This window comes from Marinactinospora rubrisoli (assembly GCF_042664915.1).
Lineage (GTDB): Bacteria > Actinomycetota > Actinomycetes > Streptosporangiales > Streptosporangiaceae > Marinitenerispora > Marinitenerispora rubrisoli.
Genome location: NZ_JBHTBH010000012.1, coordinates 1 through 56,431, shown reverse-complemented (window position 1 = coordinate 56,431; position 56,431 = coordinate 1). Strand labels below are relative to the sequence as shown.

The 56,431-nt window shown below is 73.1% G+C and carries 50 protein-coding genes, 2 tRNA genes, 1 pseudogene, 2 CRISPR repeat arrays and 1 riboswitch (1 of these 56 cut by a window edge); of the genes and pseudogenes, 35 read left to right on the top strand and 18 right to left on the bottom strand.

What is annotated here, in order from left to right:
• Positions 1–184, top strand: the 3' portion of a protein-coding gene (locus ACFQRF_RS22285) for a PucR family transcriptional regulator (protein ID WP_379873232.1). 1,022 nt of this gene lie to the left of the window's left edge; the window shows 184 of its 1,206 coding nt (coding positions 1,023–1,206); its start codon lies beyond the left edge, outside the window; it ends in the stop codon at positions 182–184.
• Positions 185–530: 346 nt separating this feature from the next.
• Complete coding sequence (locus tag ACFQRF_RS22280) at positions 531–1,346, top strand: hypothetical protein (protein WP_379873107.1); 816 nt, start codon at positions 531–533, stop codon at positions 1,344–1,346.
• Between the two features lie 606 nt (positions 1,347–1,952).
• Here the strand turns inward: ACFQRF_RS22280 and ACFQRF_RS22275 are convergent.
• On the bottom strand, positions 1,953–2,660 hold the full coding sequence (locus ACFQRF_RS22275) for a GntR family transcriptional regulator (protein WP_379873106.1): 708 nt from the start codon (positions 2,658–2,660) through the stop codon (positions 1,953–1,955).
• A gap of 330 nt (positions 2,661–2,990) precedes the next feature.
• On the opposite strand from ACFQRF_RS22275, the gene ACFQRF_RS22270 reads away from it, so the two are divergent.
• From ACFQRF_RS22270 to ACFQRF_RS22255, 4 genes are all read left to right on the top strand, one after another.
• Positions 2,991–4,226, top strand: a complete 1,236-nt coding sequence (locus tag ACFQRF_RS22270) for an NRAMP family divalent metal transporter (protein ID WP_379873105.1) — start codon at positions 2,991–2,993, stop codon at positions 4,224–4,226.
• Between the two features lie 55 nt (positions 4,227–4,281).
• Entirely contained in the window at positions 4,282–5,043 is a 762-nt protein-coding gene (locus tag ACFQRF_RS22265; protein ID WP_379873104.1) for a LamB/YcsF family protein, read from the top strand.
• Between the two features lie 76 nt (positions 5,044–5,119).
• Positions 5,120–5,728 (top strand): 5-oxoprolinase subunit B family protein, encoded by a 609-nt coding sequence (locus tag ACFQRF_RS22260; protein WP_379873103.1) that lies wholly within the window; start codon positions 5,120–5,122, stop codon positions 5,726–5,728.
• A 53-nt stretch (positions 5,729–5,781) separates the two neighbouring features.
• Complete coding sequence (locus tag ACFQRF_RS22255; RefSeq protein ID WP_379873231.1) at positions 5,782–6,651, top strand: 5-oxoprolinase subunit C family protein; 870 nt, start codon at positions 5,782–5,784, stop codon at positions 6,649–6,651.
• 1,636 nt (positions 6,652–8,287) lie between these two features.
• Here the strand turns inward: ACFQRF_RS22255 and ACFQRF_RS22250 are convergent.
• The 3 genes from ACFQRF_RS22250 to ACFQRF_RS22240 form a co-directional block, all read right to left on the bottom strand.
• A complete protein-coding gene (locus ACFQRF_RS22250; RefSeq protein WP_379873102.1) occupies positions 8,288–8,566 on the bottom strand; it encodes a hypothetical protein in 279 nt (92 codons plus the stop codon).
• Positions 8,567–8,682: 116 nt separating this feature from the next.
• The gene (locus tag ACFQRF_RS22245; RefSeq protein ID WP_379873101.1) at positions 8,683–9,378 is read right to left on the bottom strand and encodes an AroM family protein; all 696 of its coding nucleotides are present in this window, start codon (positions 9,376–9,378) and stop codon (positions 8,683–8,685) included.
• A 59-nt stretch (positions 9,379–9,437) separates the two neighbouring features.
• Positions 9,438–10,262, bottom strand: a complete 825-nt coding sequence (locus tag ACFQRF_RS22240; RefSeq protein WP_379873100.1) for an IclR family transcriptional regulator — start codon at positions 10,260–10,262, stop codon at positions 9,438–9,440.
• Between the two features lie 129 nt (positions 10,263–10,391).
• Here ACFQRF_RS22240 and pepE point away from each other — a divergent pair, with 129 nt between their 5' ends.
• The 4 genes from pepE to ACFQRF_RS22220 all read left to right on the top strand — a co-directional run bounded on the left by pepE (position 10,392) and on the right by ACFQRF_RS22220 (position 16,827).
• Positions 10,392–11,138 carry a dipeptidase PepE gene (pepE, locus tag ACFQRF_RS22235; RefSeq protein ID WP_379873099.1) on the top strand — a complete coding sequence of 249 codons (747 nt, stop codon included), beginning with the start codon at positions 10,392–10,394 and terminating at the stop codon, positions 11,136–11,138.
• 61 nt (positions 11,139–11,199) lie between these two features.
• Positions 11,200–12,531 (top strand): M20 family metallopeptidase, encoded by a 1,332-nt coding sequence (locus tag ACFQRF_RS22230; protein WP_379873098.1) that lies wholly within the window; start codon positions 11,200–11,202, stop codon positions 12,529–12,531.
• Positions 12,531–13,475, top strand: a complete 945-nt coding sequence (locus tag ACFQRF_RS22225; protein WP_379873097.1) for a DUF1177 domain-containing protein — start codon at positions 12,531–12,533, stop codon at positions 13,473–13,475. The genes ACFQRF_RS22230 and ACFQRF_RS22225 overlap by 1 nt, the downstream gene beginning before the upstream one ends.
• A gap of 591 nt (positions 13,476–14,066) precedes the next feature.
• Positions 14,067–14,466: a CRISPR direct-repeat array (repeat unit 29 nt; unit sequence GTGCTCCCCGCACGCGCGGGGATGGTCCC).
• A gap of 338 nt (positions 14,467–14,804) precedes the next feature.
• Positions 14,805–15,505: direct repeats of the CRISPR family, unit length 29 nt; unit sequence GTGCTCCCCGCACGCGCGGGGATGGTCCC.
• Between the two features lie 512 nt (positions 15,506–16,017).
• Entirely contained in the window at positions 16,018–16,827 is an 810-nt protein-coding gene (locus tag ACFQRF_RS22220) for a putative hydro-lyase (RefSeq protein WP_379873096.1), read from the top strand.
• Between the two features lie 31 nt (positions 16,828–16,858).
• Here ACFQRF_RS22220 and ACFQRF_RS22215 read toward each other — a convergent pair whose 3' ends face one another.
• A complete protein-coding gene (locus ACFQRF_RS22215; RefSeq protein ID WP_379873095.1) occupies positions 16,859–18,559 on the bottom strand; it encodes an alkaline phosphatase D family protein in 1,701 nt (566 codons plus the stop codon).
• 263 nt (positions 18,560–18,822) lie between these two features.
• Here ACFQRF_RS22215 and ACFQRF_RS22210 point away from each other — a divergent pair, with 263 nt between their 5' ends.
• From ACFQRF_RS22210 to ACFQRF_RS22170, 9 genes are all read left to right on the top strand, one after another.
• Positions 18,823–19,311 (top strand): DUF3060 domain-containing protein, encoded by a 489-nt coding sequence (locus tag ACFQRF_RS22210; protein ID WP_379873094.1) that lies wholly within the window; start codon positions 18,823–18,825, stop codon positions 19,309–19,311.
• An 86-nt stretch (positions 19,312–19,397) separates the two neighbouring features.
• Entirely contained in the window at positions 19,398–19,811 is a 414-nt protein-coding gene (locus ACFQRF_RS22205) for a secondary thiamine-phosphate synthase enzyme YjbQ (protein ID WP_379873093.1), read from the top strand.
• A gap of 169 nt (positions 19,812–19,980) precedes the next feature.
• Positions 19,981–20,412 carry a DUF3052 domain-containing protein gene (locus ACFQRF_RS22200; protein WP_379873092.1) on the top strand — a complete coding sequence of 144 codons (432 nt, stop codon included), beginning with the start codon at positions 19,981–19,983 and terminating at the stop codon, positions 20,410–20,412.
• Between the two features lie 124 nt (positions 20,413–20,536).
• A complete protein-coding gene (locus ACFQRF_RS22195; RefSeq protein WP_379873091.1) occupies positions 20,537–20,998 on the top strand; it encodes a peroxiredoxin in 462 nt (153 codons plus the stop codon).
• A 17-nt stretch (positions 20,999–21,015) separates the two neighbouring features.
• Positions 21,016–21,366: a hypothetical protein gene (locus ACFQRF_RS22190; protein WP_379873090.1), complete on the top strand. Its 351-nt coding sequence runs from the start codon at positions 21,016–21,018 to the stop codon at positions 21,364–21,366.
• A gap of 65 nt (positions 21,367–21,431) precedes the next feature.
• Positions 21,432–21,505, top strand: a tRNA-Val gene (locus ACFQRF_RS22185).
• A gap of 239 nt (positions 21,506–21,744) precedes the next feature.
• Positions 21,745–21,814 (top strand) — tRNA-OTHER (locus tag ACFQRF_RS22180).
• A gap of 104 nt (positions 21,815–21,918) precedes the next feature.
• Positions 21,919–23,484, top strand: a complete 1,566-nt coding sequence (locus tag ACFQRF_RS22175) for a TROVE domain-containing protein (RefSeq protein ID WP_379873089.1) — start codon at positions 21,919–21,921, stop codon at positions 23,482–23,484.
• A 168-nt stretch (positions 23,485–23,652) separates the two neighbouring features.
• A complete protein-coding gene (locus ACFQRF_RS22170) occupies positions 23,653–24,318 on the top strand; it encodes an AIM24 family protein (protein WP_379873088.1) in 666 nt (221 codons plus the stop codon).
• A gap of 235 nt (positions 24,319–24,553) precedes the next feature.
• Here the strand turns inward: ACFQRF_RS22170 and ACFQRF_RS22165 are convergent, their stop codons facing one another.
• Positions 24,554–25,144: a TetR/AcrR family transcriptional regulator gene (locus ACFQRF_RS22165; protein ID WP_379873087.1), complete on the bottom strand. Its 591-nt coding sequence runs from the start codon at positions 25,142–25,144 to the stop codon at positions 24,554–24,556.
• Between the two features lie 226 nt (positions 25,145–25,370).
• Between ACFQRF_RS22165 and ACFQRF_RS22160 the strand changes: the two genes are divergently transcribed.
• Positions 25,371–26,315, top strand: coding sequence for an alpha/beta hydrolase family protein (locus ACFQRF_RS22160; RefSeq protein ID WP_379873086.1), 945 nt, complete (start codon positions 25,371–25,373; stop codon positions 26,313–26,315).
• A gap of 76 nt (positions 26,316–26,391) precedes the next feature.
• Here the strand turns inward: ACFQRF_RS22160 and ACFQRF_RS22155 are convergent, their stop codons facing one another.
• The 3 genes from ACFQRF_RS22155 to ACFQRF_RS22145 all read right to left on the bottom strand — a co-directional run bounded on the left by ACFQRF_RS22155 (position 26,392) and on the right by ACFQRF_RS22145 (position 28,196).
• Positions 26,392–26,523 carry a hypothetical protein gene (locus ACFQRF_RS22155; protein WP_379873085.1) on the bottom strand — a complete coding sequence of 44 codons (132 nt, stop codon included), beginning with the start codon at positions 26,521–26,523 and terminating at the stop codon, positions 26,392–26,394.
• A 201-nt stretch (positions 26,524–26,724) separates the two neighbouring features.
• Positions 26,725–27,441, bottom strand: a complete 717-nt coding sequence (locus ACFQRF_RS22150) for a response regulator (RefSeq protein ID WP_379873084.1) — start codon at positions 27,439–27,441, stop codon at positions 26,725–26,727.
• Positions 27,442–27,596: 155 nt separating this feature from the next.
• Entirely contained in the window at positions 27,597–28,196 is a 600-nt protein-coding gene (locus ACFQRF_RS22145; RefSeq protein ID WP_379873083.1) for a methyltransferase family protein, read from the bottom strand.
• Between the two features lie 94 nt (positions 28,197–28,290).
• On the opposite strand from ACFQRF_RS22145, the gene ACFQRF_RS22140 reads away from it, so the two are divergent.
• Together ACFQRF_RS22140 and ACFQRF_RS22135 are read left to right on the top strand one after the other, a co-directional pair.
• Entirely contained in the window at positions 28,291–28,650 is a 360-nt protein-coding gene (locus tag ACFQRF_RS22140; protein ID WP_379873082.1) for an ArsR/SmtB family transcription factor, read from the top strand.
• Between the two features lie 3 nt (positions 28,651–28,653).
• Entirely contained in the window at positions 28,654–30,825 is a 2,172-nt protein-coding gene (locus tag ACFQRF_RS22135) for a heavy metal translocating P-type ATPase (RefSeq protein ID WP_379873081.1), read from the top strand.
• Between the two features lie 137 nt (positions 30,826–30,962).
• On the opposite strand, the gene ACFQRF_RS22130 is transcribed toward ACFQRF_RS22135, so the two are convergent.
• Entirely contained in the window at positions 30,963–31,727 is a 765-nt protein-coding gene (locus ACFQRF_RS22130) for a Clp protease N-terminal domain-containing protein (RefSeq protein ID WP_379873080.1), read from the bottom strand.
• Between the two features lie 305 nt (positions 31,728–32,032).
• Between ACFQRF_RS22130 and ACFQRF_RS22125 the strand changes: the two genes are divergently transcribed.
• Positions 32,033–33,271: a right-handed parallel beta-helix repeat-containing protein gene (locus ACFQRF_RS22125; protein ID WP_379873079.1), complete on the top strand. Its 1,239-nt coding sequence runs from the start codon at positions 32,033–32,035 to the stop codon at positions 33,269–33,271.
• Between the two features lie 114 nt (positions 33,272–33,385).
• Positions 33,386–34,048 (top strand): hypothetical protein, encoded by a 663-nt coding sequence (locus ACFQRF_RS22120; RefSeq protein WP_379873078.1) that lies wholly within the window; start codon positions 33,386–33,388, stop codon positions 34,046–34,048.
• A gap of 49 nt (positions 34,049–34,097) precedes the next feature.
• On the opposite strand, the gene ACFQRF_RS22115 is transcribed toward ACFQRF_RS22120, so the two are convergent.
• Positions 34,098–35,696, bottom strand: coding sequence for an OmpA family protein (locus tag ACFQRF_RS22115; RefSeq protein ID WP_379873077.1), 1,599 nt, complete (start codon positions 35,694–35,696; stop codon positions 34,098–34,100).
• Positions 35,697–35,992: 296 nt separating this feature from the next.
• On the opposite strand from ACFQRF_RS22115, the gene ACFQRF_RS22110 reads away from it, so the two are divergent.
• Positions 35,993–36,805 (top strand): L,D-transpeptidase family protein, encoded by an 813-nt coding sequence (locus ACFQRF_RS22110; protein ID WP_379873076.1) that lies wholly within the window; start codon positions 35,993–35,995, stop codon positions 36,803–36,805.
• 174 nt (positions 36,806–36,979) lie between these two features.
• On the opposite strand, the gene ACFQRF_RS22105 is transcribed toward ACFQRF_RS22110, so the two are convergent.
• A complete protein-coding gene (locus ACFQRF_RS22105) occupies positions 36,980–37,966 on the bottom strand; it encodes an endonuclease/exonuclease/phosphatase family protein (RefSeq protein WP_379873075.1) in 987 nt (328 codons plus the stop codon).
• 231 nt (positions 37,967–38,197) lie between these two features.
• A riboswitch (SAM riboswitch) is annotated at positions 38,198–38,320 on the top strand.
• Between the two features lie 115 nt (positions 38,321–38,435).
• On the opposite strand from ACFQRF_RS22105, the gene ACFQRF_RS22100 reads away from it, so the two are divergent.
• The 8 genes and pseudogenes from ACFQRF_RS22100 to ACFQRF_RS22065 all read left to right on the top strand — a co-directional run.
• Positions 38,436–39,536: an ABC transporter substrate-binding protein gene (locus ACFQRF_RS22100; protein ID WP_379873074.1), complete on the top strand. Its 1,101-nt coding sequence runs from the start codon at positions 38,436–38,438 to the stop codon at positions 39,534–39,536.
• Complete coding sequence (locus ACFQRF_RS22095; protein ID WP_379873073.1) at positions 39,533–40,672, top strand: ABC transporter ATP-binding protein; 1,140 nt, start codon at positions 39,533–39,535, stop codon at positions 40,670–40,672. The genes ACFQRF_RS22100 and ACFQRF_RS22095 overlap by 4 nt, the downstream gene beginning before the upstream one ends.
• Positions 40,669–41,547 (top strand): ABC transporter permease, encoded by an 879-nt coding sequence (locus ACFQRF_RS22090; protein ID WP_379873072.1) that lies wholly within the window; start codon positions 40,669–40,671, stop codon positions 41,545–41,547. The genes ACFQRF_RS22095 and ACFQRF_RS22090 overlap by 4 nt, the downstream gene beginning before the upstream one ends.
• A complete protein-coding gene (locus ACFQRF_RS22085; protein ID WP_379873071.1) occupies positions 41,540–42,412 on the top strand; it encodes an ABC transporter permease in 873 nt (290 codons plus the stop codon). The genes ACFQRF_RS22090 and ACFQRF_RS22085 overlap by 8 nt, the downstream gene beginning before the upstream one ends.
• A complete protein-coding gene (locus ACFQRF_RS22080) occupies positions 42,409–44,520 on the top strand; it encodes a hydantoinase/oxoprolinase family protein (protein ID WP_379873070.1) in 2,112 nt (703 codons plus the stop codon). Before ACFQRF_RS22085 ends, ACFQRF_RS22080 begins: the two co-directional genes overlap by 4 nt.
• Positions 44,517–46,535, top strand: coding sequence for a hydantoinase B/oxoprolinase family protein (locus ACFQRF_RS22075; RefSeq protein ID WP_379873069.1), 2,019 nt, complete (start codon positions 44,517–44,519; stop codon positions 46,533–46,535). The genes ACFQRF_RS22080 and ACFQRF_RS22075 overlap by 4 nt, the downstream gene beginning before the upstream one ends.
• A gap of 136 nt (positions 46,536–46,671) precedes the next feature.
• Complete coding sequence (locus tag ACFQRF_RS22070) at positions 46,672–47,997, top strand: amidohydrolase (protein ID WP_379873068.1); 1,326 nt, start codon at positions 46,672–46,674, stop codon at positions 47,995–47,997.
• A gap of 142 nt (positions 47,998–48,139) precedes the next feature.
• A pseudogene (locus ACFQRF_RS22065) lies at positions 48,140–48,274 on the top strand (DUF397 domain-containing protein); the annotation flags it as partial.
• Between the two features lie 54 nt (positions 48,275–48,328).
• On the opposite strand, the gene ACFQRF_RS22060 reads toward ACFQRF_RS22065, so the two are convergent.
• Positions 48,329–49,189 (bottom strand): alpha/beta fold hydrolase, encoded by an 861-nt coding sequence (locus ACFQRF_RS22060; RefSeq protein WP_379873067.1) that lies wholly within the window; start codon positions 49,187–49,189, stop codon positions 48,329–48,331.
• Positions 49,190–49,435: 246 nt separating this feature from the next.
• On the opposite strand from ACFQRF_RS22060, the gene ACFQRF_RS22055 reads away from it, so the two are divergent.
• Together ACFQRF_RS22055 and ACFQRF_RS22050 are read left to right on the top strand one after the other, a co-directional pair.
• Positions 49,436–49,714, top strand: a complete 279-nt coding sequence (locus tag ACFQRF_RS22055; protein WP_379873066.1) for a hypothetical protein — start codon at positions 49,436–49,438, stop codon at positions 49,712–49,714.
• A gap of 17 nt (positions 49,715–49,731) precedes the next feature.
• Positions 49,732–50,235, top strand: a complete 504-nt coding sequence (locus ACFQRF_RS22050) for a hypothetical protein (RefSeq protein ID WP_379873065.1) — start codon at positions 49,732–49,734, stop codon at positions 50,233–50,235.
• A 4-nt stretch (positions 50,236–50,239) separates the two neighbouring features.
• Here ACFQRF_RS22050 and ACFQRF_RS22045 read toward each other — a convergent pair whose 3' ends face one another.
• From ACFQRF_RS22045 to ACFQRF_RS22025, 5 genes are all read right to left on the bottom strand, one after another.
• The gene (locus tag ACFQRF_RS22045) at positions 50,240–51,541 is read right to left on the bottom strand and encodes a ferric reductase-like transmembrane domain-containing protein (RefSeq protein ID WP_379873064.1); all 1,302 of its coding nucleotides are present in this window, start codon (positions 51,539–51,541) and stop codon (positions 50,240–50,242) included.
• A gap of 783 nt (positions 51,542–52,324) precedes the next feature.
• Entirely contained in the window at positions 52,325–53,347 is a 1,023-nt protein-coding gene (locus ACFQRF_RS22040) for an FAD:protein FMN transferase (protein ID WP_379873063.1), read from the bottom strand.
• Between the two features lie 256 nt (positions 53,348–53,603).
• Positions 53,604–54,311, bottom strand: coding sequence for a DUF2271 domain-containing protein (locus ACFQRF_RS22035; protein WP_379873062.1), 708 nt, complete (start codon positions 54,309–54,311; stop codon positions 53,604–53,606).
• 88 nt (positions 54,312–54,399) lie between these two features.
• Positions 54,400–55,356, bottom strand: coding sequence for a cyclase family protein (locus tag ACFQRF_RS22030; RefSeq protein ID WP_379873061.1), 957 nt, complete (start codon positions 55,354–55,356; stop codon positions 54,400–54,402).
• Positions 55,357–55,644: 288 nt separating this feature from the next.
• The coding region (locus ACFQRF_RS22025; protein WP_379873060.1) for a biotin/lipoyl-containing protein at positions 55,645–56,431 on the bottom strand (787 nt) is incomplete at its 5' end.

The window sequence follows — 56,431 nt, the reverse complement described above, 5'->3', positions numbered from 1 at the left end:
CGCTTCGTCGTTGGAGGCGACCGCCCGGATGCTCTTCGTGCATCCGAACACGGTGCGTTACCGTCTCGGCCGCGTCGCCGACCTCACGGGGTTCGCGCCGTCGGACGGCCGGGGCTCGTTCGTGCTCCGGGTCGCCATGGCGCTGGGCCGGCTGGCCGAGCGCGACGCCGCCGCCCGGAACTGACCCTCCGGCCGCCGGAACCCGGCGGCGATGCGGACCGTTGGACGGAGCAGGGAAGCGGGCGTGACGTGCGCGATCGGCGGTGCGCCCGCGACGCGGACGGCCGATCGCGATCGCCGGCCGATCGCGGTGAACTTCCGGTGCGGGATGGGCGTCCAGTGGAGGGAGAGCGGCGCGCGTCGCGGTGTGAAAACCGGATAACGTGGACTGTGACCGGTTCGTCACGAAGCGTTGCTGAATCGGACTGTTCGGTGACGGTGCGTCGCGAGTGTCAATTGGTCATTTCGGGGGAAGTCCCCCGTGCAACTGCACATAGCTCGGGGTTGGGGGTGCCATGACTGTGGCCGGCGTGAGGAAGCTGTACACGACAGTGGTGGAGGCCATACGGCGACCCACCTGGCTCGGTCAGCTCAGACGCCAGGTCCTGTTCTTCGTTCCGCTACCGGTTCCGCTGTTCGCTCTACTCGCACTCGTCCACCAGATGCAGTGGTCCGCTCCCGGCTGGACCATCCTCGTGTCGGGCTCGGTCGCGGTGGCGGCGCTCGTGCTCGCCTTCGTGGTGCAGCCCACGCCACTGCCGGAGGGGCTGTCGGCGGAGGCGTCGGTGCGGCGCTCGCTGTACCGGTTCCGCCAGATCACCGCCGTGCGCATCGGGCTGGCGCTCACGCCGATCGCGGTCGGCACGGGTGCCTCGCTCGCCGGCGGCGGCCTCTTCCCCTTCATCGCCGCCCTGCTGCTCGCGTGGCCGCAGTTGCTGCTCGCACTGCCCGGCTTCTACACGGTCTCACGGGCCCGTAAGGCCATGGAGGCGTGGGGCACCAAGGCCTACCTGTGGGCGGCGCTGGCCCAGCCCGCCGCCGTGGAGTGGCCGCTGGTGACCGCGCTGGCCCGCCGGGTCCGCGCCGCCCGGGCCCGGTCCGCCGGCCACGCCGACGCGGACGGCGGCACCACCCCCGACTCCGACACCGACGGCACCCCCGACGACCACGCCGGCCTCCCCGAGCGCTGGGCGGTACCGGCCAGCCAGCCCCCGCAGCGACCCGAGGTCTTCATCCCGGGAATGACGGTGGCCCCCGCCGCGCGGGCGGTCCAGCGTGGCCGGACCTCCGGCCGCCGCCGTACCCGGCGCGAGGCGGCCCCGTCCCGCCCCAAGGCGAAGAACTGAGCACCCCCGAGAGCACACCGAATCCCCCAACGCGGCGGGCCGCCACCGGATCACTCCGGTAGCGGCCCGTTCCGCGTGTGCGGCCCGCGCCCCGGGGGCCCCGTTCCGCTCGGCCGCTGGTGCGGTGCCGCCCGGTCGGGGTCGTCGGTTGCGGGCGCTGGGTGGGTCGTCGCGTGGTGTTTTCTGGTCGCGCTCGCCGTGTGGCTTGCTTTCGCCGTCGACGAGGATGGGTCTTGGGCGGTCGGGGTCGTCGGTTGCGGGCGCTGGGTGGGTCGTCGCGTGGTGTTTTCTGGTCGCGCTCGCCGTCTCGCTTGCCTTCGCCGAGGACGAGGAGGGGCCTTCGGCGGTCGGGGTCGTCGGTTGCGGGCGCTGGGTGGGTCGTCGCGTGGTGTTTTCTGGTCGCGCTCGCCGTCTGGCTTGCCTTCGCCGAGGACGAGGAGGGGCCTTCGGCGGTCGGGGTCGTCGGTTGCGGGCGCTGGGTGGGTCGTCGCGTGGTGTTTTCTGGTCGCGCTCGCCGTCTCGCTTCCCTCCGACGACGACGAGGAGGGGCCTTCGGCGGTCGGCGTCGTCGGCTCCGGGCGCTCGACGGCTCGCGCTCCGGCGGAGTCAATCCGTCGCGGTCTCCAGCGCGATAAAGGCGTCCACCAGTTGCCGCTCGGCGGTGTCCAGATAGTCGGACAGCCGCTGGGTGGCTAGCTCCACCTCGCCCGCGCACAGCAGCCGGTGGATCTCGCGGTTGAGCACCAGGTAGGGCTCGTGGTACTCGCGCGGCGCCGCCATCACGTGGAACATCAGCCGCATCTCGGCCAGCAGCTGGCGCATGGTCTCGACCACCCGTCGGCTGCCGGTGAGCCCGGCGATCGCCTCGTGGAAGAGCATGTTCGCGGTGCCGAGCGCCTGCCAGTCCGCCGCCCGCGCGGCCTCCTCCCCGTCACGGACCGCGGCGCCGACGGCGTCGACCGCGCCCGGCGGTGCCGTGACGGCCCCGCGTATCGCGGACAACTCCAGGACGCGGCGGATCCGGTACAGATCGATCACGTCGTCCACGGTCGGCTTGGCCACCGACACCCCGTGGTGCGGTCGGCGTACCAGCAGGCGCTCGTGGATGAGCAGCAGGAACGCCTCGCGCAGGGTGTTGCGCGCGACTCCCAGATCGGTGAAGATCTCCCGCTCCGACAGGCGGGCACCGGGTTTGAGGGATCCGTCGATGATCCGGCGGCGCAGGGTCTCGGCGACCAGTTCCGCGGTACTCGGGGGCCGCTCCAGCCCTGACTTCGCCCCGGTCGGCCATTCGACCCCGCCCGCCACGGTCACGCCCGCACTCTCCGTTCGCCGATCCTCGTGTGTTGCCTGGTCACGCTCGCCGCCTCGCTTTCCTGCGCCGCCGGCACGGGGTGCTGCGCCCGGGGTGTCGACGGCCGCGGGCACTGGGCGGTCGCGCTTCGCCTCCCCATTCTGGTGGATTCCCGGCTCGGGCCTGCCGGAGCGGCCACCCCACGCGGACCGGCGCCGGGCCGGGAACACGGTAACGAGGTTGTAACCTGCGAAGCCTTGTCGTATTGCAGGATTGTTCAACAATAGGACGGACGCTCCGACAATGTCGTCCGTCACCCACATCGGCCCCAGTCCCCAAGCGAGGCCCGCATGAGCGAGTCCCCAGCCTCCGTCAGCTCCACCGCCGCCACGGTCCGCCGGCGTCGCGGCACGCTGCTCGGCGCCATGTTCCTGATGGCCACCAGCGCCATCGGTCCCGGCTTCATCACCCAGACCACCAACTTCACCGCGCAGCTCGGTGCGGCCTTCGCCTTCGCGATCCTCGTGTCGATCGTGGTCGACATCGCCGTCCAGCTGAATCTGTGGCGGGTGATCGGGGTGGCCGGTGTGCACGCCCAGGACTTGGCCAACCAGGTGCTGCCCGGTGCCGGCTACCTGCTCGCCGCCCTGATCGTCTTCGGCGGCCTCATCTTCAACATCGGCAACATCGCCGGCACCGCGCTCGGCCTCGACGCGCTGTTCGGGCTGGACGTCAAGATCGGCGGTGCCGTCTCCGCGCTGATCGCCATCGGCATCCTCGCCAGCCGCCGGGCCGGCGTCGCCATGGACCGCATCATCGTGGTGCTCGGGGTGCTGATGATCGTCCTGACACTGTACGTCGCGGTGGTCTCCGGCCCACCCGTCGGCGAGGCGCTGCGCCAGTCGGTGCTTCCGGACGAGATCGGCTGGGTCGCGATCGTCACCATCATCGGCGGCACCGTCGGCGGCTACATCAGCTACTCGGGCGCGCACCGCCTGATCGACACCGGTGTCAAAGGCCCCGAGAACGTGGGCGCCATCAGCCGGGCGTCGGTGACCGGAGTCATCGTCACCGCCGTCATGCGGGTGCTGCTCTTCCTCGCCGTTCTGGGCGTGGTCGCGGGCGGGGTGGACCTGCTCGCGGCCGAGAACCCGCCCGCGGCGGCGTTCGCAGCGGCGGCCGGCGAGGTCGGACTGAGGCTGTTCGGCGTGATCATCTGGGCCGCCGCGATCAGCTCGGTCATCGGCGCCTCCTACACCTCGGTGTCCTTCGTCGCCGGATTCTCCCCGTGGCTCGGCCGCAACCGCGGCTGGCTGGTGGCCGGCTTCATCGCGCTGTCCACCGTGATCTACCTGCTGCTCGGCCAGGCCCCCACCACCCTGCTCGTCCTGGCCGGCGCCTTGAACGGGCTCATCCTCCCCGTGGGCATGGGCATCATGCTCTGGGTCGCGGCGCGCCGCTCGCACGACCTGCTGCACGGTTACCGCTACCCGGTGTGGCTGCTGGCGATCGGCGTGCTCGCCTGGCTGCTGACGATCTACATCGCGTGGCAGTCGCTGTCCGGTATCGCCGCGCTGTGGCAGTGACCGAACGGGCAGACAACAGGTGGAAGTCCAGCGGAGCGGAGAGATAGGAGAAACCGTGCGTATCGACCTCAACTCCGATCTGGGGGAGAGCTTCGGGCGGTGGACGCTGGGCGACGACGCGGCGCTGCTGGCCATCGTCACCAGCGCCAACGTCGCCTGCGGCTTCCACGCCGGCGACCCCAGCGTGCTCCGGCGGACCTGCGCCGAGGCGGCGCGGCAGGGCGTCGTCATCGGGGCGCAGGTCGGCTACCGCGACCTCGCCGGGTTCGGCCGCCGGTTCATCGACGTGCCACCGGCCGAGCTGACCGATGAGGTGATCTACCAGATCGGCGCTCTGGAGGCGTTCGCCCGCGTCGCCGGCGAGCGGGTGCGGTACGTCAAGCCGCACGGCGCCCTGTACAACACGATCGTGCACCACGAGGAGCAGGCGGCCGCGGTGGTCGAGGCGGTGCGGCTCTACGACCCGGAACTGCCCGTGCTCGGCCTGCCGGGCTCGGTATGGCTGCGCCGGGCCGCCGACGCCGGGCTGCGGACGATCCGCGAGGCGTTCGCCGACCGCGCCTACACCCCCCAGGGCACGCTGGTGTCCCGCCGCGAACGCGGCGCCCTGCTCCACGACCCGGACCAGGTGGCGGAGCGCTGTGTGCGCATCGCCCGTGGGGAGCCGATCGAGGCGATCGACGGCTCGCCCCTGACCATCGAGGCCGACTCGATCTGCGTGCACGGCGACAGCCCCGGAGCGGTGCACATGGCCCAGGCGGTGGCCGCACGGCTCGCCGCCGCCGGGGTGGACCTGGTCCCGTTCGCCGGCGCATGACCCGGGGACTTCGCCCGATCCGCGGTCTCCGGCCCCGGCCGGAGACCACCACGCCGCCCAGGAGGGAAGACCAGCGTTGCGCATCCTGAGCTGCGCCGACCACGGCGTCCTCGTCGAGGTGGCCGACCTCGACGAGGTGCTGGCGCTGGACGCGGCACTGCGCGCCGACCCGCCGCCGGGCGTTACCGAGGTCGTGCCGGCCGCCCGCACCGTTCTGGTGCGGGTCCGGCCGGGCTCAGGCGACGTCGGCGCGGTCGCGGCGGCCATCCGCGCGCTGCGGCCCGGCCGGAGCCGGCGAACGGCGGCGGGGGAGCTGGAGGTCCCGGTGACCTACGACGGCGCCGACCTGTCCGAGGTCGCCCGGCTGACCGGGCTGACCGAGCGCGAGGTGGTCCAGGCGCACACCGCCGCGTCCTGGACCGTGGCGTTCTGCGGCTTCGCCCCCGGATTCGGCTACCTGGTGGGCGACGACCCGCGGTTGCACGTCCCACGGCGGCCGCAGTCCCGCACCCGGGTGCCGGCCGGTGCGGTGGCGCTGGCCGGTGAGTTCACCGGGGTGTACCCGCGCCAGTCGCCCGGCGGCTGGCAGCTCATCGGGCGCACCGACGTGGCGGTCTGGGACCTGGAACGGGACCCGCCCGGCCTGCTGCGCCCTGGAGTGCGTGTGAGGTTCGTGGCGGTATGACCGTGACCACGCGCACACGACGACACGACCACGACGGAACGGAGGCGGCGCCGATGCCGGCGCTGGAGGTGCGGGCGACCGGGATGCTCACCACCGTGCAGGACACCGGCCGCACGGGCTTCGCCGCGCTCGGGGTGGGCGCCTCGGGGGCGGCCGACCAGCGGTCGCACGCCCTGGCCAACCGGCTGGTCGCCAACCCGCCGGACGCCGCCACCCTGGAGGTCACCTTCGGGGGGTTGCGCGTGCGCGCCCGTGGGACGGTGACGGTGGCGGTCACCGGCGCCGTCGGCCCGGTCACCGTGGCCGGGCGGGGTGCCGCCATGAACGCGCCGCTGGTGGTGCCGGACGGCGCCGAGCTCAGCCTGGGCACACCGGCCCGCGGGCTGCGCAGCTACGTCGCGGTGCGGGGCGGCATCGCCGTGGAACCGGTGCTCGGGTCGCGCAGCACCGACATCCTCGCCGACCTCGGCCCGCCGGTTCCGGCCCCAGGCACCGTGCTGCCCGTCGGCCCGCCACCGGCCGCCTTCCCCAACGTCGACGTCGCCGCCGTGCCCCCGCCCGCCGCGGACCGCCTGACCCTGCGCGCCGTCCCCGGCCCCCGCGACGACTGGTTCCGTCCGCACGCGCTGGACACGCTGTTCGCCGCCGAGTACGAAGTGACCAGCCGCAGCGACCGAGTCGGCATGCGCCTGGCCGGCCCGCCCCTGCGCCGTACCCGGTCCGGGGAACTGCCGAGCGAGGGCATGGTCCCCGGCTCGCTGCAGATTCCACCCGACGGCGAGCCGGTGCTCTTCCTCGCCGACCACCCGGTGACGGGCGGCTATCCGGTCATCGCGGTCGTGCACGGCAGCGATCTGCCGCTCGCCGCCCAGGCCACGCCGGGCATGCGGCTGCGGTTCGTCCGGGCGGGGGCGCGGGGCTGAATGGCCGAGGGGGGCGCTGAACCGGCCGCGGGCCTGGCGAAGGGCACCGGCGGCCAGGGGGGAAGAGGCACCTGGGCGCCCTTGCCAGCACATTGCACGGCCGTCAGGTCCGAGGGGCCATCCCCGCGCGTGCGGGGAGCACGGTGATCCCCGCCATGCGCACGAGCAGCCGCTGGGACCATCCCCGCGTGTGCGGGGAGCACGACGGCAAGCTCAAGCACACTGGGCATCCCACGGGACCATCCCCGCGTGTGCGGGGAGCACTCTTGCTGACCTGCGACGTTATCAGCGTGGAGTCTCGTTTTCGGCCACTTTCCCAATGAACGGTGACTCAGCCAGCCCAGGAGAACCAAGCCTCACCTTCAGCGACGTTGACGCGGACGGAGCGCAATGCCGACTCGCCCTTCCAGGCCCGGGCGACGCGGACCAGCCGACGCCCGCACCTGAGACTTGATGCTTCGACGCCCCGGACACAACCGCTCCACGCGCTGCCGACCGGGGAAGCAGCCGACTTAACGTGCGCGGTACGGCTGTCAGAAGTCGTGACGCCGTCCCCCGGATGCGGAACACAACCGCAGAGTCCAGTCACGCGACCGCCCCGTGCCCACCATCCCGCGCACGCGGGGCGCACAGGCTGGTTAAAGGGGCGGCGGAGTCGCGCGCAGGGTCATCCCCACGCGTGCGGGGAGCACGACATCAGCCGGATGGGGTCTGCCCTGGTCGCGGGGCCATCCCCGCGCGTGCGGGGAGCACATCGATGCGGAGACTCGCCGGTCTCGCGGGCTGGGGCCATCCCCGCGCGTGCGGGGAGCACCGCGAAGGCACCGCCGCCGAGCTGGCGCGCTGGGGGCCATCCCCGCGCGTGCGGGGAGCACTCTTACTGACCTGCGACGTTATCAGCGCGGAGTCTCGTTTTCGACCACTTTCCCAATGAAGGGTGACTCAGCCGGCCCCGGAGGACCCAGCCTTGCCCTCAGCGACGTTGACGTGGACGGTACGTCCCGCGCCCGGCCGGGGACGTGCGCGCACCGCCCGGCGCGTGATGCCGCGCCCGGACCGGCCGCGGATGTCCCCGGATGGCCGTGCGGGCGGACCGGGGCGGTTACCAGGACGTCGGCGATCCGGCCCCGACCGCAGCGCCGCGCCGCACGGCCCGGGGGCCGTGCGGCGCGCACCTGTCAGCCGTTCCGCGCGCTCGATGCGGTGGTCCGGCCGAACGGCCGGATCACTCACGGCCACCGGAGAGAGCACACGACCCCCATCACCGATCCAAGGCGTGTTCGGAGAGTTCAGCGCCATTCCCCGATGACGGCCGCCACCACGGCGGCCACGGACCCTGCGGCGAGCCCGTCGGAGCCGGTGGTCACCGCCCGGTGGTGTTCGAGGCGGCCGGTCCCGCGCTCCACCGCATGTCGATCGTCCTACTCGACCGGGCGGACGACAGGCGGCGACCCCGTCGGCGTTGTTCGCGTTGATGGTCGGCCCCGCTGCGGAGTTCGGGCATCGCCGCCGAGGGATGCGCCGGGAGTGGATCGGCGGCCGTTCGGTGGCCGGGGACCGGGGCAAGGGCTCCAGCGGGGCGTCGGTGCGGTCACCGCACCCGGGCAGGGGGCGGCACCTCCGGCGTGCGGGGCCTTCAGCGGGTCTTGAACATGCCCCAGGAGCGGCGCAGGCGGCCGTCGCGCCGGGCGATCCGGTCGCGGTCACCGGGCTCGTCGAGCATGATCCGGATGCGGCGCTGGTGCGCGGAGCGGGGACGGTACCGGATGCCGGCCGGATCCGGAGGTCTTTCGGGCGCTGGCGTGGGAAGCCCGGCACCGCCGAGGTCATCGGCGTCCATCACGGCGACGCGATCACGGCCGCCCTGCCGGACGGGCGGAAGCAGGACCGCCCGTACCCCACCGCCTGCGAACACGTCCCGGATCCGTTCCGCCCGGGAACCGAATCGCGCGCGGTCATCGGCCGTTCGAGCGCCGGTGAACCCTCGACCCGTCAAGGGCGGATCTCCCTCCTTTACGAGGACGGCGGCGGCTAAGACGCGGAGGGCATCAACTGGGCGAGCAGGTGGCCCATCGCCAGCCGGGGCACGAGCACCGGCAGCCCCAGTGCGTCGGCGAGCAGGCGGCGATGGGCGAGGTCATAGCCTACGCAGTCGAGCAGGCCGATCGCGTCTTCGCCCGGGGGCAGCCGCCCGCGGAGTTCGGCTGCCGCTGCGGTGAAGTCAGCCACCGTGCCGTAGGGCGAGGCGGCCGTCACCTCGACCCGGGCGGCGACGGCCTGCCAGTAGCGCGTCAGCTCCGCGCACTGACTGGCGAGCGGGCAGACGACGAGCAGCGTGCGGCCCGCGGCCACCGCCTGCACGGTGCCGAACAGCAGTTGCCCGGCGGTCAGCGTGGGCAGCGGGGCGGCCAGATCCGGGAAGCCGCCGGTGCACAGCAGCAGCGCCCGTTCGGCACCCGCGTCGCGCACCCGCTCCAGCGCGGCGCGCAGGTGCGGGAGGAGCCGGCGGTGCGAGAGCGCGACCTCCGTGCCGTCGCGCAGCCGGGAGGCGAGTTCCTCGTCGCCGGGGTCGCCGGACGGCGCGAGGGCGGCGATCTCGGCGCCGGTCAGCGGGTCCAGAGCCCCGGCCTCGATCACGTCGGTGCTCGGGGGCAGCAGCGCCGTCAGGTCGGGGACGATGTCGTCGCGTGGCGACTGGCCGATGGTCACGACTCCCAGCTTGGCCATGGTGGGGTCCTCGCTCTCGGATCGGGTAGGGGTGGGCGGCCCGAGCGGCCGGCTGGGCGCTAGCGTCGCCGGGCGGTGCCGCCGAGGATGTCGTCGATGACCGAAGCGGCGTGCCGCAGCAGCGGAAGCCGGGTGGTGGTGTCGTCGGAGTGCCCGGAGCGCCAGCCCAGGCTGAGGCTGCCGTACAGCTCCCGCCGCACGTGCACCGGGACGGCGAGGGCGGCGGTGTCGCCGTCGTACTCGCCCTCCGAGAGGGCGTACCCGCGGTTGCGGATGGCGGCGAACTCTTCGGTCAGGCGGACGGGGTCCACCTGCGTGTGGTCGGTGAAGCGGGCGAGGGGGCGGTCGGTGAACAGGCGGCTGCACTCGTGCGGCGGGAGGAAGGCGAAGTAGCCCTTGCTGGTGGCGCCGGCGTGCGCGGGGTACAGCTCGCCGACCAGCGGATAGTACCGCTGCGGTCCGGCGGGGCCGTCGGCGGCCGCGACGCACCGCACGTGGAAGCCGTCGGGGACGCATAGCAGCGAGCTGTCCCCGGTGCGCCGGGTCAGCTCGTCGAGCACCGGCTGGACGAGCAGCTCCAGCGTGCGGGACTGCTGCCAGACCCGGGCGAGCTGGATCGCCGCCGGGCCGATGCGGTATCGCCGGGTCTGCGGGTCGGCGACCAGGAAGCCGCGGTAGGCCAGTGTGGCGAGGATGCGCTGCGCGACCGACTTGTCCCACCCGAACTCGCGCGCGACCTCGGTCACGCCCCAGTCGGTACGGCCGCGGTCGAAGGCGAGCAGCACCTGGAGAGTGCGGTCGGCGGTCTGCAGGAGGCCGGGGGGCTCACGTTCGTCCCGCTGCGGCCAGCCCTCACCGCCGTCCGATATATGTCTCTTGTCCATTATCTCGGCTTCTGGGTGCTATGTAGCTTCACGAGGGAAGTTGTTGCGATATTAGAGAAACGGTTGCGATGTCCGCAATGCTAATGCAACCCTGCTTCAAACGCCGCAGCTCAGGCAGGAGGAGACCCGATGGCTGACCACGGCCGACGCGTACTTTTGTTGAGTAACTCGACCCAGGCCGGCCACGACTACCTCGAACACGCCGCCGCGCCCATCCAGGAGCACTTCCCGGCCGGCGGGCGGATCGCGTTCGTCCCCTACGCCCTGCACGACTGGGACCGGTACACGGCCAAGGCCGCCGCTGGCCTCGGCGCGCTCGGTTACAAGGTCACCGGCGTGCACACCGGCGACCCGGCCACCGTCGTCGCCGAAGCCGACGGGGTCTTCGTCGGCGGCGGCAACACCTTCCGCCTGGCCACCGGCGTGCACCGGACCGGCCTCGCCGACGTCCTGCGCGAGCGCGTCGCCGACGGCCTGCCCTACATGGGGGCGAGCGCCGGCACCGTGCTCGCCGGGCCCAGCATCCGCACCACCAACGACATGCCGATCGTGCAGCCGCCCACCTTCACCGCCCTCGGCCTGATCGGTTTCCACATCAACCCGCACTTCCTGAGCGGCGCCGTCGTCCCCGACTTCATGGGGGAGACCCGCGAGCAGCGTCTCGCCGAGTACCTGGAGGAGAACGAGACTCCCGTGGTCGGTCTGCCCGAGGGATCGTGGATCACCGCCCACGGCACCACCGTGACCGCCGGCGGCGCCCACGACGCGGTGCTGTTCGCCCGCGGCGCCGAGCCCGGGCCGCTGCCCGTCGGCTCCGACCTCTCCGCCCTGGAGACCGCCCCCCACGTCGGCGTGGCCGGGGACGCCGGGTGCTGAGGTACGGACTCCGCCGGACGCCGCCATCCTCCCGGGCTACCCCCATGAGCAAGGAGCATGCGTGACCGCCTCCCGCCAGGGCTGGGAACGCGACCTGCTCGCGGCCATCGACGACCGCGCCGCGGAACTGCTCGACCTGGCCGGCGCCCTCATCCGGATCCCGAGTGAGAACCCACCCGGCGACGATCCCGCCGTCAGCGATTTCATCGCCGGCTACCTCGACGACCGTGGGCTGCGCGCCGTCCGCCACGACGGAGGCGACGGGCGGACCAACGTCCTCGCCACCTACCCCGGGACCGGCCGTGGCCGCAGCGGACGGCACCTGGCGCTGGCGGGGCACGCCGACGTCGTCCCGGTCGGCGATCGCGCCCGCTGGGACTTCGACCCGTTCGCCGGAGACGTCGTCGACGGCTGGCTGCGCGGGCGCGGCGCCAGCGACATGAAGGCCGGCCTGGCCGGCGTCCTGTTCGTCACCGCCCTGCTCGCCGAGATGCGAGTGCCGCTCGGCGGTCCGCTCACCTTCGTGTCGGTCGCCGACGAGGAGACCGGCGGGACGCGCGGCGTGCCCCGCATCGCGGCGGACGGGCTGCTGGACGGCGTCACCGGCGCGGTCATCGCCGAGCCGTCCGGCCCCGGCCACCCCACCATCGGCCAGAAGGGCAGCTGCCAGTTCGAGCTGCGCATCACCGGGCGGCCCGGCCACGGCAGCCTGTCCCCGCTCTCGGGCGTCTCGGCCAACGTCAAGGCGGCCCGGGCCATCATGGCGCTGCAGGCGCTCTTCGACATCACCCCCGACATTCCCGCGGAGCTGGCCGAGATCATCGCCGTCTCCAAGGAGTACGTGCGCATCCATGAGCCCGAGGACTTCGGCGCCGCGTTCGACCACGTGACCATCAACATCGGCACCGTGCACGGCGGGACCGCCATCAACGTCGTCGCCGACACCTGCGTCATCACCGTCGACTGCCGGGTGCCGTTCGGGGTGCGCCGCGACGACGTCCTCGCCGAGGCCCGCCGGCTGCTCGCCGAGGCCGGGGTCGAGGCCGAACTCACCGAGCGGGGCGCGCGGTCGGAGGCCAACTGGACACCGCCGACCGATCCGGTGGTCGCCACCCTCGTCGGCGCGGTCCGCGAACTGGTCGACCCCGAGGGCCACGGCGTCCTGCAATGGGCGACCAGCGACGCCCGCTGGTTCCGCCAGGCCGGCATTCCGGTGCTGCAGTACGGGCCCGCCGACCTGCCCACCATCCACGGCTTCAACGAGCGGGCGTGGGCCGGGCAGGTCGTGGACGCCGCCAAGGTCTACGCTCTCACCGCTCTGCGCTACCTGGACACCGTCACCGGCGCCGGAGCCACCTCCGACGCCGCCCCCCATGGGAAGGGAACGAACTAGTGCTCCGGCATGTACTGGACATGATCGACCTGCTCGACGACCCCGCCGCCACCGGCGCCGCCGTGGCCGAGCGCCTGGCCGCCATCGGCGCGGCCGACGTCGAGATCGAGGTCACCACCGTGCAGGGGGAGGGCGGCAGCACCGACTTCGTGCGCGTGGTCGTGCCCGGGACCCGCGGCCGGCTCGCCGGCGGCGACGCGCCCACGCTCGGCATCGTCGGGCGGCTCGGCGGCGTCGGCGCCCGTCCCGAGCGGATCGGCTTCGTCTCCGACGGCGACGGCGCGGTCGCGGCGCTCAGCGCCGCCGAGAAGCTCGCCGTCATGGCCCGCCGCGGCGACCGGCTGGCCGGCGACGTCATCGTCGGCACGCACGTCTGCCCCGACGCCCCCACCGAGCCGCACGACCCGGTGCCGTTCATGGGGTCCTCGGTCGACATGGACCAGATGAACGCCTACGAGGTGTCCGCCGAGATGGACGCCGTGCTCTCCATCGACACCACCAAGGGCAACCGCATCATCAACCACCGCGGCCTGGCGCTGTCGCCCACCGTCAAGGAGGGCTACATCCTGCGGGTCAGCCCCGACCTCGTCGAACTGCTGGAGACGGTCACCGGCCGGCCGGTGGTCACCTACCCGGTCACCACGCAGGACATCACGCCGTACGGCAACGACGTGTACCACATCAACTCCATCCTGCAGCCGGCCACGGCGACGGCCGCGCCCGTCGTCGGACTGGCCATCACCGCCGCCAGCGCCGTACCCGGGTGCGGCACCGGAGCCAGCCACGAGACCGACATCGCCGAGGCCGCCCGCTACGCGATCGAGGTCGGCAAGGCGTTCACCGCCGGCCAGGCGCGGTTCCACGACGCCGCGGAGTTCGACCGGCTGGTGCGGCTGTACGGGTCGATGACCAGATTCCAGACCCTCGGCACGGACGCCGGGTAAGGCCGACGGCGCCGCCGAGGTTCATCCGGCCCCACGGTTCACCTCCGCCCATCGCGCGGCGCGATCGACCGCGTGGACGGGCGCCGCCGCTGGCCGCACCAAGGCGCGACGCGCGCCCCGGTCCAGGCGGCCGGAGAAGCAGGTCCCGCCGTCGCCCGGCGGGGGCAGCCGGACCGGACGCCCCGGCCCGGCGGCCACCGATGCCGCAGACGAAACGGCTTGGCAGCCCGGCCGTGCGCCTGGGCTCCGTACGGGAATTCGTACGGGAACAGGCGGCGCCCAGCCGCGCCGCCATCGGTGGGCCGCTCCTCCGGACCCGGGGACGGCGCCGTGCGCCGTGGACGAGAAGCCCGACGAAGCGGGTGCACCAGGCCGGCCCCCACTCCGGCCGACGCGGCGTGCGCCCGCCCGGTTCGAGTACGGGCGGCGTCGATTGCACGTCGCCGGGGTTCGGGGGCGCGTGCGGGCGTTCCGTCGCGCGCACGTCGATGTCGTGGAGGGTGGGGCTTCGTCCCCTGGCCGGTGGGGCCGCAGTATCGGAAAGTGGTCGAAAACGAGACTCCGCGCTGATAACGTCGCAGGTCAGTAAGAGTGCTCCCCGCACGCGCGGGGATGATCCCAGGACGACATTGTCCCGCTACGCCAGGGGGCAGTGCTCCCCGCACGCGCGGGGATGATCCCTCCGAGAGGGGGAGGCACCCGCCTGACCTGCGGTGCTCCCCGCACGCGCGGGGATGGTCCCAGCTCGCGGGGGGAAACCGTCGGGTCGGTGCCGTGCTCCCCGCACGCGCGGGGATGGTCCCCGCACCGATGCCGCCTGGATCCAGGAGGCGGAGTGCTCCCCGCACGCGCGGGGATGGTCCCGGCGGACTCACGCGTGAGCTGCGGATCGGATCTACGCGTGCTCCCCGCACGCGCGGGGATGGTCCCTCCAGGGCGGCGTCGTGCTCCAGGGGCAAGATGTGCTCCCCGCATGCGCGGGGATGGTAGGCACGGGGCGGTCGCGTGACTGGACTCTGCGGTTGCGTTCCGCACTAGGGGGACGGCGTCACGACTTCTGACAGCCGTACCGCGCACGGTAAGTCGGCCGCTTCCCCGGTCGGCAGCGCGTGGAGCGGCTGTGTCCAGGGCGTCGAAGCATCGAGGTCTCGGGGGCGGGTGTCGGTTGGCCCGCGTGGCCGGAGCCTGAGGGGCGAGTCGGCATTGTGCTCCGTCCACGTTTACGTCGCTGAGGGCGAGGCTTGGTCCTCCTGGGCCGGCTGAGTCACCGTTCATTGGGAAAGTGGTCGAAAACGCGACTCCACGCTGATAACGTCGCAGGTCAGCAAGACTGCTCCCCGCACGCGCGGGGATGGTCCCGACCTGTACAACCACCACACGTTGACGGTCGGCTGCTCCCCGCACGCGCGGGGATGGTCCCGCGCCGCCGTCCAAGACGTCGCGCCCGCTTCGCTGCTCCCCGCACGCGCGGGGATGGTCCCGCACCGCACTACGCGCCGCCGTCACCACAGCGCTGCTCCCCGCACGCGCGGGGATGGTCCCGAGCGACACCCGCAAAAGCGGGTGGTGAGAGACTGCTCCCCGCACGCGCGGGGATGGTCCCATCCGCGGCCCCGGCGGCGCGAGCCTCTACGACTGCTCCCCGCACGCGCCGGGATGGTCCCGCCCTATGACCCCGGCCGGCGCCCCCGCGTCGCTGCTCCCCGCACGCGCGGGGATGGTCCCCGGATCTGCAAGTTCGGCCGCCCTGGAGTGCGCTGCTCCCCGCACGCGCGGGGATGGTCCCGAGCGACACCCGCAAAAGCGGGTGGTGAGAGACTGCTCCCCGCACGCGCCGGGATGGTCCCGCCCTATGACCCCGGCCGGCGCCCCCGCGTCGCTGCTCCCCGCACGCGCGGGGATGGTCCCCGGATCTGCAAGTTCGGCCGCCCTGGAGTGCGGTGCTCCCCGCACGCGCGGGGATGGTCCCTATTGCTCAACGGAATGCAGGGCAAAATTCGAGTGCTCCCGGCACGCGCGGGGATGATTCGGCCTCGGCATGGAGCCGCGAATGCCTAGACCTGCGGTCCGTGCGGCTTGGGATGTCCGCGAGCGCGGTTCGCTCCAACCAGAGCGAGCTCCGTCCCGCATGCAGGGGAACGTTCCCCGTTCTTCGAGGTAGCAGCGAACCCCACGGACTGGGGACCGCACGCGCGATGAGGGCCCTGCATGGTGCGAAAAGGTGTGAGCGCTCGCTCCGGCCAAGGTCGGCCGACGCCGCAGCGCCCCCCATCCACCACGACCTTCCCACGATCGAGGACGTGTGGGCCGTCGAGCGCCTTTACACCACCTCCCGACGGCCCGCCAAAACCGATCCCGGCGCGGACAGCCCACCCTCTTCACCACCTACGACCCGACCGGCCCACCTCCCGCTGTGCCACCCCGATGGCCCTGCCCCCGAGCACGGCGGCTCGCTCGTCCTGGCCGGGTGACCGGCCCTCGGCACCGCCCCGATAGCCTGAAACCGACCCCACGTACCCGCCCCACCAGGTGAGGAGCCTCCATGCCCGCGCCGACCGCCGCCACCGCCCCTGCCGACCCGGCCGGGCTGGGCCCCCGTGCGGCCCGGGAGCTGTTCCGGGCCGGGCTGCGGGTTCCCACCGCCGGGTACGCGGCCGGTTACGCCCAGGCCAACCTCATCGCGGTTCCGCGTGACCTCGCGTTCGACTTCCTGCTGTTCGCGCAGCGCAACCCCAAGCCGTGCCCGGTGCTGGCCGTCACCGAGCCCGGCGAGACCCGCGCCGACATCTTCGACGGGGACCTGCGCACCGACCTGCCCGCCTACCGCGTCTACGAGCACGGTCGGCTCGCCGCCGAGACCACTGACGTCCGCGACGTCTGGCGGGACGACCTCGTCGCCTTCCTCATCGGGTGCAGTTTCACCTTTGAGGCGCCGCTGCTCGCCGCCGGTGTGCCCGTCCGGCACGTCGAGCTCGGCCGCAACGTTCCCATGTACCGCACCGACCGGGCCTGCCGCCCGGCAGGGCGCATCTCAGGGCCGCTCGTCGTCTCCATGCGGCCCATCCCCGCCGACCGGGTCGCCGACGCCGTCCGGATCACCTCCCGCTATCCGGCCGTGCACGGCGCGCCCGTGCACGTGGGCGACCCGTCGGCGCTCGGCATCGCCGACCTCGACCGGCCCGACTTCGGCGACCCGGTCCCCGTCCGGCCCGGCGAGATTCCGGGCTTCTGGGCCTGCGGGGTCACCCCGCAGGCCGCCGTCATGGCCTCGGCGCCCGAGTTCGCCATCGGGCACGCCCCCGGGCACATGGCCATTACCGACGCCCCCGACGGCTCCTACCAGGTGCCCTGACGCCCGCCCACCCGGCGGCACGCCCGGGAGGTCACTCGGCGATCCGGTGCCGGGCCAGCTCCCGCACCTCGTGATCGTCGCCGGGGGCGTGCTCCCAGGTCACCTCCGCGGTCCGGCCGTCCAGCACCAGCGTGGCGAGTGAGTTGTCGAACCACAGGCCGTCGTCCACCCGCCACGACAGTGCGGGGCCGCGCACCCCCGCCGTGCGGGCCGCGACCCGGCATGCCAGGCTCATCAGGCGCTTCGAGGCCAGGCCCATCGCCGCGCGCAGCCGGGGCGCCAGCGGGTTGCGGATCGGCGAGCACACCAGCTGCGCGATCCGCGTCGGCGACGCCGTGGAGGCGGCGGCACCCCGGCCGCGGGCCCGCGCCAGGTAGGAGAAGTGCACGTCGCCGCCGAGCAACAGCACACTGGCCGGGGGTGTCCCGCGTCGGCCGACCGCCACCTCCAGCACCGCCGCCGTCACGTCGCGGAACGACCGCTGGAAGGCGGGCCAGTGCTCCAGGTCCAGCGCCTGGCGCAGCCGCTCGGCCGGACCACGCGCCCACCCGCCCCAGGCCCCGGCGCACACCGCCTCGTTCCACGCCTCCAGATGGTGCACGCCGCCGGGCAGCAGGAACGGGATCGTGCACGCCAGCACCAGATGGTCGACGTCGCCGGTGAGCTGCTCGTCCAGCCATGCGGCGCCGGGCCCGCCCAGCATCGAGCGGCGCGACTCGTCGTCCACCTCACGGCCGCAGCGGGTGTCCACCATCACGACGCGGGTGCGGCCGAGATCGTGGCGGTGGCTCCACCGGTAGCTCGCCGGATCGGTGTGCGCCCGCCAGGCGAAGTCGTCCAGTGCCCGCCCGCCGGAATCCGGGGAAGCAGGGGCGTCCGCCGCCTCGGACTCCGCCGCCGCGATCGCCCGGTGGACCGGGTCCGCCGCCCGTTCGGCGGGGGAGAGGTTGCCCACGTGCTGGTACACCCAGTAGGCGCCCAGCCCGGAGGTGACGCGCGGCCGCCACCACGGCCGGACGGCCATCTCACGCCGCCACGCACCCGAGGAGTTCCAGTCGTCCCGGATGTCGTGGTCGTCGAACAGCATCAGCGTGGGCACCGTGGACAGCAGCCAGCGGATGTCGGGGTCGCTCCACGCCTGCCGGTAGAGCTCGGCGTACTCGTCGAAGAACACGACCTCGTCGGCCGGCGGCGCCTCGGAGCCCTCGGTGGGACGGCGCCGCTCGCGCAGGAAATCCATCATCGGCGGCTGGAGTTCGTCCGCGTACACCTGGTCGCCGGTGAGCAGCAGTACGGTCGGCTCGTCCGGGGCGGCGTCGTCGGTCCGCCGCGCGGCGAGCCGCAGCGCGTAAGCCCGCAGCATGTCCACTCCGAAGCGCCGCACCTCGGCCGGCCCGTGGCCGGCCGGCGTGCGGCACGAGCCGAACACGATACGCGGTGCCGCGGCCGGATCCAATGTGCGCAGCAGGCTCGGCGGCCGTCCGTCGGCCGGTTCCGGCCATACCTGCTCGCCGTCCAGCGACACGGTGTAGGGCGCCACCGTGCCCGGCGCGAGTTCCGTGATGTCGCAGACCGCGTAGTGGTGGCCGTGCACCGTGAAGGTCGCGGCCTCCGCGGTACGGTCCGCGGCCGTCACCGTGACGCGGCACGGCGCGTCGGTCTCCACCCAGATCGTCGCCGTCGTCTCCCCTGCGTGCCGCAGCACCGGGCCGAGCCGCAGTCGGGCGCCCACCGTCACATCCCCCCTGTGTCGAGCGGACCGCCGGGCGCGGCCCGCTGCCGAGTATGGCGGCACGCGCCCCGCCGTCGGGAGGCGGTGTGGCGGATCCCGCGTGACCGACTCGGCCCGGGCGGCCGCGCCGCTCCGCGTCGCGAGGGGATTGTCACCGTCGGGCGGGCCGCGCGGGGAACGCCGTACCCCTCGGGTGGCTCTAAGGTGCGAGTCAACGACGGGACGCCGGTCACCGGCCGGCGCGAACGGGAAGGAGGTGCCCGATGCGGCACCGCATCGTGGCGCTGGCGGGCGGTCTGGCCATCGTGGGCGTGTTCGGGACCGGCTGTGGGCTGTCGGTGTCGGAGGAAGGCGTGTCCGTCTCCGGGGAGGATGGCGGTGTCTCGGTGTCCGACGAGGGCGTGTCCGTCTCCGACGGCGAGGGCGGCAGCGTTTCCGTCGGCGGAGAGGGCGGCGACGTCTCGGTGTCCGACGGTGACGCGCTGCGGATCGCCGGGGACGGGGCCGAGCGCACGGAGGACTGCGGCGGCCGCAACGTCACCGTCCTCGCGAGCGACGCGATGATCACCCTCAACGGTGCGTGCGGCGCCATCAACGTGGCCGGCAGCAACAACCAGATCGACGTCGGCACCGCCGAGTCGTTCACCGTCGCCGGGTCCGGCAACACCATCCGCTACGCCTCCGGCGATCCCGCGCGGCTCCAGGTCGGCGAGGAGAACACCATCGAGCAGGGCGGCGACGCCACCGAGTGAGCGCTGCGGACCGTCCCGGCCGCGGCGCCGCCGACGCCGGCAGCGCGGATGTTGCCCCCGGCGCCCGGCTGGGTAACGGTTGCCGCATGCGGACAAGACTCATCGACCTGCACACCGGCCGCTCGGAGACCGTCACCGACATCACCCGGGAGTGTGCGGACTTCGCCGCCGAGACCGGCGGGGACGGCCTGCTGCACGTGTTCGTGCCGCACGCGACCGCGGGCGTGGCGATCATGGAGCTGGGCTCCGGCTCCGACGACGACCTCCTCGCCGCGCTGCGCGACCTGCTGCCCGCCGACGACCGCTGGCGGCACCGGCACGGTTCCCCCGGTCACGGACGCTCGCACGTGATGCCGGCCATGATCCCGCCCTACGCCACCATTCCGGTGGTTTCCGGGAAGCTGGAGGTGGGGACGTGGCAATCTATCGCCATTGTGGACGTCAACATCGACAATCCACAGCGTCAGGTACGGCTGTCGTTCTTGACGAGCCCCGCCTGAGGGGCAGGATGGTAGAAGCAGGAGCGCACGCGGGTGCGACGCGTTGACGGATGACACCGCAGCGTGTGAACTTAGCCAGCAACAGCGGGATCGACCCGGTGGTTTTCGGGGCCGCGAACGGCCGAGCCCGGAAGGAGCGGGCGACATCAATGTGTGGAGGAGGACTTTCGTGAGCGCGACCGCGGGCCAGGCACAGAGCGAACGTGGCCTGGCCGAACGACTCGGGTTCAAACCGGGTCAGGTGGTGCAGGAGTTCGGGTTCGACGACGACGTGGACGAGCAGCTGCGAGCGTCGATCGCCGAGTGCACCGGCAGCGAGCTGGTCGATGAGGACTACGGCGACGTCGTGGACGCCGCACTGCTCTGGTGGCGGGACGACGAGGAGGACGATCTCACCGACGTGCTCGTCGACGTGCTGTCCACCATCGAGAGTGGCGGTGTCATCCTGGTACTGACTCCGAAGGCGGGGCGCGAGGGCCACGTGTCGCCGAGCGACGTCGCCGAGGCGGCGACGACCGCGGGGCTGTCGCAGACCAGCGCCGTCAGCGCGGGATCCGACTGGTCGGGTACCCGTCTCGTCGCCCCGAAGACGCACCGCTGATTCGATCCTGGCGTGCCCCTGCGGCACCATCGAAGGCAGTTGCCCCAGGTTGACCACCGAGCGTGCCGCCCGCCGACGGCGAGCGGCACGCTCGGACGCTCCAGGACGGGAAACGAGGACCCACATGCCGATCGGGGTTGGCGAGAAGGCGCCGGACTTCGAACTCTCCGACCAGCACGGACAGCCCGTCCGGCTGTCGGACTTCGCCGGCCGGAAGAACGTCGTCCTGGTCTTCTACCCGCTGGCCTTCTCGGGCCTGTGCGGCGAGGAGCTGGGGGCGCTCCGCGACAACATCGACGCCTTCCAGAACGATGACACGCAGCTGCTCACCGTCTCCGTCGACTCGATGTTCGCCCACCGGGTGTGGGCGGACCGCGACGGACTCGAATTCCCGCTGCTCGCCGACTTCTGGCCGCACGGCGGAGTCGCCCGCGACTACGGCGTCTTCGACGAGACACGCGGCCTGGCACTCCGCGGCACGTTCGTCATCGACAGGGAGAGCACCGTGCGCTGGAACGTCGTGCACCCCATCTCGGAGGTCCGCGACCTGGAGGAGTACCGCAAGGCCCTCGCCGAACTGAGCTGAGCCAACCGGAGGAGACCATGCCCTGCCACATCTGCGGGGCGCGGCAGGGTGATCCCACCCGCACCATCCACCCGTGGAAGCGCGGGGTGCGCCACGAGCGCCAGATCCACATCTGCCCGGACTGCCAACTCACCCAGGACTGGAAGGCCGACCTCGACCGCTGCGGCCACTGCAGATCCACGTTCCTGCTCTGCCGCCTGGGCGAGATCGAGTGCCAAAGCTGCGGCGACGTCCGCCCGCAGTCCGCCTCACCCGCGTCAGGCACGACGACCGAGCCCGACGCCGCCCTGACCAACGAGGTGGAACAGGCGCTCTCCCGCGCCCTGAGCGGCTTGTCCCGCCTGCCCACACCACGCGCACACAGCTAGCCGGAAACCGGTACTATCGTCGTCGTCGCCACCCGCACCGCGGAGTGGCGGTTCGGCGTTGCCGCGGGCGTGTAGCTCAGTTGGTCAGAGCCCCCGCCTTACAAGCGGGTGGTCGGAGGTTCGAGTCCTCTCGCGCCCACACATTCGGACGGACCCGGCGCCCCCTGACGTGAAACCACAGGTCAGGGGGCGCAAGTGTTGTCACCCTCCCACAGTGCGAGGATGCGAGCGGGACGACGCGAAAATCCCCGAGACATTTTCGGGGCTCGCCGATAATGTTCTCCACGTACCTCCCGGTGCGCAGGCTGCGGCTACTTCTCTTTCATGACAAGCAACGCCGTCGCCATTTTGATCTCGGGAGGAGTCAGTGTGGGGGTGGCCGGTGCGCAGGCAGCGGTTACTTCGCCTGAGGAGCGGGAGGTTGCGGGTTCGAGTCCCGTCACCGGCCTGAGCGGTCGGTGAAGCTCAAGTGGTAGAGCGCCGATGTTCCGCCGCCGATTCGATCTCGGCCACCCTTTGGCTCCTTCTGAATTCTCGGAAGGGGCCTTTTACGTGTCCAAATTCAACACCCCTCGCCTCCGGACGACCGGCCGCGGTCCCCTCACCTCCGAGTCGGCGCCGTCCGGCCGGACCTATGAGGGTGGCCCCGGCTACGCGCGCGACGCCAAGAGCGAGCTGTTCCTCCTGGCCGTGTCCAACATGGTCAGCGAGTCGAGTTTCTACGAGTCCGCCGACGCTCGCGACGAGCGGTTCCGCGCACTCGTCCACCAGGTCGCCGTCACCGACCCGGAATGGCTGCTCGGCATGATCGGGTGGCTGCGCGGCGAGGGGAACCTGCGCAGCGCCTCCGTCGTCGCCGCCCTGGAAGGCGCGAAGGCCCGCGTGGACGCCGGGGCACACGGGCACTCCCGGCAAATGGTCGACTCCGCGCTCCAGCGCGCCGACGAGCCCGGCGAGGCACTGGCCTACTGGACGTCCCGCTACGGCCGCGCGATCCCCAAGCCGGTGAAGCGGGGCGTCGCCGACGCCGTTCAGCGGCTGTACAACGAGCGGTCGCTGCTGAAGTACGACACCGGCTCCCGAGGGTTCCGCTTCTCTGATGTGCTGAACCTCGTCCACCCCTCCCCGGCCGCTGACCGGCCGTCGCAGGGCGACCTGTTCTCCCACGCGCACGACCGGCGGCACGGCCGGGATACCGAGATTCCGGCGAGTCTGGGCATGCTGCGTGCGCGCGCTGAGCTGATGGCGCTGCCCGTGGCCGACCGGCGCCGCGTTCTGGACGGGCACCCCGAACGTCTGGCCGCCGCCGGGATGACGTGGGAGGCGCTGGCAGGGTGGCTTCAGGGGCCGATGGACGCGCGGGCGTGGGAGGCCGTGATCCCGAACATGGGGTACATGGCGCTGCTGCGCAACCTCAGGAACTTCGATGAGGCCGGGGTGAGTGACACGGTGGCCGCTCGGGTCGCCGCGAAGCTCGCCGACGCGGACGAGGTCGCCAAGAGCCGTCAGCTCCCGATGCGGTTCCTCTCCGCGTACCGGGCCGCGCCGTCGCTGCGGTGGGGTCACGCTCTGGAGACCGCGCTCGGCCACTGCCTCGCGAATGTGCCGGCCCTGCCGGGACGCACGCTGATCCTCGTGGACCAGTCGGGGTCGATGTGTTCGAGGCTGTCCGCGCGATCCGACCTGACGTGCTCGGCCGCCGCCCAGGTGTTCGGGGCCGCCCTGGCGCTGCGCGCCGAGTCCGCGGACCTGGTGCAGTTCGACAACACTTCCACGGCCGTGCCGGTCCGCCGGGGCGACGCGCTCCTCCGCGTCACCGAGCGGTTCTGGGGACCGCGCGGCGGGACGTCCACGGCGGACGCCGTGCGTCGGCAGTACCGGCGGCACGACCGCGTGGTGATCGTGACCGACGAGCAGGCGCACTACGGCCAGGACCCGACGCGCGAGGTGCCGGACTCGGTACCGGTCTACACGTGGAACCTGGCCGGGTACCGGTACGGCCACGGACCCAGCGGTGAACGGAATCGGCACCTGTTCGGCGGACTGTCCGACGCGGCGTTCCGCATGGTCCCGCTCATCGAGGCGGGCCAGACCGCCCAGTGGCCCTGGGAATCCTGACCTGGCAGACGAGGCCCCGGCCTTCGCGGTCGGGGAACCCGCCTCCGGCGCCGAGATCACGCCGCACGCACCTCTCAAGGCGCTTGCCGTTGGCAGAAGTGTCCTACATTGGCCGGCGTCGGCCTCTGGCCAGTGCTCCGGTGTCCAAGATGCCGGGAGAATGGCGGCATGCGTAGCGAACTGTTCGATCAGGTACGAGAGTCCGACCAGCCGGGGATGAGCCTGCAGAACCCCCAGATGCTCCGGGTGAACTTCGAAGGGGAGTTCTTCGCCAGACAGGGCGCCATGGTCGCCTATCAGGGGGAGGTGGACTTCGCCTACCAGGGGGCCGGGGGGATCGGCAAGCTCTTCAAGAAGGCGTTCACCGGCGAGGGCCTGCCGTTGATGAAGGTTTCCGGGCGCGGTGACGTCTTCCTGGCGCGCGATGCCTGGGATGTGCACATCGTCGATCTCGACGGCGACTCCATCACGGTCAGTGGCGAGAACGTGCTCGCCTTCGAGTCCGGGGTGAACTGGGACATCAAACGCGTCGAAGGCGCGGGGATCGCGGCCGGCGGACTGTTCAACACGGTGTTCACCGGGCATGGGCGGATCGCGATCGCGTGCCACGGCATGCCCGTGCTGCTCAACGTCGACCGGCCCACCTACGTCGACACCGACTCCGCGGTCGCCTGGTCGTCGTCCCTGCACACGGGCGTGCGGCGTACGGTCAAGGCCGGGGCGCTCATCGGGCGCGGCAGCGGTGAGGCCGTGCAATTGGTGTTCGAGGGCCAGGGGTTCGTCCTGGTGCAGGCGTCCGAAGGCCCCCCGGTCGCGGCGCAGTCGGCCGGCTGACCTCACACGGAACGGGTTCACCGCGTCGACGCTCGGGATCACCGGGCATTCCCACCTGACGCCCGCGACCGTGCCCCTCGTGCGGGGGGCGCTGACCGCGCTAGTGCGGCAGCACGCCGACGAGCGGCTGGTCGGAGTTTCCTGCCTGCCCGAGGCGCCGACCAGCTCTTCGCCGAGGTGTTCCTGCGAGGGCCTGCCGCCCCTGCCGGCGAAGGGCCAGAGGACGCGGCCCCCCTCACTCCGCTCGGCGGAGCCCTGCGATGAGGAGTCCGACCAGTCGGCGTGCGTCGTAGTGGTGGTTGTTGCCGGCGCCTGCGCAGATGCCTCCGACGCCGCGCATGAGTTCGTAGGCGGCCAGGTCGGTGCGGATTTCGCCGGAGTCGGTCGCCGCGTCGAGTAGTCGGGTGCACGCGGGGACGAGGCGTTCCAGGAAGTAGGAGTGCAGGGGGTCGTAGCAGGGGTCGTCGGACTGGAGGACGGTGGCGAGGCCCTGTTTGGTGATCACGAAGTCGACGAAGAGGTCGATCCACTGCCCGAGTGCCGCGTAGGGCGTCGCGCTGTTCTTCAGCAGGGTGGGGCCGGCTTCGGCGAGGGAGTCCACCTGGTGGCGGTAGACGGCGATGATGAGGTCCGCCCGTGTGGGGAAGTGGCGGTAGATCGTGGCGGTCCCCACGCCGGCCTTGGCCGCGATGTCGCGGATCGGGGCTTCCACGCCTGACGTGACGAAGATGGCGGCGGCCGCGTCGAGCAGGTTCTCCTGGTTGCGGCGTGCGTCCGCCCGTTTGGGGCGGGTCGCTCGGTCCGTGTTCCGGGCGCTTCCGGCCACTGTGCGGTCTCCCTTCCCTGACGCGGTTGATAAACGGGACAGTGTCCCGTATCGTCAAGCGGGACGCTGTCCCGTTTCTGCATCATGTCAGATCAGGGGCCCGAGATCCAATTCCGCAGGGGCGGTACCGCGCGGGGCGGCGGCGCAATGGCCGGGTGGCGTGGCGGGCTGTGTCGCGTCGGGGCCGGCCATGTCCATCACGAGACAGCTGAACGGAAGACCTCTCATGACCGCAACAGACCCGGTGACCGTGGACCTGGCCATCGGTACGCCCACCCCCGTCGTCTCGGTGCAACCGGTGGTGCTCTCAGTCCCGGGACGTGGCGACGACCTGCGGGTGCGGGTGTCCGCGCCCGAGACGGGGCGTGATCTCCCCGTGATCCTCTTCTCGCACGGCTTCGGCTCGTCGTTGCACGGCTACGGCCCCTTGACCGACTTCTGGGCGGCGCACGGGTTCGTCGTCGTGCAACCCACCCACCTCGACTCCAGAACACTCGGCATTCCCGCCACCGACCCCCGCACGCCACGGATCTGGCGGTTCCGGGTCGAGGACATGAAGCGCGTCCTCGATAGCCTCGACCTGGTGGAAGCCGCCGTGCCCGGTCTCAAGGGACGCCTCGATCGGAGCCGAATCGCCGCGGCCGGGCACTCCTTCGGTGGGCAGACGGCGGGAAATCTGCTGGGCCTGCGCGTCCGGGATCCAAAGACCGGGACGGAGGAGGACCTTTCCGACTCCCGGGTCAAGGCCGGCGTGCTGATCGCAACGGCGGGACGCGGCGGCGCCGACCTGACCCCGTTCGCCGCCGAGAACTTTCCGTTCATGAACCCGAGCTTCGCGAACATGACCACACCGGCCCTCGTGATCATGGGGGACCGGGACGAATTGCCGCTGACCGTCCGGGGAGCGGACTGGACGGCCGACCCGTACTACCTGAGCCCCGGCGAGAAGAGCCTGCTCACCCTCTACGGGGCCGAACACTCGCTCGGTGGTATCGCGGGGTACGAGGTCAAGGAAACGACCGACGAGAACCCCGAACGCGTCGCTCTCGTCCAGCGGGTGACCTGGGCCTACCTTCGCAGCGCGCTCGGCATCGAGGACTCCGGTTGGCGGGCGATGCGGCAGGCCCTGGCGCAGGGCGCCCACCCGCTGGGGCGGATCGAGTCCAAGTGACGGAGGCGTCGCCGCCCCGGGCGGTGTGTTCCGGGCACGTCCGGGACACGCCGCCCGTGTCCGTGCGGAGCGGCGGCTAGCACACGTTCCGGGAGATCCCGGGCTCGCCGCACTGCCCGAACGTGTCCGCCGTCGCGATGCCGGTGCCGGGACCGAGTAGTCCCAGCGCCACGGCCGCGATCACGGCGATCTTCACGGTTGCGCGCATCGTGGGCACCCTCCCTCGGTACGGGGTGGCACGGACCACGGGCCCTGTGTCTCGTCCCGCCACCGCCGCTAACCGCGTCCGGACGGCACAAACGGCCGACCGGTGATTCCGGGGACCGAGCGCTTCGCTCGCTCGGCCATGCTCCCCGGCCGGCAGGCCGGCGACCACCGCCGCGGCACCGGTCCCGCCGGGGAGCGCCCGTCACTCCACCTGGATCACGTTCTGGCGGATGGCGTAGATCGCCGCCTCCATGCGCGAGTGCAGCTGGAGCTTCTCCAGGATGTTGCGCACGTGGTTCTTCACGGTGTTGTCGGAGATCACCAGCTGCTTGGCGATCTCCCGGTTGCTCAGGCCGCGGGCGACCAGCCGGAGCACCTCCATTTCGCGCTCGGTCAGCCGCGGCCCCGCGGCCTGCTCGGCGCGGCCGGTGCCCTTGCGCGCCAGGGTGGTGAACTCGGTGATGAGCTTGGTGGCCATGGACGGGTTGATGAAGGACTGCCCGCCGGAGATGGCGCGGACCGCGTCGGGCAGTTCGTCGACGGAGATGGTCTTCAGCAGGTAGCCGGTGGCGCCGGCCTTGAGAGCGTCGAAGAGGTCCTCCTCTTCGTCGCTGATGGTGAGCATGACGATCTTGGCGCTGGGCACGGCGTCCTTGATGCCGGTGCAGGCGTCGATCCCGCTGGTGCGCGGCATCCGCACGTCCATCAGCACCACGTCGGGCCGCAGATCACCGGCCTGGCGGATGGCCTGCTCCCCGTCGCCCGCCTCGCCCACGACGTCGATGTCGGCCTCCTCCGCCAGCACGGACACCAGCCCGCGCCGGAAGAACGCGTGATCGTCCACGACGAGAACCCGGATCGGTTCCTCGGTGACGTCGGCCGGTGGGGTGGGTGCCGGGACGGAGGATGAGCCGCTCACGTTTCCTCCCTGGGGGCGGCAGGCGCGTGTGTTCTCACACTCTCGCACGCTGTGCCGGATGCTCGGACGCGCCCGAGCGCAACGTGTCCGAGATGTCTGATTCTTTCGCTCGGTGGTGGGGAACCGCACCAGCCGTCCGGATTGGCGGGTGCCGGTCACCGGGTGCGGATCCGGCCGATCCGGGGGAGGAAGCGCCCGGTCGCCGCCGCGTACTCCCGGTACCGTCGGCCGTGGGCGCGCAGCAGGTACGGCTCCTCGATGCGGCGGACCTGGAGCTGGATCGCGGTGATCAGCACGGCGAGGCCCGCGATCGCGATCCCGTTGGGAACGAGGAGGGTGAGGCCGGTGTAGCCCGCCGCCAGGATGGTGAAGATCGGGTTGCGCACCAGCCGGAACGGGCCGCCGGTGACCAGCGCGGTCCGCTCGGCGGCGTCGACGCCCACCCGCCAGGACCCGCGCATGGCCCGCTGTGCGGCGGGCAGGGCGATGAGCGTGCCGAGGAGGAGGGCCGCGCCCAGCACGCCCGCGGCTGGCGGGGTGGCGAGGCCCGGCAGGCCGAGCAGGGCCGCCACCGGAGCGGCCAGCCCGGCCAGCATCGCCGTGCCGAACAGCAGCCGGGCCCACCACTGGACGGTCCCCCGCGCCGCCGCGAGGCGCAACCCGTTGTCGCCGGTGCGGCGGTACTGCCGCCAGGACTGCCAGCCGAAGGCGACGGCGAGCAGCGCGAGGTAGCCGGTCAATGCGATCCATGCCATGGGGTGCCTCCACCGTGAGTACAGTAAGGAATGTATTCACCATGCAGTGAACCATGCGTGGCGACAACACATCAACACCTGTTAGTTTGTTGCTATGGCTTCCGGAGACGAATGTGAACTGCTGTGCCTGGACCTGCCGCGCGCGGAAGAGGTCCGAAGCCGTCTGGCCTCGGACGATGCCGCGCGCGCTGCCGCCGAACGGGCCAAGGCGCTAGCCGACCCCACCCGGTTGCGGATCGCCTCCGCGCTCGCGGCCGGTACGGAACTGTGCGTCTGCGACCTCGCATGGGTGTGCGGGGCCTCGCAGAACCTGGTCTCCCACCACGTCCGTCAGCTCCGTACGGCGGGGCTCGCGGCGTCGCGGCGGGACGGCAAGCTCGTGATGTACCGGCTGACCGAAGCGGGCCGGGCGCTGCTGGCGGTCCTCGCCCCGGCGATGAGCAGAGCGGAGTAGGCGATGCCGGACGCTTGCCGCGGCGGAGGCGAACCCGGCTCCGCGACGGAGCGGCCGGCTCGGGCCCAGGCCGCCGCCCCCTCCCACGACCGTGCCCCCGCTGAAACCGCCCCCGCGACCGGCGGCTGCGGAGATCCCACCTGCGCGGCACCGGAACCGGACGGGGATCGGGCGCCCGTGCCGCTCTGGCGGTCGCCGGGCGTGCGCTGGGCCGGGCTCGCCGGTCTGCTCTGGCTGACCGGCGCGGTCATGGCGGGGCTGCCCGGCGATCACCCCGCCGCACTGCTGCCGCACGCCGCCGCGATCGTCGCGGGCGGCCGGACGTTCGTCCCCGCGACCCTGCGCGCCCTGGCGCGTGGCCGGCTCGGGGTGGGCACCCTCATGACGATCGCCATGACCGGCGCGGTGCTGCTCGGCGAGGTGGGAGAGGCCGCGATGCTGGCCTTCCTGTTCTCCCTCGCCGAGGCGCTGGAGGACCACGCCGTGGCGCACACCCGTCACGGGCTGCGCGCCCTGCTGTCACTGGTCCCGCCCCGCGCGACCGTGCTGCGGCCCGATGGGAGCACGGCCGAGGTCGCGCCCGCGCGACTGGCGGCGGGGGACGTGCTGCTGGTCCGCGCGGGGGAGCGGCTCGCCACCGATGGCGTCGTGCGGGCCGGGCACTCCACCCTCGACACCTCCGCCGTCACCGGTGAGTCGCTGCCGGTGGACGTCGCACCCGGCAGCGAGGTGTTCGCCGGGTCGGTGAACGGCGGCGGCGTGCTGGAGGTCGACGTCACCGCCGGGGTCGCCGACAACTCGCTGGCCCGCGTCGTGCGCCTGGTGGAGCAGGCTCAGGAGCGCAAGGGGGCCGGTCAGCGGCTGGCGGCCCGTGTCGCCCGCCCGCTGGTGCCGGGCGTCCTCGTGGTGGCCGCCGGGATCGCCGGGATCGGCGCCGTGCTCGGCGAACCGGTGGTCTGGCTGGAGCGCGCCCTGGTCGTCCTGGTCGCGGCCTCTCCGTGCGCGTTCGCCATCTCGGTACCGGTCACCGTGGTCGCGGCCATCGGCGCGGCGACCCGTTCCGGTGTGCTGATCAAAGGCGGCGCCGCGCTGGAGGCCCTGGGCACCGTGCGCACCGTCGCGCTCGACAAGACCGGGACGCTCACCCGTAACGCCCCCGAGGTGGTGGCGGTCGAGCCCGCCGCCGGCCATACCCGAGAGCGGGTCCTCCACTACGCCGCCGCGCTGGAGGCACGCAGCGAGCACCCGCTGGCCCGGGCGATCCTCGCCGAGGTCGGCCGGCCGGTGGCGGCCACCGGCGTGGCGGCCGTGTCCGGCAGCGGCCTCACCGGCGAACTCGACGGCGCCCGGTTGCGGGTGGGGCGGCCGGGGTTCGTCGCGCCCGGGCCGCTCGCCACGGCCGTGCACCGCATGCAGGAGCAGGGGGCCACCGCCATCCTGGTCGAGGCCGACGGCGAGCCGGTCGGCGCGGTCGCGATCCGCGACGAACTCCGGCCCGAGGCCGCCGACGCCGTCGCCGGACTGCACCGGGACGGCCTGCGCACCGCCATGCTCACCGGCGACAACGCCCGCGCCGCCCGCCACCTCGCCCGGGCGGCCGGCATCACACAGGTGCACGCCGAACTGCTGCCGGAGGACAAGGCCGCCCTCGTCCGGCGGCTGGGCGAGGGCGGCCCGGTGGCGATGGTCGGCGACGGTGTCAACGACGCACCGGCGCTCGCCACCGCGCACGTCGGCGTCGCCATGGGCGCGATGGGCACCGACGTCGCCATGGAGACCGCCGACGTCGCCCTCATGGGGGAGGACCTGACCCACCTGCCCCGGGCGCTCGGCCACGCGCGCCGGGCCCGCCGCATCATGCTCCAGAACCTGGCGCTGTCCGGCGGCATCCTGCTCGTCCTGGTCCCGCTGGCGGCCGTCGGGACGCTCGGCCTGGGCGCCGTCATCCTCACCCACGAGGTGGCCGAGGTCGTGGTCATCGCCAACGGCCTGCGTGCGGGGCTCCCTCCGCTCCGCAGCCGCTCGGGGGTTCCGCGCTCCGGCCGGACGGAGGCCGCGCACGGCCGTCCCGCTCTGTCCGAATTGGCGGGCATGTTGCGACATGATCTACCGCGTACAGGACCCGGTTCGCTGTCTCGTCCCCGGTCACGGCGCGTCGAACAGCAGGGGGAGTAGCGGCAGCACCAGAAGGAGTGCCGCGGCCGCCGACCGCAGGACGGGGCGGACGACGGGGCCGACGGCGGCCTTGACGGTCGCCGCGCGCCGCCGCGCCCGCTCCGGGACCGCCGGGCGGGGCCGCCCGCCCGCCGTCCTCACCCCGCGTCCGGAGTGACGTCGAGCCGGTGCTCCAGGCGTTCGATGCGGGCCACCAGCGGCTGGAGCTGCTGCCGCACCGCCGCGGCCACGACCGCAGCGGGATCACCGGCCGGAGCCGCGGCGGTCTGGGCGCGCAGGTGGACGTAGCCGGCCAGGGCCGCCGCCACCGCTCGGCGGGTCAGCCTGGCCTCGGCGCCCAGCGCCCGCAGCACCTGGCCGCCGGCACCGTCGGGCTCGGTGACCAGTCCCAGCAGCAGGTGCTCGCAGCCCACGTAGTTGTGTCCGAGCGAGGTCGCCTCGGTCACCGTCAGCTCCAGCGCGGCGGCGGCGGGGCCGCTGAACCGGGCCGCCGCGCTCTGACCGGCCGGACCGGTGGCCCCCGGTTCGGCGTCGGCCCGACCGGCCAGGTCGCGCTGTACCTGATCGGGGTCGATCTCGACCGCCCGGAGCACGTGCAGCGCGAGGTTGCCGCCCTCGTCGAGCATGCCGGCGAGCAGGTGCCCCGTTCCCACGGCCGGGGCACCGTCCGCGCGGGCCCGATCAACGGCCAGGCTGACAGCGGCGCGGGCCCGCGGAGTGAAGTTCGGCAGCCGCTCGGCGAGGTCGTCGGCCGTGAGGTCGGTCAGGGTGCTCTGCCGGATCGCCGTGATCCGGCGCACCGCCTGTTCCAGGGCGCGCTGGCAGACCGCGGACACCGGCACGCCGGTGTCGCGGACCGCTTCGGCGAGTTCGTCCGGCAGGTAGACGTTGATCTTCGGCACGGGGCCTCCTCCGGTGTGGGTGGGGTCACGCTAACATATACCCCCATTGGGGTTATATATCGACGGGGGGCTAACCCCAATCCGGTCGCCATGGAACCGGCGGGGTTCGTGTGCCGAGTGTGTCTCCGGGGAAGGGGTGACCGGAATTCACTTCTTGCCACGATCCGTAACCGTTGGGATACTCGACGGAAATCGGTAAGCGCTTACCGATCCCCCGCGTTCCCCGATAGCGACCGGCTTCCCCCCCCGGGCGGCGCCGGCAGCCGTGCGGCGCGCGGGGCATCCCCCAGTCACAGGAGTGCAGGATGGCGAACAACCTCGCTGGAACCGCCCGCCGGAGCAGCCGGCGGCGCGGGCTCCCCTTCCTCGTCGCCGGCCTCGTCGCGCTCGCCACCGCCGCGGTGGTGCCCGCGGCGCCGGGCACCGCGACCGCCGACACCCTGGCCCGCACGACCGCCGACGCCGCCCCCAAGACGGCCACCGCGCTGCAGGCGTGCGGCGACGGCTCCTACCACGCCGAGGCCGTGCAGAACGGCGGCACCTGGACCGCCCGCAACGGCGGCACCACCCTCTACACCGGTCCCGACATGCTGGAGGCGATGCGCAGCGCCGTCGGCAGCCTCACCCCCGGGCGCACCAGCCGGCAGAACGTGGTCGTCCGCGGCTCGGGCACCATGAGCGCCGGCTCATCGCTCGACCTGCCCAGCCACACCTCGCTGGAGGTCTGCGGCAGCATCAACGTCACCGGCACGCCCCGCGGGGACCACGCGGTCGTCCGCGCGCGCAACGTGACCGACATCGCGGTCCCGTACCTCAACGTCACCGGGGCGCCGTACTTCGGGATCTTCGTCCGCAATGGAACGGGCGTCCATCTCGGCCAGATCGACATGCGGCTCTCCGGCGGCCTCGGCATCCGCATCGACAACCATTCCGACCGCAACGTCCGCACCCGTGACGTGCGGATCGACAACGTCTACGTCTCGGGGACCAACAATCACGGGGTCGAGACCTACGGCGTGGACGGCCTGACGGTCGGCACCGTCACCGCCCGCAACACCGCCTACTCCGGTCTGCTGCTGAACGACACCATCAACGCCGAGGTGGGCCGGGTCGACGGGCAGGGCACCGGCACCGGGACCGGGTACGCGGCCTTCCGGATGGCCAACCGCAACGGCCGGATCGGAGACTCCTACCCCACGAACATCCGCGTGGGCGAGGTGATCGCGCGCGGTGGCGGCCGCGGCATCTTCTGCGTGTCCGAGAGCGGCGGCGCGGTGATCGACCGCGTGGACATCGCGGACACCGGTAACAACGCCATCCTCATCGAGAACTGCTACAACGTGAACATCGCGCCACAGGGCGGCACCGTCACCGGCAGCGACATCCGCATCGCCGCCCGGTCGGAGTTCCCCAACACCTCCGACATCACCCTGCAGAACCTGACGGTGCGCGATTCCGCCATCAACGAGAACCCGTGCGGGGAGCGGATCACCCTGCGCAACAACAACCTCATCAACAGCGAGCTCAACGTGTGCTCGGAGTAGTCCGGAGCGGCCCCCGCCGCCCGCCGGGGACGGCCGCCGCCGCGGTCGTCCCCGGCCGGGGTTCCGATGTAGATTGCGACGCGCATCCTGTCGGCCGACTCCGAAGGTTCCCCCATGCCAATCGCCCCCTCCTCCCGCCTTTTCTGGTTCGTCGCCGGCGGCGGCACGCTCGCCGTGACCGCCGTGGTGCTCGTGAGCTGTGGTGTGCTGCCCGTCGGCGACCTCCCCGAGCTGCCCGGCGGCGAGGACACCGCCGCCAGCCCGTCGCCGGAGCCGACCGCCGAGCAGGCGGGCTTCGCGCTGCCCGCCTCCTGCGCCGAGATCGGTGCGCAGGAACTCGCCGGGAACCTGGTGCCCGCCGGTGCGGTGGTCGAGGAGGAGATCACCGAGGTCGAGGGGCATCCCGGCGCCGAGCAGGTCTCCTGCGTCTGGCAGGCGGCCGGCGGCACCGACCCGCGCGCGGAGTCGCTCGCGCTGGTCTTCACCGTCAACGTGGACCCGACCGGCCGTACCCAGGTGGTGCGGCTGCCCGGTGCGCAGGAGGAGATGAACTGGGAGGTCGACGTCGACGTGGACGTGGACAACTACCGCAGCGCCGAGGCGGACGCCCTGGGCGGGGAGCTGGAGTACGTGTCGACCGTCGAGGGCTTTAGCCGGAACCTCTATCTGTCGCTGCCCGGCGAGTTCCACGTCTCGGTCACCGCCATGTACTCCGAGGCGACCCGTGAGGAGATGGAACGGGTGGTCATCGCCGCGGCGGAGCGCACCCGGGCGTGACCGGCGGGTGCCGCGGTCCGTCGGCGGGACCGCGGCACCCCGGCCGGACTCACTCGCCCACGGGGATCTCGGGCAGCTCGCCGAACGGCCCGGCGCGCAGGGTCAGCTCCTCGACGTCGGCCGGCGGGGCGGGGAACACCGCGACCAGTTCGTAGGTGTTGCCGGGCTGCAGCTCGTGCACCTCCTCGGCGAAACCGTCGGTCCGGCCCTCCCCGAAGTTCATCTGGGCCACGTAACGGACCAGGCCGGTCTCGGGGTCGAGCAGCTGGAAACCGCCAAGGGTTCCCATGCTGAACCGCTCGGGCTGGCCGGGCTGCAGGGCCGCCGTGCCGCCCATGTCGGGGCTGACCGGAGCGTCCGTGGTGTTGGTGAGGGTCACGGTGCCGATGACGTAGGCGCCGTCGCGGCGGAGCGGGTACACGTCCAGCCGGACGCCGTCGCGGTCGACGCTGGCGGCGACGTCACCGGGGTCGTCGGTGTAGGGCGCCGGCCAGTTGACGTTGCGCACGGCGACGCCCAGGCCGTCGTCGTCCGCCTCCTCCTGCTCGGCCGGGTCGGTGTTCTGGTCCACCGCGTAGGCGAACTCCACGCGGCGGTTGCGGGCGCGCGCCTCGTCGTCGTCGGCTCCGCCCTCTCGGGCGATCGGCTCCGTGCTGCCGCGTCCCTCGACCGCGTAGTCGAAGTCGGTGCCGATCTCCTCCACGAGCAGGTTGCGGACCGTCTCGGCGCGGCGCAGCGACAGCGCCTCGTTGTAGGCGTCGGTGCCGCGGCCGTCGGTGTGGCCGATGACGGTGATCTCGGGGTCGTCGGGGTCGACGTTGGCGGCCAGGGAGGCGGCGGCCTGGCGGACGACCTCCTCGGCCTCCTCGGTGAGGTCGGACCGGTCGAACTCGAACATCACGTCGGAGTGCAGCGCGATGATCTCGCGGTTGCCGTCGCGGGTGGTGGAGGCGATCTCGGAGTCGACGTAGCTCTCCACCCACCCCTCGTCGGCCACGGCGTCGTCGTCGGGGCGGCGGTTCTCGAAGGTGAGGTTCTCGCCGGCGGGCGGCGGGTCGTCCGGGGAGAGGTGGTCGGCGCCGTTGGGGTTCTCGGGGTCGGGCCGCTCCTGCTCGACGTCCTGAATTGGGATGCCGGTCATGGCGCCCAGGCCGCTGCCGACGAAGGTGACCTGCCGGATCTCGTCGGGGATGCGCGGGAAGTACCGCCGGTACTCGTTGGTGACGCCGTCGTGCACCGGGTACAGGCCGTTGGAGTCGGGGCTCACCGACCCGTACTTCAGGCCGTCCTCGTCGATGTACTGCCGGAACACCCGGCCGGTCACGGGGTCGACCAGCGTGTGCGCCATGCTGAGGTTGCGGTTGCTGCCGGTGAACCCGTCGGGGTAGCCGACCTCGTAGTACATGACCGTGTAGTCGGGGGTACGCTCCAGCCCGGTGATGGAGAAGCGCATCGTGGCGTCCTGCCCGGTGTCCTGGAAGATGCGGCCCTCCTTGGTGTAGGGGAACTCCTCCCGGATGTCAGGAGGGCCGGACTCCGACCCGAACCCTCCGGCCCAGGACGTGAAGTCATCGACGATGGTGCAGCCGCTGAGCAGGAGGCTGCCCGAGGTGAGCAACGCGATCACGGTGAGGGGCGTCCGCGCCATGCGGGGGAACTCCGATCACGAAGGAGACATGACGGGGACATACTCCCGCGCCCGCGACGGTGTTGGCGAAACGGAACGATTTGGGCCGCCCGGGCCACGCGCGGGGGAGCCGGGGAACGTCCGGAGGCGCGACCGCGTCGGTGGCGCCGTGACGGGAGGGGGTCGTGGGGCGAGCGTGCCACCGGAGGGACCGGGCCGGAGACGTAAATTTTGGACAATTGAACCGCTGACTTGGTGAAAGGCCATTATTTTCGATGTAATTCCTAGAGCACATGAAGCCTGGGTAAGGTCGAAAAATGGCTATACGTTCATCTCGGCGTGCCGACAGGTACGCGACACGAGCGGGCGTCATCACCCTCTCCACGATCCTCGCCGTCGGCTACGGTGCCGCCGTCGGGGACGCCGGGCTCCCCGGAGCCGCGACCGCCAACGCCGGCGTGCCCTCCGTGGCACCCGGCCACGCCGGTCTGGTCACTGAATCCGCCGAATCTCCCGAATCCTCGGAAGCGTCCGGTGCCGAGCTGCGGCTCGGCGACTCCGGTCGCGAGGTCCGCGAGGTCCAGGAACGCCTCATCGAACTCGGGTACTGGCTGGACTCCGCCGACGGCGAGTTCGGCGGGCTCACCCAGCACGCCGTCGTCGCGCTGCAGAAGGCGGCCGGTATCGGGCGCGACGGGATCGTCGGTCCCGAGACCCGCGCGGCCCTGGACGAGGGGGTGCGCCCGAGCGCGCAGAGCTCCTCGGGCCGGGTGGTCGAGATCGACCTGGAACGCCAGCTCCTGCTCGTCGTCTCCGACGGCGAGGTCCAGCGGACGTTCACCACCTCCACGGGCTCGGGCGAGACCTACGAGTCCGAGGGCGAGGAGCACATCGCGGTCACGCCCAAGGGCGAGTTCACCGTGTTCCGTGGTGTGGACGGGTGGGACAAGGCCCCGCTGGGCGAGCTGTACCGCCCGAAGTACTTCAACGGCGGCATCGCGGTGCACGGCTTCGCCTCCGTTCCCGCCCAGCCCGCCTCCCACGGCTGCGCCCGGGTCAGCATCAAGGCGATGGACTGGCTCTGGGAGAGCGGCTACCTGGACAACGGCAGCGTCGTCCTCGTCCGATGATCCCCCGCGGGACCACCCGTTCTCCGGCTCGGGGGACGGGCCGGGTGGTCCCGCTCCAATGGCGTGGGATTCTCGGCGCGCGGCCCGGCCGGGGCGGTGCCGGTCCAGGAAGCCGCGGATCACGGCGAGCCACTCCCGCGGCGCCTCCGGCGTGAAGGTCAAGGCGGCGTCCGGTCAGCCCTGGGCGAACAGCTCCATCTCGACGAGCAGTGCCCGGTGGTCGCTGCCGGGCAGGTCGACGAATTCGCCGCTGGCCGGCCGGAACGGGCCGCGGATGAGGATGTGGTCGATCTGGGCGCCGGCCAGGGGCGTGCCGGCCGGCCAGGACGGGGTGTGGCCGAGGCCGATCGTGGTCGTGGCGTCGCGCAGGCCGGTGTCCAGGATGTCGCGGAACGCGGCGTGGTCCCGGGTGGCGTTGAAGTCGCCGGCCATGATCGCCGGGCCGTCCAGGGCGGTGGCCGCCGAGTGCAGGGCGGCCAGTTCGCGGCGCCAGGAGTCGACCATGCCGGGGATCGGGGGGAGCGGGTGGGCCAGCTGGAGCGCCACCGGGACGCCCTCGATCACGGTCTCCGCCGTGGGCATGGCCAGTGTTGCGGGGACCTCGCCGGCCGGGCGGAGGGGGTGGCGGCTCAGGATCGCGGACCCTTCCGCGCCGGGCACGGCCGTGACGATGCGGTGCGGGTAGCGCGCCGTCATCTCCTCCGTGGACAGCAGCCGTCCGCACGCCGGATCGCACTCCTGCACGAAGACGAGGTCGGGGTGTTCCCGCCGCAGCGTCCCGGCGAGCGCGTCGGTCGCCGCTCCGAGCTTGAGGTTGGCGGTGAGCACGCGCACCGTTGCCACGGGTGCCGCCGTGGGCGGCGGTGCCGCGCGGTCGTAGGAGGGCAGCACCGCGCCGAGGCCGAAGAGGACGGCCACCGCCCAGGCCAGCCCGGCGCGCCAGCTCGCCAGCAGGGCGAGCGCCAGCGCGGCCGCCGCCGGGACGAGCAGGTAGGGCAGGAAGGCGAGCAGCTGCGGCAGCGGGGTCACGCCGTCCACCCCGGCCAGCCGGCACCCGAGCACCGCCGTGGGGGCGGCCAGCGCGAGCCCGGCGAGGCACCGGGCTGCGGTCCGGCGCGGCCGGGACGCGGCCGGGCCGGGCTCGGTGCGGGAGGTGGCCATGGGACTGCGCCTCTCGATGGGGATCGGGGCGCCGGGGCCGGCGCCCGCGCCGATTCGATCGTAGGGGTCGCCGGTGGCCGGATGCGGTGGCGTGCGGGCGCCCGTGGTGGATCGGACATCAGGGCACTCGGGTGACGCACGGGAGTCCGGGGGCTTCCGGCCGGTTAAGCGACAGAGAGGTCACATGGGACAAACGACCAGATAAGTGGAGAACCGTGTTATCTTGCCTGATGTCACGAGTTCCAGTGCCAAGCCCCGGCTGGCTGGACGGCAACCCTCCTGACGCGGTGGGGTGCTCCGGGTGAAGACACGGCCGTCGTCGGTGCTCCACGGCGTCGACGGCAAGCGCGGACCCGTCCGACCCGGACCTCCCCGGCCGCGGCGGGCGCCCTCACCCCCTCCGGGGCAGGACCGGACGCTTGCCGTCGCATCCCCGGCTCGCGACGGCCCCGCCTGAAGGGAAAGCCCGATGAAACCGGCCGCTCAGCCCCGAGCCCTGCTCGCCGCCGGCGCCGCCTCGGCGGCCCTCGCCCTCCTCACCACCACCGCGTGCGGCGGCGTCGACACCGGCGGATCCGGGTCCGGCGAACAGGAGATCACCGTCACCGCGTTCGCCGGAGCGTGGGGCGACCTGTTCCAGGAGTCCTTCGTCGAGCCGTTCGAGCGGGAAACCGGCATCACCGTCAACGTCGTCACCGGCGCCGACGCCGACTGGCTGACCCGGCTGCGGGCCGCCGACGGCTCCAACGCCCCCTTCGACGTGGTGGCCCTCACCTCCGAGACCTTCCACCAGGCCGTCAGCAACGACGTGCTGCAGCCCCTGGACACCGGCCGCATCGAGAACTGGGACCAGCTCAACAGCGTGCTCGTCGACCAGTCCGCCGTCGACGGCGAGTTCTACGGCGCGCCGCTCACCACCGGCTCCAACGGGCTGCTCTACCGCACCGACGAGATCAGCGACCCGCCCAGAGACTGGAACGACATCTTCGACGAGGAGTACTGCGGTCACGTCGCGCTGCCCCCGCTCACCTACAACGCCGGACTGCAGTTCTTCTCCGCCCTGGTCGCCCAGGACGGCGGCGAGCTGTCCGACCCCGGCGACGTCGACCGCGCGTTCGAGAAGCTGGAACAACTCAAGGGCTGCGTCTCGGCCTACCCGGCCGACGCCGGCAGCGTCGCCACCGTCCTGCAGAACGGCGACGCCTGGATCGTGCCGTTCTGGGACGGCCGCGCGTTCGCCATGGAGGCCGAAGGCGAACCCATCGGCTTCAGCTACCCCGAGTCCGGCGCCGTGGGCGCACTGACCTCGTACTACATCCCCGCCGGCGCCCCCAACGCCGACGCCGCGTACGAGTTCCTCGACTACCTGACCAACGCCGAGTACCAGCGGGCGTTCGGCGAGGGCACGTTCTACGCCGCCGGCAACGACACGATCGACTACAGCCCCGAGTTCGACGCCAAGGTCGAACACGGCGACGACGTCTACCAGGACTTCACGTGGGTGGACTACGCCGCCGCGACCCCCAACCTCAACGAGTGGCAGCAGCGGTGGAACGAGATCTTCCGGTGACGACATCCCCCGAACCGACCCGCCCGGCCCCGGGCGCGCCGGACGCGGCGGCGGATCCGGCGCACGTCGTGATCGAGGGGCTCGCCGCCGGATACGAGGGCACCCGGGTCCTCGACGTCCCCGAGCTCACCATCCGGCGCGGCGAGTTCCTGTCCGTCCTCGGCCCGAGCGGCTGCGGTAAGACCACCCTGCTCAACGCCCTCGCCGGGTTCGTCCGCCCCACCCGCGGCCGGATCAGCATCGACGGCGCCGACGTCACCGACGTACCACCGCACCGGCGCGGCCTCGGCCTGGTCTTCCAGAACTACGCGCTCTTCCCGCACATGACCGTGGCCGGCAACGTCGCCTACGGGCTGAAGGTGCGCCGGGTCGACCGCGCCGAACGCCGCGAACGGGTCGCCGAGGCGCTGCGCCTCGTCGGCCTGGAGGGGTACGCCGGGCGCCGCCCCCGCCAGCTGTCGGGCGGCCAGCAGCAGCGGGTCGCCGTGGCGCGCGCGCTGGCGACCCGGCCCGCGGTGCTGCTGCTGGACGAGCCGCTGTCCAACCTGGACGCCAAGCTCCGCCGCGAGATGCGGGTCGAGCTCCGGGAACTGCAGCAGCGCCTCGGCATCACCATGGTCTTCGTCACCCACGACCAGGAGGAGGCGCTCTCGCTCTCGGACCGGATCGCGGTGCTCAACGGCGGACGGGTCGAGCAGCTCGACACGCCGGAACGGGTGTACCGGACACCGGCCAGCCGGTTCGTCGCCGAGTTCGTGGGCGCCGCGAACATCCTCGACGGCGTCGCCGCGCACAACGGCGAGATCCGCGTCGGAGAGACGACCGTGCGCACGGGCCGCCGCGACCTGCCCGCCGGGCGGCCCGCCGTGCTCGCGCTGCGGCCCGAACGGGTCCGGCTGCACCCGGGCGGCGTGCCGGCCCCGGACGGCGCCGCCGAGGGGTCGGTCACCGGCGTGCTCGGCTACCGGGCGTTCGTCGGGGACGCCTGGCAGGCCGAGGTGCACCTGACCGGCGGGGCGACGCTGAGCGCCCGCACCCACGCCGAGCCGCCCCCGCTGGGCGGTGAGGTGACCGCCCACTGGGCGGCCGAGGACGTCATCGACCTCACCCCCGCGCCCGCGGAGGAGACGAGGTGACCCGGAGCACGACCGCCGCGCGCGGGCGCGCGGCCGGGGCCGGCTACGTGCTGCCCGCGGTCCTGTTCCTCGCCGCGCTCTTCGCCGTGCCGCTGGCCCGGATCCTGGAACTGAGCCTGCACCCCGTGGACGGCACCGGCAACCCGCTGCCGGAGCTGTCGCTCGTGCAGTACCAGCGAGTGCTCACCGAGCCGTTCTTCGCCGAGGCGCTGCGGTACAGCCTGCTCACCGCGCTGCTGGTCACCGCGCTGTGCGTGCTGCTGGGGTACCCGGTGGCCTACGCGCTGGCGCGCACCCGGCCCGGCGTGCTGCGCACCGTCATGTTCGTCATCGTGGTGTCGCCCCTGCTCACCAGCGTGGTGGTGCGCAGCTACGGCTGGGTGGTGCTGCTGTCGGCCAACGGCGCGGTGAACCGGTTCCTCACCGCCACCGGGCTCGCCGACGAGCCCGTCCCGCTGCTCACCAGCAACCTGGCGATCGTGGTCTCGGTGACGCACGTGCTGCTCCCGTTCGCCGTCATCCCGCTCACCACCGCCCTCGGCGGCATCGACGGCAACCTGCGCCGCGCCTCACAGGTGCTCGGCGCTGGGCCGGTCCGCACCTTCTGGCGCGTCACCGTCCCGCTCAGCCTGCCCGGGGTGGCCACGGGGGCGATGGTCGTCCTGCCGCTCGCCATGGGCATCTACATCACGCCGCTGCTGGTCGGCGGGGCCAACCGGCCGCTGGCGGGACTGCGCGTCTACAGCCAGATCACCAGTGTCTACGACTACCCGGTGGCGGCGGCGCTCAGCTTCACGCTGCTCCTGCTGACGCTGCTGTGCGTCACCGTCCTCGGCTCCGGGTTCCGGTTCTGGGAGAGGCGGCTGTATGGCTGACGTCCCCGCCGCCGAGCGCGCCACCCACCCGCGCGCGGCGGCCGTCCCGCCGCGGGCCGGCCGGTCCGCCCGGCGCGCCCTGGGCGGCGCCGTCCGGTTCGCGACCGCGCTGCCCGCCGCACTGGTGCTGGTGTTCCTGGCCGCGCCGATGCTGGTGCTGGCCCTCAGCTCGCTGAACGCCACCGCCTCCCTGGCGTTTCCGCCCGAGTCGCTCTCGCTGCGCTGGTACGCCGAAGTGCTGGGCTCCGCGGACTGGGCGGTCTCACTGCGGCTCAGCGGGCTGCTCGTACTGCTCGTGGTGGCCACCACCGTCATCCTGGGCACGCTCGCCGCCTACGGGGTGGCGCGCGGTGCCTTCCCGGGGCGTCGCGCGGTCGCCGCGTTCGCGCTGTCCCCGCTCATGGTCCCCGAGATCATCATCGCGCTGAGCCTGCTCTACTACTTCCAGGGCCTCGGGCTGGTGAACACCGTCCCCGGCCTCTGGCTGGCGCACTCGGTGGTCGCGCTGCCGTTCGTGCTGCGCACGGTCATGGTGAGCGCTCAGAACCTCGACCCCGCCCTGGAGCGCGCGGCCGCCAGCCTCGGCGCCGGCCGGCTGCGGGTGTTCTGGACCGTCACGCTGCCGCTGCTGCGCCCCGGCATCCTGGCCGGAGCGGTGTTCGCGGCCGTCACCTCGCTCGGCGAGGTGGCCGTCACCGCCCTGGTGTCGGGCGCGAACACCACCACCGTGCCGGTCCGGATCTTCTCGGCCGTGCAGTTCGAACTCGATCCGTCCGTCGCGGCGATCTCCACCCTCCTCATGCTCGCGAGCGTGCTCGTCATGGTGGCCGTCGACCGCTTCACCCACCTGTCGGAGGCGCTGTGACCCAGCACGGGAACGGGCGGCGCGCGGCGGCCCGTGTCGGCATCGACGTCGGCGGCACGTTCACCGACTTCGTGCTGCGGACCGACGGAGAGGGCCCCGGCCGGCGGGCCGTCCACCACAAGGAGCCCAGCACGCCGCACGACCCCGCCCTGGCGGTGGCCCGCGGCCTGCGCGCGCTCCTGGCGGAAGCCGGTCTGGACGCCGCCGACCTGGCCGGCATCACGCACGGCACCACCATCGGGCTCAACGCCATCATCCAGCGCCGCGGCGCCCGGATCGCGCTCGCCGTGACCGAGGGCTACCGCGACATCCTGGAGATCGGCCGCAGCCGCATGCCGTCCTCCTTCGACCTGCACGCCGCCCGCGAGGAGCCGCTGGTCCCACGGGACCGGGTCGTGGAGATCCCCGCCCGGCTCGACCCGGGCGGCGCGCCCGCACGGGTGCCCGACGACGCCGAGCTCGCCCGCGCCGCCGAGCGGCTGGCCGCGACCGGCGCCGACGCCGCGGCCCTGGTCGTCCTGCACGGGCACACCGACCCCGCCTTCGAGGCCGGGCTCGCCGCCCGGCTCGCGCCGCTGCTGCCCGGACTGCCGCTGGTGTCCTCCGCGGCGGTCTGGCCGGAGGTGCGCGAGTACGAGCGGGCGCTCGTGGCCTGCCTGAACGCCTACATCCAGCCGCTGATGAGCCGCTACTTCGACCGGCTGGAGGAGCTGCTGGCCGAGATCGGGGTGCGCGCCCCGGTGTACATCGCGGCCTCCAACGGCGGATCGCTCAGCCTGGCCGCCGCCCGCGAGCGGCCCATCGAGACGGTGCTGTCCGGGCCGGCCGCCGGTGTCACCGCGGCCACCCGGCTCGGCGCCGCCGCCGGCACCGAGCGGATCATCACCTTCGACATGGGCGGCACCAGCAGCGACATCGCCGTGGCGGTCGGCGGCGAGCCCGAGTTCGCCACCCGCACCACGATCGGCGGCCTGCCGCTCGTGCTGCCGGTCGTCGCCGTCGGCGCGATCGGCGCCGGCGGCGGGTCGGTGGTCCGCGTCGACGAGCACGGCGTGCTGAAGGTCGGCCCCGAGAGCGCGGGCGCCGACCCCGGGCCGGTCTCCTACGGGCGTGGCGGCGGCCGGCCGACCGTCACCGACTGCTACCTGACCACCGGTGTGATCGGCGCCGGCACCTTCCTCGGCGGCCGGATGCCCCTGGACGCGGCCGCGGCCCGGGACGCCCTTGCGGCGGTCGCGGCCGGCAGCGGACTCCCCGGGGAGAGCCGTGACGGCGTGGACGGCGCGCTGCGGGCCGCCGACGGCGCGCTGCGCATCGCCACGGCCGGCATGGCGGTCGAGCTGCAGAAGACGCTCGCCCAGCGCGGCCTGGACCCCGCCGAGTTCACCCTCGTCCCGTTCGGCGGGGCCGGGCCCACGCACGCGGCGCTGCTCGCCGAGGAGGTCGGCGTGGCCGACATCCTCATCCCGGCCGCCGCGGCGACGTTCTGCGCGGCGGGAGCCGCCGAGGCCGACCTGCGCCGCGATTTCGCCCGCAGCCTGCGCCGTCCCCTCGACGCCGAGGGCGCCGCCCGGCTCGGCGACATCCTCGCCGATCTCGCCGCGCAGGCCCGCGCCTGGCTCGACGGGCAGGGCGGCGAGCCCGCGGCCGAACCCGTCCTCACCCGCGCGGCGGACATGAGCTACGTCGGCCAGGCGCACGAGATCCGGGTGCCGGTCACGGCCGGGGACGGCGCGCCGCTGGCGGCGGACGCGCTCGCCGAGGCGTTCCACGCCGAGCACGAGCGGCTGTACGGGTTCCGCGACACCGGCGCGCCGATCCGGATCGGCACCGCCCGGCTGGCCATCACCGCGCCGCGGCCGGTCGCCCCCGCGGCCCCGGTCCCGCCGGGCGGCGGGCGGCCCGCGCCGCTCGGCCACCGCACCGTGCTGCTGCGCGGCGAGTCCGTCCGCGCGGCCCGCTTCGACCGGGCCGCGCTCGGTGCCGGCGACACCCTCGCCGGGCCCGCCATCGTCGAGCAGACCGACACCACCGTGCTCGTCCCGCCCGGCTGGACGGCGGCCGTCGACCCCACCGGAAACCTGCGTCTGACGAGGACCCGCCCATGAGGCTCGACCCGGTCACCCTGGAGATCATCGGCAACAAACTCGGCGCCCTCACCGAGGAGATGTGCCTCACCCTCCAGCGGACCAGCCGTTCGCTGTACGTCAAGGAGACCGCCGACTTCGCCTGCGCGCTCGCCGGTCCCGACGGCACGTTCACCGCCTACCCGCGGGGCATCGGGGTGTCCGGGTTCGTCGGGCTCAACGTGCGCACCGCGGTCGAGCGGGCGGGGCCGCTCAGCCCGGGCGACGTTCTCATCACCAACGACCCCTACCGCTCCGGCGGGCTGGCCACCCACCTCACCGACATCCAGCTCATCGAGCCGTACTTCCACGACGGCGAGATCATCGGGTACGGCTGGGCGTTCATCCACTGCTCCGACATCGGCGGCCGGGTGCCCAGCAGCCTGTCGCCGACGAATGACGAGATCTTCCAGGAGGGCCTGCAGATCCCGCCGGTGCGGCTGGTCCGGGGCGGCGAGCGGGTCCCGGAGGTGGCGGCGCTGCTCGCCGCCAACAGCCGCACGCCCGACGCCAACGAGGGCGACCTGCGGGCCATGCTCGCCGCGCTGCGCACCGGCCGGGAGCGGCTGGCGGCCGTAGTGGCCGCGCACGGGGCCGACCGCGTGCGCGCCGCGCACGCCGACCTCGTCGAGTACAGCGCCGGCAAGGCGGCCGCCGCGCTGGCCGGGCTGCGCGACGGCGGCTACCGGTTCGTTGACCTGCTGGACGACGACGCCGTGTCGCCGGTCCCGGTGCGCATCAGCGTCACCGCGCACCTGGCCGGCGGCGCACTGCACCTGGACTGGACCGGCACCGACCCGCAGGTGGCGGCGGCGCTGAACATCGCCACCCACGGCCGCGCCCACGCGTGGATCACCACGCGGGTGCTCGCCCTGATCTGCACACTCGACCCGGAGATCCCGCTCAACGGCGGCATCATCCGGCCCATCACCGTCACCGCGCCCCAAGGTTCGGTGGTCAACGCGACGGCTCCCGCGGCCGTCGGCATCCGGCACGCCACCGCGTCCCGGGTCAACGACGCCCTCGGCGGCGCGCTCGGCCAGGCCGCCCGCGAGGTGCTGCCGGCGGCCAGCAGCGGGCTGGTCGTGCCCGTGGTGGTCGCCGAGCAGCACGCGAGCGGGCAGAACGTCCAGGTCCTGGAGCCCATGGTCGGCGGCACCGGCGCCCGGTACGACGCCGACGGCGTGGACGGGCGCGACAGCGGGATCTCGAACCTGTCGAACAACCCGGTGGAGACGGTGGAGACCGAGATCGGGGTGCGGGTGCTGCGGTACGCGCTGCGCCCTGACTCCGGCGGGCCCGGGCGGTGGCGCGGCGGCACCGGGCTGGAGCTGTCCTTCGAGGTCCGCTCCGACGACGCGCGGCTGCTGGCGCGCGGGCTGGAACGCCTGCTGTTCCGCCCGTGGGGGGTGGCTGGCGGCCGGTCCGGCGCGCCCGCCGAACTCGTCGTCAACGAGGGCACGCCCGAGGAGCGCAGGTTCGGCAAGATCGACATGCTCGGGTTGCGGCGCGGCGACATCGTCACGCTGCGGACCTCCGGTGCCGGCGGGTACGGCGATCCGTTCGACCGGGCGGTCGAGGAGGTGCTGGCGGACGTGCGCCGCGGCGTGGTGTCGCTGGAGGCGGCGCGCCGCGACTACGGGGTGGCGATCACGGTGACCGCCGACGGTCCGGCCGCGGACGAGGCGGAGACCGATCGGCTGCGCGCGGCCCGCCCGCCGGCGGACCCGGCCGCCGAGGTCGGCCCGGAACGCGCCGCGTGGGACGCCGTCTTCGACATCGACGCGGTCGACCGGCTGGTCGCCGCCCTGTTCCGCCTCCCCATCCCCCGCCGGCACGCCCGCCGCGTCGCGGTGTACACGACCGTCCTGGCCGTGCTGCCCGAGGGGTTCCCGCGCACGCCCGCGGCCCCGGACGAGGTCGCGGCGGCTCGGCGGGCGCTGGCGGCCGAGATCGATCGGCTGACGGCGGAGACGGCAGGGGAGACGGCCGGGTGACCACGGCCGGGCCGACCCGGGGTTCACCGGTCACCCTCCGTCGGCGTAGCGCGCGGGCGGGCGGCATCGACCGCCGAGCCGCTGCGCGCCGCGGCCGAGCGCGCCTCGAACTCCCCACGACCAAGGCAAGGATCCCGTGACCAGCATCGGCAGCACCGATCCCGATGGGGCAGCGGCCCCGGGGAACGCCGCCCGCGTGGCCGCGTCCGACGCCGTCATGGCCGGCTACCGCCCCGGCGGAGTCGACCCGGCCGGGCTCGCGGAGTTGTACCGGGACCTGCACGCGCACCCCGAACTGGCGTTCGCCGAGCACCGCACGGCCGGCACCGCCGCGCGGCGGCTGCGCGCCGCCGGGTACGAGGTGGCGACCGGCATCGGTGGCACCGGAGTCGCCGGCGTGCTGCGCAACGGGTCCGGGCCCACGGTGCTGCTGCGCGCGGACATGGACGCGCTGCCGGTGCGGGAACGGACCGGCCTGCCGTACGCGAGCACCGCCACCGCGCCCGGCCCCGACGGAGTGTCGACCCCGGTCATGCACGCCTGCGGCCACGACATGCACGTGAGCTGCCTGATGGGCGCGGCGGACCTGCTGGCGGCCGGACGGTCGCATTGGCGCGGCACGGTACTGGCGGTCGTCCAGCCCGCCGAGGAGATCGGGGCGGGCGCCCGCGCCATGGTCGAGGACGGCCTGTTCGACCGGGTCGGTGTCCCCGACGTGGTGTTCGCCCAGCACGTGTTCCCGCTCCCGGCCGGGCGGCTGTTCACCCGGCGCGGCCTGGTGCTGGGCGCGACGGAGAACTTCGAGATCACCCTGCACGGGGTCGGCGGGCACTCCTCCCAGCCGGAGCGCACCGTCGACCCGGTGGTGATGGCGGCGGCGACCGTGCTGCGGTTGCAGACCGTGGTGTCCCGCGAGGTCGCCCCCGCCGAGCAGGCCGTCCTCTCCATCGCGAAACTCCAGGCCGGTGAGGCACCCAACGTGATCGCCGACCGCGCCGTGATCGCCGGCAACGTCCGCGCCTACGACCCGGACGTGCTCCACCGGGTGATGGCGGCGGTGCACCGGATCACCGACGCCGAGGCGACGGCCTCCGGCGCGCCGCGCCCGCCCGAGTACCGCACGATCAGCTCGTTCCCGAGCACCGTCAACGACCCGGAGGCGACGGAGCGGGTCACCGCCGCCTTCCGCGCTCGCTTCGGCGCCGAACGGGTGGGCGAGATGGCCCAGATGATCGGCAGTGAGGACGTCGGCGTGTTCGGCACGGCGGCGGGTGTGCCGTCGGTCTTCTGGGGCCTGGGCGCGGCAGCCCCCGGCGGCGAGGCGCCGGGCAACCACACGCCGCATTTCGCCCCGGTGATCGAGCCGACCCTGTCCACCGGGGTCGAGGCACTGGTGACGGCCGCGCTCACCCGGCTGGTGCCGGTGGGCGGGGCGACGGGCGACTCGCCATGTCGCAAGTGAGCTGGGGACCCCGGCTCTCCTTCGTTGAAGGAGCCTCAGCGTTCGCCGGTGCTGAGCCGCGTGGTACCGCGCTCGCTCGGGTCATTCGGAGGGCGGAGCGGCCGGACCGTCGAGCGGAAAGTAGCACGCGAGCGGTGGGCACTGCGTGGAGGTCGCCAAGCCAGCTCATGCACTTCTCGTGCGTGACACGCAGAATCGAGACCAGGGGTACCTCGGTTTCACCCCCGAAGAGTGGTCACGGTTTCTCGTTGCTGTGAAGGACGAGCGGTTCGACTGATCCGACACCCCATCATTCTGGAACATCGTTCCTGGAGGGCTTGTCGTTCGCTGATCAGCTCGGCGCGACCAACTCCGCCAGAATCTCCTCCCCGTGCGTCCACAGCAGCGCCGCCCCCGCGTCCGCCAGCAGGTGGCGACGTGCGCTGGCCAGGCGGTGGGAGAGCACGGCCCCATTGTCCGGGGAATGCGTAGCGCCCGGGTCATGGGCGCCGTACCAGAGGTGGACCGGCGCTGTGATCGCGTCCAGCTCGAAGGGCCATCGGCCGAAGGTCAACGTGAGGTCTCGCGCGTAGCCGGCCGCGCCTTGGGTGAAGCCCTCCGCCAGGGATCGGCGGTAGGCAGGCTCGAATGCCGGGTCGGTGTAGACGGCGCGGTCGGCGGCCGAACTCGTGTCCATGACGATCCGCCACAGCGTCTCGGCGTCCATGCTCTTCGCGAGTGATGCCTCGAACCCCGCCGGGTCGGTGCGGGCCGCGTGGACCATGGCGGTGACCTGAGCCGGAAGCAGTTCCGCCAACCGCGGATCGCCGAGGTCGTCCTGGCCGGAGACCACCGCCACCGCCGACACCACCCCCGCCGCGGCACACGCGAGCGCGAACGGCGCGCCCTGCGAGAAGCCCACGGCCAGTGGATCACGCAGCCCGAGCGCCGACACCAGGTCCGCCACATCGCGTGCCCAACCGTCCAGCGTCCGCCCCGGATCGGGGTCCGACGCGCCCAGACCCGGGCGGTCTACCGCGATCAGCCGTGCCCCGAGCCGCTCCAGCGCGCCACCCCCGAACCCGAGACTCCGGCCCATGGCGGCGCCGGAGCAGAACAGCACCGGACGGCCGTCCACCGGTCCCCACGCCGCCCACCCCAGCCGCCGGCCGTCGGGGAGCGTGATCGTGCCGATGTGCTCGGGTTGCCTCACACCAAGATCCACGGCGGGCAGCGTAGGGGACGCGTCCGTGGAGCGCCAAGCGATTTATCGGGGGGTGCTCCCGCCTCCGCGACAGAAGACGGGGCAACGGCCGAAGAGCAGGATGCGACCCCGCGTGCACGACTTCGTATCGTCCGGGTCCGGTCACATAATGTGATGCGTACCAGGTCGGCGGTGCACTACTCTCCGTAATGGCGCCGGGGATGCCCGGCGCCCGTCACACGAGAGGAGCGCGTCATGACCCCACTGCGCAGTTGCCTCGCCCTCATCCTCACCGTGGCTCTGCTCGGTCCGGCGACCCCCGCCGTGGCCGACGACGAGATGACCGTGCTGAAGCGTGTCACCGTCAAGGTGAAGTGCACCAAGATCCGGCTCAGTGACAACAGCGGTGTCGGGCACGTGTTCGGCACCGGCACGGCCAAGACCTACTCTCTCGCCGAAAAGGCCGCGGTCAAGAACGCCAACGACAAGATGCCGCGCGGCTACCGCGCCAAGCACTGCCACCCCGTCCGCTGACCTGAAGAGGAAGCGCGTTGCCCGAGAACCCCGAACTCCACGAACTCCGGCTCGGCGTCTACGGACCGCCCGACGCGGTCGCCCGTCTCGCCGACTCGGCTCGGGACATGCTCGGGCAGCGCGTCCGCGACTCGGAGGTCCCCCTCGCATGGACGCTGCGCGTCGACTCCGGCGACCGGCCCATCGAGCCCGCGGCCGGAGGCGAGATCCCCGCGTCGGAGATGACCGTCGAGGAGATGTACGACGACCTGCCGCAGCAGTGGCGCGACGAGCACCCTGGCGAGGAGCCCGGGGCGCACACCACCGCGGTGATCCGGGTCGGTGTGCTGGCGCCGCGGGACACCGCCCACGACCTGCTGGACGCCCTCCAGCGGCTGGCCTGCCCGGATCCGGAGCACAGCGGGCCGTGCCCGATTCCCTGGCAGGCCGGGCTGACGCCCCCGGTCGACTCCCGCTACCGGACGTACCTGGAGTACCACTACGGGCACCTGCGACACGGTGGGCCGGGCGCGGCTCGCTGACGGGTCAGAATTCGAACTCCTCGGTGAACAGCCGGTCAGCGCCGATCCCCTCGTCCCGTAGCCGGGTGCGCACCCGCTCCACGAACCCCGGGCCGCCGCACACGAAGAACCGGGCGCGCCGGGCGGCCGGGCCGAGGCGGTGCAGCATGTCGCCGACGTCGAACCCGGGCCGGTCCGGCCCAGGGGCGGACACCACGTTGATGTAGCCCGTCCCGAGGCGCTCCCGCAGTTCGGCACCGAACACCGCCTCCTCCGGCGAGCGGGTCACGTGGAACAGTGTGACGTCCGTCGGGTGCCGCCGCACGAGTTCGACGAACGGTGTGATTCCGACGCCGCCCGCGACGAGGACCGTCGGCCGGTCGCCCCGCCGCGCCTCGCCGGTGAAGGTCCCGTACGGCCCGTCGACGAACACCGTGTCCCCGGGCTCCAGGGCGCGCAGCCGGTCGGTGAACGGGCCGGCGTCCCGGACGGCGAACGTCAGCTCGCCGTCCTCGGTGCACCCCACGACGCTCAGCGGATGCGACGGCGACAGCAGGGCCGTGCGCAGGTGGCAGAACTGCCCCGGCGCCGGCCGCAGGGCGCGGCCCACCGGCGCCAGAGTGCAGGCGGTGATGGTCCCGCAGAGCCGTTCGGACCGCACCAGCCGGTACCGCGGCGACAGCAGCGGACCGGCCAGCCGCCACGCGCAGACCGCGGCGAAGGACCAGGCGAGCGCGAGCCAGTAGGCCCACAGCCACGGCAGTTCGGCGAGGAACGTGCCGAGGTAGGAGGAGTGCACGAACACCAGCGCCGCCAGCGGATAGGCCAGGTAGTGCGTGTACCGCCAGGTCCGGTACCGCACGGCGGCGCGCAGCAGGGTGCTCGTCAGCCACAGCGCCAGGAACATGGCCACGGCGATGCGCCCCAGCGAGGTGAAGGACGACTCCGGCCACGTGAAGTCGATCCGCACCAGATACCAGAGGTCGTGGTGCTCGGCGATCATCTCCAGCAGCGGGTGCAGCAGCACGAAGAAGGCCCCCGACGCGCCCAGCCAGGCGTGCAGCCGGACGACCGCGACCCGGTCGGCGGTCAGTAGCGCGGAGACGCGCCGCACGCCGAGCAGCACCTGCCACCAGATCAGCAGCGCGCCGAGGAACCCGGCGACGTTGGCCAGGCCGGGCAGGGTGCCACCGGCGACGTCCAGCCGGCCGAGCAGCGGCAGGAAGGGCAGCGCCGAGACGGCGATGGCGGTCACGACGTGTGACACCCGCAGTGGGGGAGCCGCCGGTTCGGCCCGGCGGGTGAAGGTGCTGTTGCGCTCGGTCATCGTGGGCGGCCTCCATGTGGTGGTCGTCCTGCTGGGGCGAGTGCGGAGCGGACGGTGCGGGGCGTGTTTCCGGCGCCGGGGCGTCCCGTCGGGTGGCCGGTCCGGCGGCCGTGACGGTCGCGGAGGCGGGGCCGGGTTCCGCCCGGCGCGCCCGGGCGTTCGGTGCCGTCGCGTGGCGGGCAACGCCCGATTCGGCGGCCGACCGCTGTGGATCGGGCGATCGTCCGGCCGATGGGGCCGGAGGCGCCGGAGCGAGCTCGCTGCGAGGCGCGGCGGACTCCTGCGGCCGGCGGCGGACGGAGCGGTCCGATCGTGCCGGCCGTGGATCGGCAGCCTGGTATGGGGCGATTCAGGATGCCGGTGGCCGTGGGCGGCGCGGTCGTCGGGGCCGGGGTCACCGGCCGCCTCGATTCCCTCGGCGCCCGGTGCGTCCGGGTCCGGGGGCCTGCCGTCGCGCGGCCACCGGGGCGGGCCGGTCGGCGGAGCGGCAGGGGAGCAGCCGGGCGGTCGGTCCGGTCCCGCTGGTTCCCCACCGGGCGCGCACGGTGGGAGAGGGCGGAGGTTCTGGTTCGGCTGTGCCGGTCGGCTGCGGGGGTGAGGCCGCCAGAGGTGAGGCGGGCGCCGGTGCCTCCGGGCGAGGGCGGTGCGCCCGCGTGGCCGGTCGCCACGTCGGCCTGGGGCCTCAGCGGTCGTCTCGGCGTGCTGAGTCCTTCGCTGGGGCGTTCGGGTGTGATGCGGGTGGGACGGGCGGAGCGCGTGCGGCGGTGCGTGCCGCGGGCCATGTCAGGTGGCGTCGTCATTGGGGGGCGCCTCCGCGCGGTAGTCGTCCAGGCCGCTGGAACGGCGGACCCGGCCGTCGCGGTCGATGGTGAGCCACGCGGCCGCCGGGTCGAGTTCGGCGACCAGACGCGGCCCCGTCCGTGTCCCGAGGACGACGAGGCAGGTGGCGGCCACCTCCGCCGTCGCCAGGTCGGTGGCCAGCACGGTCGCCTGCAGGCAGTCCGACTCCGCGGGGCGGCGGGTCCGCGGGTCGAGGACGTGGTGGGCGGCGCGGCCCGCGCGGTCGCGCCAGGTGCGGCGGGTGACGCTGCTGGTGGCGACGGCGGCCGTCCCGGCCAACGCCAGGGTGTCCGCCGGAGTCGCGCGCAGCGGATGGGCCACGCCGATGCGCCACGGTGGGTCGCCCGGGCTCCGCCAGGCGACGAGGTCGCCGCCGGCGTCGATCAGGCCGCGCCGCACACCCCGCCGCCGGAGCCCGTCCGCGGCCTGCTGAACGCTCCAGCCCTTGACGAAGCCCCCGAGGTCCACGGCCAGGCCGGGGGAGAGCGCCACCAGCCGCCGGTCGTGGTCGATCTCCACCCGCGGCGCGGCCGGGGCCGCTGGACCGGGCGGACCATCGGCCGTCTCGGGCACGGTGCCGACACTGATCTCGGGGAAGTCGCGGTCGTACCCCAGCTCCACCATGTCGGCGCCGAGGAACGGGTCGAAGATCCCGCCGGTGCGCCGCTGGAGGTCGCAGGCCGCGGCCAGCACCTCCGTGAACATCGGGGCGACCCGCACCGGCCGCCCGTGCGCCGCGCTCACCCGCCGGGTGTCGCTGTCGGGGGCGAACCGGGTGAAGACCCGCTCCACCTCGCGCAGCCAGCCGAGCACGGCCGCCGCATCGGCGGGCGTCAGTCCGGCGGCGAGCACCTCGGTGCCCATCACGCGGTCGCGGACCGCCCGCACCGCGTCCGGTCGCAGCGAACGCCCCCGGCCGTCCGGGAGCGGCGGAAGCGGGACGGCCTTCCGAGCCGGCTCACCCATCCGCCACCACCCGGGCATGCCGATCCGTCCGGCCGCACGCCGTGTCCGTCCACCGGCCGTGGCCGGCCACTCGCGTCCCGGCGGCCGGGCACGACCGGACCGCCGCACCCGGTACGGACGGCGCGTCGGCACGGCGGAGCCCGATCGAGTCGCAGGGCGAGCCGTAGCCCGAGGCGATGCTCCGGTGGGCGCCCGGGACGCCGCTCTCAGAAGGCACGGGACACCCCTTCCACGGTCGGCCGTGCCGGGGGGAACGTCACGACCCCTGCGTGAAGGTGGTGACCTCGGCGGGATCCAGGGTCTCCCCAGGGGTGAAGGCGGCTCCGACGTCCGCCAGCAGGGTGCCCTCCCGCTCGGCGGCGGCCGGCAGGTACTCCACCTGCGCGGTGGTGCTGTCGGGCCGGTCGCCGAGCGTGATGGTGCCGGTGTACAGCACCCGGTTCTCCCAGCGGACGTTGCCCTCGATCCGGTAGGTGTACCGGCCGGCCGGCACCGCGCGGCCGTCGCGGTCGGCGCCGTCCCAGTACACGGTGTGCCGGCCGCTCGGCTGCGCTGGGCGGCTGGCGCTCTCCACCTCGGCCTGTGACGCCGACTCCCAGCCCGACGTCTCGCGCCACAGGGACAGCGACATCGGGCGGCGCGCGTAGCCGCCGTTGGCGGTGAAGCTGGTGGCGAACAGCGTGCGGACGTACCCGCCGTTCTCGTCCTCGATCCAGATGGCGATCTGGTTGCTGGCCAGCTGCGGGAGCCGGTTCAGCCGGTAGCTGACCGCCACGAGTCCGAGCGTGTCGGTGGCCGGCGCCGGGGCGGCGTCATCGGCTCCCGGCGCCGGACTGGGGCCCGCGGCGACCGACATCTGGGGCCGCTCGGGGACCTGGTAGCCGAAGTGGGCGCCGGCGGCCACGGTGGCCACGCCGGTGACGACGACCAGCGGCACGACCACCCGGATCCTGCGGTCGGGCATCTCGGCTGCGTCCTTTCGTGGGGGCAGCGGGACGGCCGCCGGGCCGCCCCGCTCGCGTCGTTTCCGGTTCCGCCGCCGGCGCTCCCGGTCAGTGGAAGGCGAAGACCCGGGCGGGGCCGCCGAATCCGCCCCGGTGCTTGGACGCCCCGATCACGATCGTGGCGCCGCTGGCCGGGACGCTGCCCAGGTTGTTGAGGTTCTCGATGCCGTACAGCCCGGCGGGCAGCAGGATCTGGTGGGTGTCGGGGTTGTCCGAACCTCCGGCGTCCAGCGAGGTGGTGTCCACCCCGACGCCGACGATCGACCGCTCCTCCACCAGGAGCGCGGTGGCCTCCGGGTCGATCCCCGGCCAGCGGAACACGCCGTCGGGCCCCTGGTTGAGGTAGGCGCCGGGGATGTCCACCCGCTTGCTCCAGCCGGAGTCCATCGCCACGAACGCGCCCTTGGGGATGCGCCCGTACCGCCGCTCGTACCGGCGGATGTCGGCGGCCTGCAGCTGGGCGGTGGCGTCGTTCTCCGCGCGGTCCTCGATCCGGATGATCACCAAGGGCGCCACCAGCGACTGGACCGGGATCTCGTCGAGGAACCCGCTCTCGTCGGAGAAGTGGGCGGGCGCGTCGATGTGCGTGCCGCTGTGCTCGTCCAGCGTCATCGTGTACGCGTTGAAGCCGTCCTGGTCGAGGAACCGGGTCTGCTCGTAGACCGGCGGCGGCGACAGCGGATAGAAGATGGGGAAGTCGGAGCTCAGCGTGTGGGTGAGGTCCTTCACCTTGCGCCCGAGCAGGCCCTGGGCGTCGGCGTGCGCGACCACCCCTGTGGGCAGCACGGAGACCGCGGCCGCCACGCCGGTGGCCCCGGAGAGCCGGAAGAGGTTGCGGCGCGACACCGCGCGGCCGAGCATCGACGGCTTTTTCGGCTGCGGTTCGCCGGCGACCTGGACGGATCCGTCTTCTCCGGTGCGGCGGACGTAGGGGTGGCCCTCGCCGAGCCGTCGGGTGGTCGAGTCGCCGTAGTCGATCTGCTGCATCACATGCGGACCGCACATGGGGGAACGCTCATTTCCGTGGGATCGCCTTCGGGAAGGCAGCGGGCATGACAGACCGTTCTCAAGCTAAGACGCCTGAAGAACATAAGGGTTCTGATACTTCATGTCGAGACGTGGGGATCACAATGGCCACGTCCGGTCAGGAGGCCGGGGTTTCGGCTGCGCCACGCGGCGGGCCGCCGTAGCGTTCCGTTCCCGTGCCACGGCCGTGTTGTCGTTCACACGCCACGCCGGTGTTGTGCGTTCACACGCCACGCCGGTGTTGTGCGTTCACACGCCACGCAGGCTTCACGAACCGATCTCACAGACGACCGCGCCGGGAGACACCACCGCTCCGACGTCGGCGGACAGCCCCCGGACGGTGCCCGCTCGGTGCGCGAGGATCGGCTGCTCCATCTTCATGGCCTCCAGGACGACGACGAGATCACCTTCGGCGACCTGCGCGCCGTCGGCGACCGCGACCTTGACGACGGTGCCTTGCATGGGCGCGGTGAGCGCGGCGCCACCCGCCGCCGGTACACCGGGGCGCCGCCCCGCCGCCCGGCGCCGCGCGGCCCCGGCCGAAGTACCCGGCGCCGTACCGGCCGGGCCCCCGAGACCGGCGGGCAGGGTCACCTCGATCCGCCGGCCGGCCACTTCCACCACGGCGCTGCGCCGTTCGCCGGGCGGACCGGCCGTTGCCGTGCTCCCCTCATGCGGCGGGATGGTGTTGTGGAATTCGGTTTCGATCCAGCGGGTGTGGACGGTGAATTCCGTGTCGTCGGTGGGGGCGAAGGCGGGGTCGGTGACCACGTGCTGGTGGAAGGGGATGACGGTGGGCATGCCGCCGACGTGGAACTCGGCCAGGGCCCGGCGGGAGCGTTGCAGGGCTTGTTCGCGGGTGCGGCCGGTCACCACCAGCTTGGCGATCATGGAGTCGAAGGCCTGGGGGACGGTGTATCCGGCCTCGCAGCCGGTGTCCACGCGCACGCCGGGGCCGCCGGGCAGGTCGAGGGTGGTGATGGTGCCGGGGGCGGGCATGAAGTTGCGGCCGGGGTCTTCGGCGTTGATGCGGAATTCGAGGGAGTGGCCGTGG

Excerpts from the sequence above, each read along its gene's own strand:
- ACFQRF_RS22035 (WP_379873062.1), bottom strand. The coding sequence starts at position 54,311 with ATGCCCGACCGCAGGATCCGGGTGGTCGTGCCGCTGGTCGTCGTCACC.
- ACFQRF_RS22125 (WP_379873079.1), top strand. The coding sequence starts at position 32,033 with ATGGCGAACAACCTCGCTGGAACCGCCCGCCGGAGCAGCCGGCGGCGC.
- ACFQRF_RS22210 (WP_379873094.1), top strand. The coding sequence starts at position 18,823 with ATGCGGCACCGCATCGTGGCGCTGGCGGGCGGTCTGGCCATCGTGGGC.
- ACFQRF_RS22120 (WP_379873078.1), top strand. The coding sequence starts at position 33,386 with ATGCCAATCGCCCCCTCCTCCCGCCTTTTCTGGTTCGTCGCCGGCGGC.
- pepE (WP_379873099.1), top strand. The coding sequence starts at position 10,392 with ATGGCTGACCACGGCCGACGCGTACTTTTGTTGAGTAACTCGACCCAG.
- ACFQRF_RS22190 (WP_379873090.1), top strand. The coding sequence starts at position 21,016 with ATGCCCTGCCACATCTGCGGGGCGCGGCAGGGTGATCCCACCCGCACC.
- ACFQRF_RS22155 (WP_379873085.1), bottom strand. The coding sequence starts at position 26,523 with ATGCGCGCAACCGTGAAGATCGCCGTGATCGCGGCCGTGGCGCTGGGA.
- ACFQRF_RS22030 (WP_379873061.1), bottom strand. The coding sequence starts at position 55,356 with ATGTGCGGTCCGCATGTGATGCAGCAGATCGACTACGGCGACTCGACC.
- ACFQRF_RS22135 (WP_379873081.1), top strand. The coding sequence starts at position 28,654 with ATGCCGGACGCTTGCCGCGGCGGAGGCGAACCCGGCTCCGCGACGGAG.
- ACFQRF_RS22105 (WP_379873075.1), bottom strand. The coding sequence starts at position 37,966 with ATGGCCACCTCCCGCACCGAGCCCGGCCCGGCCGCGTCCCGGCCGCGC.
- ACFQRF_RS22160 (WP_379873086.1), top strand. The coding sequence starts at position 25,371 with ATGACCGCAACAGACCCGGTGACCGTGGACCTGGCCATCGGTACGCCC.
- ACFQRF_RS22255 (WP_379873231.1), top strand. The coding sequence starts at position 5,782 with ATGCCGGCGCTGGAGGTGCGGGCGACCGGGATGCTCACCACCGTGCAG.
- ACFQRF_RS22115 (WP_379873077.1), bottom strand. The coding sequence starts at position 35,696 with ATGGCGCGGACGCCCCTCACCGTGATCGCGTTGCTCACCTCGGGCAGC.
- ACFQRF_RS22055 (WP_379873066.1), top strand. The coding sequence starts at position 49,436 with ATGACCCCACTGCGCAGTTGCCTCGCCCTCATCCTCACCGTGGCTCTG.
- ACFQRF_RS22220 (WP_379873096.1), top strand. The coding sequence starts at position 16,018 with ATGCCCGCGCCGACCGCCGCCACCGCCCCTGCCGACCCGGCCGGGCTG.
- ACFQRF_RS22170 (WP_379873088.1), top strand. The coding sequence starts at position 23,653 with ATGCGTAGCGAACTGTTCGATCAGGTACGAGAGTCCGACCAGCCGGGG.
- ACFQRF_RS22270 (WP_379873105.1), top strand. The coding sequence starts at position 2,991 with ATGAGCGAGTCCCCAGCCTCCGTCAGCTCCACCGCCGCCACGGTCCGC.
- ACFQRF_RS22195 (WP_379873091.1), top strand. The coding sequence starts at position 20,537 with ATGCCGATCGGGGTTGGCGAGAAGGCGCCGGACTTCGAACTCTCCGAC.
- ACFQRF_RS22110 (WP_379873076.1), top strand. The coding sequence starts at position 35,993 with ATGGCTATACGTTCATCTCGGCGTGCCGACAGGTACGCGACACGAGCG.
- ACFQRF_RS22085 (WP_379873071.1), top strand. The coding sequence starts at position 41,540 with ATGGCTGACGTCCCCGCCGCCGAGCGCGCCACCCACCCGCGCGCGGCG.
- ACFQRF_RS22040 (WP_379873063.1), bottom strand. The coding sequence starts at position 53,347 with ATGGGTGAGCCGGCTCGGAAGGCCGTCCCGCTTCCGCCGCTCCCGGAC.
- ACFQRF_RS22205 (WP_379873093.1), top strand. The coding sequence starts at position 19,398 with ATGCGGACAAGACTCATCGACCTGCACACCGGCCGCTCGGAGACCGTC.
- ACFQRF_RS22045 (WP_379873064.1), bottom strand. The coding sequence starts at position 51,541 with ATGACCGAGCGCAACAGCACCTTCACCCGCCGGGCCGAACCGGCGGCT.
- ACFQRF_RS22145 (WP_379873083.1), bottom strand. The coding sequence starts at position 28,196 with ATGGCATGGATCGCATTGACCGGCTACCTCGCGCTGCTCGCCGTCGCC.
- ACFQRF_RS22245 (WP_379873101.1), bottom strand. The coding sequence starts at position 9,378 with ATGGCCAAGCTGGGAGTCGTGACCATCGGCCAGTCGCCACGCGACGAC.
- ACFQRF_RS22075 (WP_379873069.1), top strand. The coding sequence starts at position 44,517 with ATGAGGCTCGACCCGGTCACCCTGGAGATCATCGGCAACAAACTCGGC.
- ACFQRF_RS22240 (WP_379873100.1), bottom strand. The coding sequence starts at position 10,262 with ATGGACAAGAGACATATATCGGACGGCGGTGAGGGCTGGCCGCAGCGG.
- ACFQRF_RS22140 (WP_379873082.1), top strand. The coding sequence starts at position 28,291 with ATGGCTTCCGGAGACGAATGTGAACTGCTGTGCCTGGACCTGCCGCGC.
- ACFQRF_RS22100 (WP_379873074.1), top strand. The coding sequence starts at position 38,436 with ATGAAACCGGCCGCTCAGCCCCGAGCCCTGCTCGCCGCCGGCGCCGCC.